Source organism: Streptomyces sp. PKU-EA00015, assembly GCF_013387495.1.
Lineage (GTDB): Bacteria > Actinomycetota > Actinomycetes > Streptomycetales > Streptomycetaceae > Streptomyces.
On record NZ_JABZEE010000031.1, the window covers coordinates 1 to 56479 of the forward strand.

A 56479-nucleotide genomic window follows, 5' to 3' on the forward strand; every position below is an offset into this window, starting at 1 on the left:
GCTCGGCGCCAGGCGCGGTCGTGCCGGGGCGGGGCGTCGCGGCCCGGGCGGCGGGCGGCTGTGCGGCGGGCGCGCCGGACCCGGCCGCGGGCTGACCGGACCGGGCAGCTGCGTCCGCCGCGCGAGGTGCGGTGCGCTGGGGCGCCACCGTCTGGGGCGCCACCGTGGGGCCGGAGCCGCCGGACCGGTCCTGGGAGGGCACGGCAGGCCCGGGCGCGGCCGGAGCCGGCGTGGACGCCGGAACCGTCGCGGTCACGGATGCGGATGCCGGAGCAGGCGCCCCCGGCGCGGCACCGGACGGCAGCGAGGAGGGCGGGTCCGGGGTGGGCGGTTCGGGTGGGAGGATCGCGTCGGTGATACGGGAGCGGGGCGGGGGCTGGGCGCCCGAAGGGCGTTGTGCCTCCGTGCTCATTCCGCCCCCCGTTGCTCGACACGTACCACCGACGGATCACCGTTCGGGGCAGGCCTGTTCGCCACCTCGTGCAGGCCACTGTGCATGTCACTCTAACGGGCTGCGCTGAGCCGGACCGCCATGCGGCGGGGGGTCCGGGGCATCTGCCCAGAACATCCCCTACCCCGGGGTAATCCAGTCTGGCAAGCTCGGCCCATGACTCCCCGTGCCGCAGACCGGGCCCGCTACGACAAGGCCACCGCGCATCTGGACGCCCCTGTCGCGATCGTCGACCTCGGGGCGTTCGACGCCAACGCCGACGACCTCGTCCGCCGGGCCGCAGGCAAGCCGATCCGGGTGGCGAGCAAGTCGGTCCGGTGCCGGGCCCTGTTGGAGCGCGTCCTGGCACGCGACGGCTTCGCCGGGATCATGTCGTTCACCCTGGACGAGTCCCTGTGGCTGGCGCGGGCCGGATTCGACGACGTACTGCTCGCGTACCCGTCGGCGGACCGGTCCGGTTACGCGGAACTCGCGGGCGATCCCAAGCTTGCCGGGGCCGTCACGGTGATGGTCGACGACCTCGCCCAGCTGGAGCTCATCGACCGGTCCCGTGGCGGCGGCAACGAGGAGATCCGGGTCTGCCTGGAGCTGGACACGGCGCTGCACCTGCTCGGCGGGCGGGTGCGGATCGGCGCCCGCCGGTCGCCGATCCGCGAGCCCGCCCACATGGCCGAGATCGCCCGGTCCGTGGCGCGGCGGCCGGGTTTCCGGCTGGTGGGCCTGATGGCGTACGAGGGTCACATCGCGGGGGTGGGTGACTCGGTCGACGGTTCGCCGCTGCGGTCGCGGGCCGTACGGCTCATGCAGCGCGCCGCGCGGGTGGAGCTCGCCGCCCGGCGGGCGGCCGTGGTGCGGGCGGTGCGTGCGGTGGAGCCCGATCTGGAGTTCGTCAACGGCGGCGGGACGGGGAGCGTGCAGCACACGGCGGAGGAGGACGCGGTCACGGAGATCGCGGCCGGTTCGGGCCTGTACGTACCGCGACTGTTCGACAACTACACCTCCTTCTCCGGGCGTCCGGCCGCACTGTTCGCACAGCCCGTCGTCCGCCGGCCGGGCGTGGGGGTCGTGACCGTACTCGGCGGGGGCTATCCCGCGTCGGGGGCGGCGGGGCCGGACCGGCTGCCGGTCCCCCACCTTCCGGAGGGCCTGCGTTACGACCCCAAGGAGGGGGCCGGCGAGGTGCAGACGCCGCTGATCGGGCACGCTGCCGACGATCTGCTGATCGGCGACAAGGTGTGGTTCCGCCACGCGAAGGCCGGTGAGCTGTGCGAGCGCTTCGACATCTTGCACCTGGTCGAGGGCGAGCGGGTGACGGGCACGGCGCCGACCTACCGGGGTGAGGGCCGCACCTTCCTGTAGCGGTCGGCATGACGGAGGTCAGTACGCCACGGTGAACCGCGCCCGCCGGTGCCGGGGGCGCTCCGCCTCGTCCAGCAGGGCCACGGCGAAGTCCTCCATGGATATGGCGGAGCGGCCCTCGTCGTCGACGAGCAGTTCGTCGCGGCCCAGCCGGTAGTCACCGGTGCGCTCGCCCGGCTCGAGCAGAGCGGGCGGGCTCAGATACGTCCAGTCCGCGTCGGACGCAACGGCCCGGCAGGCATCGAGCTGGGCGGCGCAGGCGGCGGCGATCGGTCCCAACTCCGACGGGAAACCGGGCTCTTCGGCCAGGGTGAGCGGCCCCTTCCCGGGGAGCGTGAGCGATGCGGCGCCGCCGACGAGGAGGAGCCGTACGCCGGTGCGGGCGACTCCTTGGAGCAGCGCCTCGGCGGTCGCCACCAGCTCCCGCTCACGGCCGGGCGCCGGTCTCGTCGCGCTGATCACGAGGTTCTGCCCGGCACTCGCGCGGGCGACGGCGTCCGGATCGGCGGCGTCGGCCACGTGGGGCCGGGCCCGGTGGGGCAGGTCGGCGAGGCGATCCGGGTCCCTGACGACGGCGGTGACGTCGTGTCCCCGGGAGAGCGCCTCGGTCACGGTCCGTCGTCCGACGTTCCCCGCGGCTCCGAAGACGGTCATGCGCATGGCTGGGCTCCTTGTTGTCGTGCCCCCTGGCCGGTGGGGGTCGGAACACCTCCGAGGGCGGCGGCCCCGGCGGAGGGCGGGAGGGGCTGAGGCGCGGCGGCGGAAGCGGCTGCTGTACGAGGGGATGGCTGCCTCTGCGTCTGCGCGGCTACGAGGGCGGCGACGACGACGATGCCGCCGACGGCCTGGAGGCCGTTGAGCCGCTCGCCGGCGACGATCAGGCCGAGCACGGTCGCGACGAGCGGGCTGAGGAGTCCGAGGAAGGACACCGCGGTCGGCGGCAGTGCGCGGATCCCTCGGAACCAGAGCGCGTAGGCGACGGCCGCGCCGATGAGTGACAGGTAGGCGTAACCCAGCACGTTCTGTGTGGTCAGGCCGGCCGGGGGCGGGCCCTCGACGAGCAGCGCCACCGGGAGGAGCAGCAGTCCGCCGGCGACGAGCTGCCACCCGGTCGTGGCGAGCAGCGGTGCGGGCGAGGTCCACCGCTTGGCGAGGACCACGCCGGTGGCCATGACCAGGGCGCCGCCGAGGGCGGCGGCGACGCCGAGCGCGTCCAGCCGGGCGTCGGCCTGCAGGACGAGCAGGCTCACGCCGGCGATTCCCGCGACTCCCGCGAGTGCGGTGCGCCGGGTGAGCCGGTCCCCCAGGATCGCGGCGGACAGTCCTGCGGCGAACAGGGGCTGCACGGCGCCCACGGTGGCGGCGACCCCGCCCGGCAGCCGGTAGGCCGCGACGAAGAGGAGCGCGAGGAACACGCCTATGTTCAGCGCCCCGAGAACGAGCGCACGCCACCACCAGATGCCCCGCGGCAGCCGCCGCGTGACGGCCACGAGCAGCAGGCCCGCGGGCAGGGCGCGGATCACCGCGGCGAGCAACGGGCGCCCGGGCGGCAGCAGCTCGGTCGTGACGAGATAGGTGGTGCCCCAGATGGCCGGAGCAAGCGCGGTCAACAGCACGACGCCGAGTCGGCCGTTTCTCAATTGATTGCTTAGCACTAAGCCAAAGTAACTCATCGCTAAGGTATTCGCTAGACTCTTTTCATGGCAGACCACGTGGATCTCGTAGTGAGGCAGTGGGGAGCCCAGCGCCCCGACCTCGACGTGTCGCCCATGGCGGTGATCGGGCGCCTGACGCGGCTCTCCCGCCTCATCGCGTCGGAGCTCGGGCAGACCTTCGCCGCCCACGGCCTGGACAGGGCCTCCTTCGACGTCCTCGCCACGCTGCGGCGCAGCGGGCCCGAGCACCGCCTCACCCCGGCGGCGCTGACGCGATCGGCGATGGTCACCTCGGGTGCCATCACCCAGCGGCTGGACCGTCTGCAGGCGCGCGGCCTGGTCACCCGCACCCCGAGCGCCTCGGACGGGCGCGTCGTGCACGTCTCGCTCACCGACGAGGGCCTGGCGCTCGTCGACCGGGTGCTCCCCGACCATCTGGCCACCGAGAACCGGGTGCTGGGAGCGCTGGACGAGAACGGCCGCCACACCCTCGCCGGTCTGCTGCGCGAGCTGCTGGAATCCCTCGGCGACACCGTCCCGGCGGACACCACTGGTTATGCCGAGACGCCGGATTATGAGAACGAGTTCTGCGAAAAACCGTCGCAGGACTTCGGCGAGGGGCCCCTCCGTGTCGCGTACGCGGGGCACGGCGGCGTGCGGCCGCGGCGCGGCGGCGGGCGCCCGAAGGTGATCGACGACGAGATGCTGGCCACCGCCCGCGCGCTGCGCGACCAGGGTGTGCCGGTCTCCGAGATCGCCGGCCGGCTCACCATCCGGACGGGGAAGAACGCGGGCCGGCACCCCTCCGTCGCCTCGCTCTACCGCGCGCTCGCCGAGTGACCGTCACGCGGTCGCCCGATGCACCGTCAGAACCCATGGCCTGGTGCACCGTCACATCCCATCACGCGGTGCACCGTCACAGCCCCTGGGGCACTGTCACACCCCCGTGCACCGTCATGCGCTCACCGGGTCGCCGGGCAGGTGCGTCAGCCGGGGCCGATGGTGCTGCCGACGCCGCCGCTGGTCGCGTCGCCGATCGGGCGGATGCTGGACGCGATCCTGTCCATGTCGGCGAGCGGCGGTCCGTCCGGTCCGGCGTCGAAGGAGAAGCGCACGACGACCAGCGCCTCCGTGCCCGTGTGGGACGGGAAGACGAGCGACTGCACATAGCCGCCGGGGCCCGCTCCCGTGACGACCCGCCAGCGCACGAGGTACCCGGAGCGCCCGGCGACGGCGAAGTTCTGCGACTTCACGACGGTGTGCGACGTGATGCCGCCGTGGATGCGGGTGCCGAGCGCGTCCTCGTCGTACGCCTCCTCGGCCGCCTTCTCGATGTCCTGTTCGGCCACGGTCTTCGGTGTGCCGGCACCGCCGGACTGGGTGGCCGTCATGGAGGTCACCCGGCCGTGCCGGCAGATCGACGAACCGCCGCCCGGACACTCGTAGGTCTCGTCGGTGTACATCGTCGTGCCGGAGCCGAGAACGCTGCTCGACTTCTCCCAGCCCTCGGGGATGGGCATGGTGATGCCGTTGAGCTGGTCGACGAGCTCCGTGGAGTCCTCGTCGGCGGTCGCGGTGGGCGACGCGCTCCGCTCCGGCCCCGAAGTCGCCGGGACGGAAGCGGCCGTGGTGGCCGGCGCGGCGTCGGGCGTACCCGAATCGTCGTCGGCGAGCAGCACGGCGCCGGTGGCGACCGCGGCGACGAGCACGGCGCCCGCGGCGGCCAGCCCCACGACGCGGCGCCTGCCACCGCCCGGGCCATCGGCCGCGAGGTGCCGGGGCACGGTGGGGGGCCCGAATCCACCGCCCTGGCCCTGTGACAGAGCACCGGGGCCGGGGCCGTACGTCGGCTGCCCGGGTCCGTGCGCCTGGGCCGCGCGCGTGTGCGCGGCCCAGGCCGAGCCGTCCCACCACCGTTCGGTGCCGGGCGCCTGCGGGTCCGGATACCAGCCGGGAGGGCTCGTCATGCTCATCCGGACACCCTATGCGCGGCACCGGCGGGCACTACACAGGGGTGACGTACGCCCCCGCGATACCGCCGTCGACCAGGAAGTCGGTGGCGTTGACGAACGACGAGTCGTCGCTGGCGAGGAACGCCACCGCGGCGGCGATCTCCTCCGCCTCCGCGAACCGCCCGACCGGAATGTGCACGAGGCGGCGCGCGGCCCGCTCCGGGTCCTTGGCGAACAGCTCCTGGAGGAGCGGGGTGTTGACCGGCCCGGGGCACAGCGCGTTCACCCGGATTCCCTCCCTGGCGAACTGCACGCCGAGTTCGCGCGACATCGCGAGCACGCCGCCCTTGGATGCGGTGTACGAGATCTGCGAGGTCGCGGCGCCCATGCGGGCCACGAACGAGGCGGTGTTGATGATCGAGCCCTTCCCCTGCTGCCGCATGTAGGGGATGGCCGCCTTGCAGCACAGGTAGACCGAGGTCAGGTTGACCTCCTGGACGCGCTTCCACGCCTCCAGGCCCGTCTCCAGGATCGAGTCGTCGTCGGGCGGCGAGATGCCCGCATTGTTGAACGCGATGTCGACGCTGCCGTAGGTGTCGTACGCCGTCTTGAACAGCGCCTCGACCTGCTCGGCGTCGGTGACGTCGACGCGTACGAACGTCCCGCCGACCTCGTCGGCAGCCGCCTTGCCGGCGGTCTCGTCGATGTCGCCGCAGACGACGTCGGCGCCCTCGGCGGCCAGTCGGCGCGCGGCGGCGAGACCGATGCCGCTGCCGGCGCCGGTGATGACTGCGGTGCGGCCCACGAGGCGGCGGCAGATGGGGGTGTCAACGGTCATGGGTGCTCAGGCCTCCGTGCTGATGAAGACGTTCTTGGTCTCGGTGAAAGCGGTGAGGGCGTCGGGGCCGAGTTCGCGGCCGAGGCCGGACTGCTTGTAGCCCCCGAACGGCGTCCAGTAGCGGACGCTGGAGTGGGAGTTGACGGACAGGTTGCCCGCCTGGACCGCCCGTGAGACGCGCAGCGCACGGCCCACGTCGCGGGTCCAGATCGAACCGGAAAGTCCGTAGTCGGTGGCGTTGGCGAGCCGTACGGCGTCCTCCTCGTCCTCGAACGGGAGCACGGCGGCCACGGGCCCGAAGACCTCTTCGCAGGCGGCGGGCGCGTCGGGCGCGAGGTCGGTGAGGACCGTTGGCTGGAACCAGAAGCCGGGCCCCTCGGGGGCGGTGCCGCGGATCGCCTTCGCGTCGTCGGGGACGTAGGACCGTACCCGGTCCAGCTGAGTCCGGGAGATCAGAGGCCCCATCTGTGTCTTCTCGTCCGACGGGTCTCCGACCACCACGGACTCGATCGCGGGTGCGAGCAGATCGAGGAAGCGGTCGTACACGGAGCGCTGCACGAGGATGCGGGTACGGGCGCAGCAGTCCTGGCCGGAGTTGTCGAGGAACGACATCGGGGTGGCCGCCGCCGCGGCGTCGAGGTCGCTGTCGGCGAAGACGATGTTGGGGCTCTTGCCGCCGAGTTCGAGGGTCACCCGCTTCACACGGTCGGCGCACTTGGCCATGATCTGCTTGCCGACCCAGGTCGACCCGGTGAATACGATCTTGGCGACGCCCGGGTGCTCGACCAGGGCGTTGCCCGCCACGTCCCCGGCGCCCGGCAGCACCTGGAACAGGTGCTCGGGGAGGCCCGCCTCCAGCGCGAGTTCCGCGAGGCGCAGCGCGGTGAGCGGGGTGGTCTCGGCGGGCTTGAGCAGTACGGCGTTGCCGGCGGCGAGCGCGGGGGCGGTCCCCCAGGCGGCGATCGGCATGGGGAAGTTCCACGGCGCGATGACGCCGACGACACCGAGCGGTTCGAGGACGGTGATGTCCAGGCCGCCGGGGACGGGGATCTGGCGGCCGTTCAGGCGCTCCACTCCCCCGGCCGCGTAGTCGAACAGGTCGCGGGCGTTGCCCGCCTCCCAGCGCGCGTTGCCGATGGTGTGCCCGGCTTCGAGGACTTCGAGCCGCGCCAGTTCCTCGACGTGGTCGTCGACGACCGCGGCGAAGCGGCGCAGCAGCCTCGCCCGGTCGGCGGGGGCGGCTGCCGCCCACTGCCGCTGGGCCGCGGCGGCGCGGGCGACGGCGGCGTCGACCTCGGCGGCCGTGGTCGCCGGAACGGTGCGCACGACCTCTTCGGTGGCGGGATTCAGTACGTGGTGCTGGGCGGTCAAGGAGGGCCTCACATGCGTTCGAAGGAGCGGCGGAGCTCCCAGTCGGTCACCGCTGCGTCGAAGGCTTCGAGTTCGACGCGCGCCATGTTCCGGTAGTGGGCGACGACCTCGTCGCCGAAGGCGGCCTTGGCGATGGGGCTGTTCTCCCAGAGCTCGGCGGCCTCGCGCAGGGTGGTCGGGACGTGTTCGTAGTCGGCGGTGTAGGCGTTGCCCGCACAGGGGTCGGGCAGTTCGAGCCGCTGCTCGATGCCGTGGAGGCCGGCCGCGACGAGACCGGCGACGGCGAGGTGCGGATTGACGTCGCCGCCGGGCAGCCGGTTCTCGAACCGCATCGAGCGGCCGTGTCCCACGACGCGGAGCGCGCAGGTGCGGTTGTCGTAGCCCCAGGCGACGGCCGTCGGGGCGAAGGTGCCGGGCTGGAAGCGCTTGTAGGAGTTGATGTTCGGCGCGTACAGCAGGGAGAAGTCGCGCAGGGCGGCGAGCTGCCCCGCGAGGAAGTGGCGCATCACGGGCGACATGCCGCCCGGCCCGTCGCCCGCCATGACGTTGGTGCCGGCCTCGTCGATGGACTGGAGCGACAGGTGGATGTGGCAGGAGTTGCCTTCGCGCTCGTTGTACTTGGCCATGAAGGTGAGCGAGACGCCCTCCTGCGCGGCGATCTCCTTGGCGCCCGTCTTGTAGACGGCGTGCTGGTCGCAGGTGACCAGGGCCTCGTCGTACTTGAAGGCGATCTCGTGCTGGCCGGGGTTGCACTCCCCCTTGGCGGACTCGACGGTCAGTCCGGCCGCCGCCATCTCGTTGCGGATCCGGCGCAGCAGGGGTTCGATGCGGCCGGTGCCGAGGACGGAGTAGTCGATGTTGTACTGGTTGGCCGGGGTGAGGCCGCGGTAGTCGCGGTCCCACGCCTGTTCGTAGGTGTCCTTGAAGACGATGAACTCCAGTTCCGTGCCCACGTGCGCGGTGTACCCGTGCTCGGCCAGGCGCTCCAGCTGGCGGCGCAGGATCTGGCGGGGCGCGGCGGCCACGGGCGAGCCGTCGTTCCACGCCAGGTCGGCGACGAGCAGTGCGGTGCCCTCGTTCCACGGCACGCGGCGCAGCGTGGTGAGATCGGGGTGCATGGCGAAGTCGCCGTACCCCCGCTCCCAGGAGGACATCTCGTAGCCGTCGACGGTGTTCATCTCGGCGTCGACGGCAAGGAGGTAGTTGCAGCCCTCCGTACCGTGCTCGACGACCTCGTCGAGGAAGAAGGGTGCGGCGAACCGCTTGCCCTGGAGCCGTCCCTGCATATCGGGGAAGGCCAGGACGACTGTGTCGATCTCGCCGCTCGCGACGAGGGCGCGCAGCTCCTCGACGGCGAGTGGTGGTGTGCGGTCTGCCACGGGGTTACGCCTCCTTGGGTCAGCCGGAAGTCATAAGGTATTGCTGAAGACCATTGCTTGGGAAGGGGAAACGGCGACGTGGCGAAGACAGGCGGAACGACGGACGGGCCGGCCGACCGGCTCACCCCCGTGCTGCGCCCCGTGCGCGCGGGCAACGGCTTCGAGGAGGCGCTCGAGCAGATCCTCCAGCTGTTGCGGCTCGGGCTGGTCTCCGGCGGCGAGCGGCTGCCCGCGGAGAGGGAGCTGGCCGAGCGGATGGGGATCAGCCGGGTCACGCTGCGCGAGGTGCTCAAGGTGCTGACCGATCAGGGCCTGGTGGAGAGCCGGCGGGGCCGCTACGGCGGAACGTTCGTGCTGCACCGGCCGGAGAGCCAGGGCGAGGACGAACTGCGCCGGCGGCTCGCGGGTGTGGACGTGGACGACACCCTGCGCTTCCGCGAGGTGCTGGAGGTGGGCGCGGCGGGGCTGTGCGCGACGCACGGACTGACCGACGAGGGCGCCGAACGGCTGCGCACGGCGCTGGCGGCGACGCACGACGCGCCGCTCGCGGAGTACCGCAGGCAGGACACGCTGCTGCACCTGACGCTGGCCGAGCTGTCGGGCTCGCCCAGTCTGACCGCGCAGTACGCCGCGGTGCGGGCGAAGCTGAACGATCTGCTCGACTGCATCCCGCTGCTCGTGCGGAACCTGGAGCACTCGCAGCACCAGCACGCGGCACTCGTCGAGGCGGTCCTGGAGGGGGACGCCGACGCGGCGCGCGAGGTGATGCGCGAGCACTGCGAGGGGACGGCGGCGCTGCTGCGCGGCTTTCTGCCCTGAGAGGCGGGGGCGAGGGACGGCGTCGGCCCAGTGGCCGAGGGCCGGTCCACAGGGCACCCGGCACGCGTCGGACAGGGGGCCGAGGGCCGATCCGTAACCTCGGCTTTACCCAGAGGGCTTGCGCTGCCGCCGGAGGGCCGCAAAGGTGTCCGCACAAACCTTTGACCTGAGCGACCTGAGCCAGGAGCGACCCATGGCTGAAGGCACCACCTCGCGCACCCCGTCCCCCGCGCCCTCCTCGGCCGAGCCCGTGGGGGACGCCTATCTGAACCGCCGCACCCTGCGCAGGGGCAGCGCCGGCTGGCTGCTCCTGACCGGTCTCGGCGTCGCGTACGTCGTCTCCGGCGACTTCTCCGGCTGGAACATCGGCCTCTCCAAGGGCGGCTTCGGCGGACTCGCCGTCGCCACCCTGCTGATGGGCGCGATGTACGCCTGTCTCGTCTTCGCCCTCGCCGAACTGTCCGCGATCCTGCCGACGGCGGGCGGCGGTTACGGCTTCGCCCGCCGAGCGCTCGGCACGTGGGGCGGTTTCCTCACCGGCACGGCGATCCTCATCGAGTACATCCTCGCGCCCGCCGCGATCTCGATCTTCATCGGCGACTACGTCGAATCCCTCGGACTGTTCGGCCTGGAGTCCGGCTGGCCGGTCTACCTCGCCTGCTTCGCCATCTTCATCGGTATCCACCTGTGGGGCGTCGGCGAGGCGCTGCGCTTCAGTCTGATCGTGACGGCCATCGCCGTCGCCGCCCTGCTGATCTTCGCCCTCGGCGCGTTCACCGAATTCCAGGCGGGCGGCCTGGACGACATCCCGGTCGACAAGGACGCCTTCGGCGCGAGTTCGTGGCTGCCGTTCGGTCTGCTCGGCATCTGGGCCGCCTTCCCGTTCGGCATGTGGTTCTTCCTCGGCGTCGAGGGGGTACCGCTCGCGGCGGAGGAGGCCAAGGACCCGGTGCGCTCGATGCCGCGTGCGCTGGCGATCTCCATGGGCATCCTGGTCCTGCTCGCCGTACTGACGTTCTTCGCCTCGACCGGCGCGCGCGGCTCGGCGGCCATCCAGGAGGCGGGCAACCCGCTGGTCGTGGCCCTCCAGGGGGACGGCGACCCGACTCCGCTCAGCCGCTTCGTGAACTACGCCGGCCTCGCCGGTCTCGTCGCCTCCTTCTTCTCCCTGATCTACGCGGGCTCCCGGCAGCTCTTCGCCCTGTCCCGGGCCGGGTACCTGCCGCGGTTCCTGTCGCTGACCAGCCGGCGCAAGTCCCCGTACCTGGGGCTGCTGATCCCCGGCGCGATCGGCTTCGCGCTGGCGGCGGGGACCGGGAACGGCGCGCGGATGCTGAACATCGCGGTCTTCGGCGCCACGATCAGCTACGCGCTGATGGCCCTCTCCCACATCGTGCTGCGCCGCCGCGAACCCGAACTCCCCCGCCCCTACCGGACTCCCGGCGGTGTCGTCACCTCGTCCGTCGCCTTCGTTCTGGCGCTGTCCGCGCTGGTGGCGACGTTCCTGGTGGACAAGGACGCCGCCTTCACGGCGCTCGCCGTCTACGCCGTGGCCCTCGCCTACTTCGCGTTCTACAGTCGGCACCGGCTGGTGGCGCAGGCGCCCGAGGAGGAGTTCGCCGCGCTGGCGGCGGCCGAGGCCGAGCTCGAACGGAAGTGAACGCAGTGCACGTGTCGCGTGGGTCCGAGCCGCTCATCGGTGTCAGCACCTACCTGGAGGCGACCGCGCGGTGGGGTGTGTGGGACATGCCCGCCGCGCTGCTGCCGGCCGCTTATCCGCGGCTGGTCCAGGCGGCCGGCGGCCTCGCCGCGATGCTCCCGCCCGACGATCCGGCGGCCGCCGGATCGGTGGTCGCCCGGCTCGACGGCCTGGTCGTCGCGGGCGGCCCCGACGTCGAACCGGAGCGGTACGGCGCCGAACGCTCGCCCCGCACGGGCCCGCCGGCTCCCGAGCGCGACACCTGGGAACTGGCCCTGATCCGGGCCGCGCTGGCTTCCGGGACACCGCTGCTGGGCATCTGCCGCGGCATGCAGCTGCTGAACGTGGCGCTCGGCGGGACGCTGGTCCAGCACCTGGACGGCCACATCGGGCCGGACGGGGCGGTGGGCGTGTTCGGCGAGCACGCGGTGAAGCCGGTGCCGGGGACGCTGTACGCGGGGATCGTGCCGGAGGCCGCGCCGGTGCCGACGTACCACCACCAGGCGGTGGACCGGCTGGGAGAGGGCCTGGTCCCGTCCGCGTACGCGGAGGACGGCACGGTGGAGGCGGTGGAGAGGCCGGGCGAGGCGTGGGTGCTGGGTGTCCAGTGGCATCCGGAGATGGGCACGGACGTCCGGGTGATGTCGGCGCTGGTGGGCGCGGCGGCGGGGTAGCGCTGCGCGGGGCGTTTCCCCAGCCCGCCCCATCGCGTACCGGGGGCTCCGCCCCCGGACCCCCGCGCCTCAATCGCCGGCGGGGCTGGATGTGCCCGCCCCCTACCGCGGCGCCCGCGTCAGCGAGAGCAGGTCGCGGGCCGGGCCCGCGGGGCGTTGGCCGTGGGGCCAGACGGCCCGCAGGTCGCGATCGAGACGCACCCCCTCCACCGGGATACGGACCAGGCGCCGCGACGCCAGCTCCTCCGTCACCGCCAGCTCGCTGAGCACCGCCGGCCCCGCCCCGCTCACCGCCGCCGCCTTCACCGCGGTCGTCGAGGCCAGTTCCAGGAGCGGGTCGGACAGCCCGCCGTACCGGGACAGCGCGGAGTCGAGGACCTGCCGCGTACCGGAGCCGCGTTCGCGCAGGACGAGGGGCGAGGCGGCCAGTTCCTCGGGGGTGAGGGCGGCGCGCCGCCGCCTCGCCCACGCGTGGGCCGGCGCGGCGACCACGAACAGGCGGTCGTGGCCGATGACCGCCCCGTCCAGCCCCTCCGGGACCGCCAGGCCCTCGACGAAGCCCAGGTCCGCCTCCCCCGCGAGCAGCCGCTCCGCGACGGCCGCGGAGTTCCCCGCGAGCAGCGAGACGGCCGTGCCGGGGCGCTCGGCGCGCAGCGCGATCAGCCAGCCGGGCAGGAGGTACTCGGCGATCGTCATGCTCGCGGCCACCCGCAGCCGGGAGTCACGACGCCCCCGCAGCGCCTGCGCCCCCGCGTCGAACGCCTCGGCCGCCTCGACGACCCGGCGCGCCCAGTCGGTCACGAGCGCCCCCGCCTCGGTGAGCCGGGAGCCGCGCGGTGAGCGGTCGACGAGGGCCACGCCGAGCTGGCGTTCCATGGAGCGGATGCGGCTGCTGGCCGCCGGCTGGGTGATGCCCAGCTCGCGGGCGGCACGCCCCAGGCTGCCGTGCCGGGCGACGGCGAGCAGCAGTTCGAGCGCTCCCAGGTCGGGCACGCGGTGGGCGAGCGGCACACGCTCCTCGTCACTCATAAGACCAGTTTATGAGGTGATAGGGGAATGGTCCCTGGTGGGCCGTGCGGGCAGACGGCAAGGTGACGTCATGGTCACCGTCGCCCAGCCCCGCAGTCGCCTGTCCGCCTCGCCCCGGCGTCCGCTCGCGGTGCGGCTGCCGTCCGTCAGGGAGCTCGGCCCGAACTGGTACGCGGCGGTCATGGGAACCGCGATCGTCGGCACGGCCGGCGACGCGCTTCCGGTGCGCGTTCCGGGACTGCACACCGTGTGCGCCGCCGTGTGGGCGCTGTCGGCCGTGCTGCTGGCGGTTCTGCTGGCGGCCCGTGCCGCGCACTGGGTCCGTCACGGTGACCGGGCCCGCGCGCACCTGCTCGACCCGGCCGTCGCGCCGTTCTACGGCTGTCTGTCGATGGCGCTGCTGGCGGTCGGTGCGGGCGCGCTGACGGTGGGCCGTGGCCTGGTCGGCGGCCACGCGGCCCTGCCGGTCGCGGCGGCGCTGTTCGCGGTGGGGACGGCCGTGGGTCTCGTGGCCGCCGTGGCCGTGCCGTACCTCATGGTCGTGCGCCACAAGGTGACCCCGGGCAGTGCCTCGCCCGTGTGGCTGCTGCCGGTCGTGGCGCCGATGGTCTCCGCGTCCTTCGGGCCGCTTCTGGTGCCGCATCTGCCCGCCGGCCAGGGGCGGGAGGCGCTGCTGCTGGCGAGCTACGCCATGTTCGGGGTCAGCCTGCTGGCGACGCTGCTCATCCTGCCGGTCGTCTTCGCACGGCTCGTGCACCACGGCCCGCTGCCCCTGGCACTGACGCCCGCCCTGTTCCTGGTCCTCGGTCCGCTCGGCCAGTCGACGACCGCCGTGAACAAGCTGGCGGACGTGGCTCCGCGCGCGATCGAGGCGTCGTACGCGCACGGTCTCGGCGCGCTCGCCGTCGTGTACGGCGTGCCGGTGATGGGCTTCGCGCTGCTGTGGCTGGCGCTCGCCGGTGCGATGGTGGTGCGCGCCGCCCGTGCGGGGCTGCCGTTCACGATGAGCTGGTGGGCGTTCACCTTCCCGGTCGGCACGTGCGTGACGGGGGCGCAGACGCTGGCCCGCCACACGGGACTGGTGGCCTACGAGTGGCTGGCGATCGTCCTGTACGTCTTCCTCGCCGTGGCCTGGGCCGTGGCCGGTGTCCTCACCGTCCGGGGTGTGCTGCGCGGAGAGCTGCTCGCAGGGCGGCGCTGAGCACCCCGGGGGCGTCGACCAGGGAGGGCCCGTACCAGGTCAGCGAACGCCCGTCGACGAGGGCGGCGGGCAGGGACGGGAAGGCCTCGGGACCGTCGTCGGGGCCGAAGGCGTAGGGCTCGTCGGGCAGGACGACCAGGTCTGCGCCGCTCCCCCGCAGCTCGTCGAGCGGGATCCGCGGGTAGCGGTCGGCGTGGCCGGCGTAGACGTTGGCGACGCCGAGCCGGGCGAGCAGGTCCCCGGCGAAGGTGTCGCGGCCGAGCACCATCCAGGGCCTGCGCCAGATCGGGACGACGGCCCGCGCGCCTGCGACCGGCTCGACGGACGACCAGACCCGCCGGGCCTCGTCGAGCCAGCGCGGCCGGGCGAGGCCGCAGCCGTCGACGAGGACGCGCTCCAGCTCGCTCAGCGCCTGGTCCAGGCCGCGCACCTCGGTGACCATGACCTCGATCCCCGCCGCGCGCAGTGCCGCGAGATCGGGCTCCCGGTTCTCCTCCTCGTTGGCGACCACGAGGTCGGGCCGCAGCGCCGCGACGGCCGCCACGTCGGGGTTCTTGGTGCCGCCGACGCGTACGACGTCGAGGCCGGCGGGCCTGCTGCACCAGTCGGTGGCGCCGACCAGCAGCCCGGGCGCGGTCGCGGCGACGGCCTCGGTCAGCGAGGGCACCAGGGAGACGACGCGCACGCGGTCAGCCCCGCGGGTCGTTGTTCGCCGCGATGTGGTCGGCGACCGCGACGACGAGGATGCGGGTGTCCGCGCTGGTGGCCCGCCAGCGGTGCCGCACGCCGCCGGACAGGAAGAGCGAGTCGCCGCGGCCGAGCCGGTGGGCGCGGCCCTCGGCCTCCACCTCGACGGCCCCCTCGGCCACGTACATCAGCTCGTCGTTGCGGTGCTGGAACTCGCCCTCGGTCTCGCGCTCGCCGCTGTACTCGGTGGCGTGCAGCTGGTGGCGGCCGCGCACCAGGGAGCGGACTCCCGGCGGCGGCGCGCCGGGGTGGGTGCTGTCCCCGGCGCGTACGAGGTCGATGGTGCGGGCCGAGTCGGAGGCGGCGAGCAGCGTCTCCGCCGTGGTGTCGAGGGCGTCGGCGACCCGCTGGAGGGAGCGGATGCTGGGGCGGGCGCGCTCGTTCTCGATCTGGCTGAGGAAGGGCACGGACAGGCCGCTGCGGGCCGCGACGGCGGCGAGGGTCAGACGCAGTGCCCGGCGCCGTTTGCGCACCGCCGCGCCCACGCGGAGAGGCTCTTCCCTCTCCTTGGCGTCCTTCGCGTCCTTCGCGTCCATGGGTCCGGGCTCCCCTCCCCTGGGTCCTGTATCACCATACGCAGCATTGGCCCATCCGTACTCATCGAGCGCTGGAGCAGCGCGATCACGACGGTCACGGCCGAAAGGGGTGGGTCCCCTGCCGGGCCGGCGGTGCGGCTCGGCGGGACCCACCCCTTTCGCGGGTGCGGCGGCGCGGTGACCTCGGGGCGATGCGGTCGGAGATGCCCGGGTTGGAGGTCGTCGAGGGAGTCCACTCCTTCGACGTACGAGGGGACGGCGAGCTCCAGTGACGTCGGCCCGTACCAGGATCCGAGGTCGGTGAGCTCATGTCCTTCACCCGCGGGAACCGGGCCACGTTCAGGGCGCGGTCGCGCTCGTCCTTGCCGCCTGCTTGCCGCCTGCGGTCTTGCCTGCCTTGCCGAGGGGGGTCCCACTTGTCGGCGAGGCAGGAGAGCACGCGTCCGGCGGTGGGCTCCAGCAGTCCGTTGAGCATGCGCAGCAGCGTGGACTTGCCGGATCCCGACGACGGGATTCGCTTCGGTTCCGCCCCCTGCCCGGGCCGAAAGGGCAAACGCAAAGGTGATCCACTTCACGGCGGAGGTGTCTTGCGGGGGCGGCGGGTCGCTGTCAGCGGGGTACGGCATCATCGTCGATGTGACGCGACGCCTGATGCTCCTCGACACCGCTTCCCTGTACTTCCGCGCCTACTACGGGGTCCCCGACTCGGTCCGGGCCCCCGACGGCACCCCGGTCAACGCGGTGCGCGGGCTGATGGACTTCATCGCACGGCTCGTGCAGGACCACCGCCCGGACGACCTGGTCGCCTGCTGGGACAACGACTGGCGGCCGCAGTGGCGGGTCGACCTCATCCCGACGTACAAGGCGCACCGGGTGGCCGAGGAGCACGAGGTGGGACCGGACGTCGAGGAGACGCCGGACACGCTGGATCCGCAGGTGCCGGTGATCCAGGAGGTGCTGGCGGCTGTGGGCATCGCGCGCGTCGGCGCCGACGGATACGAGGCGGACGACGTGATCGGCACGCTGACGGCGCGTGCCCCGGGGCCGGTCGACATCGTCACCGGCGACCGTGACCTCTTCCAGCTGGTCGACGACGCCCGCGAGCGGCGGGTGCTCTATCCGCTGAAGGGCGTCGGGACGCTGCAGGTGACGGACGAGGCGTGGCTGCGCGAGAAGTACGGCGTGGACGGGCCCGGGTATGTCGACCTCGCCCTGCTGCGCGGCGACCCGAGCGACGGGCTGCCGGGCGTGCCGGGCATCGGCGAGAAGACGGCGGCCAAGCTGCTCGACGCGTACGGCGACCTGGCCGGGATCATGGCGGCGGTCGACGACCGCACGTCGAAGCTGACGCCCTCGCAGCGCAAGCGGCTGGACGAGGCGCGGGCCTACGTCGCCGTGGCGCCGAAGGTCGTCAGGGTCGCCTCCGACGTGCCGCTGCCCGAGTTCGACGCGTCCCTGCCGAGCGCGCCGCGCGACCCGGGCGCGCTGAAGGAGCTGGCGGAGCGGTGGGGACTGGGCGGGGCGGTGGTACGGCTGCTGTCGGCGTTGGAGCGCTGAGTGCCGAGCCCGCGGAAGTGTTAGCTTAGGCAAGCCTAAGCATGCGCACACTTCCAGGGAGAGCACCGTGGCAGAGCGACCGGCCCGCAAGGCACCGAAGGTCCACGAGGCGAAGGTCGTGCGCACCGAGCGGCTGACGCCGCACATGGTGCGGGTGGTGCTGGGCCTCGACGTGTCGTCCTCGTTCGAGATCGGCGAGTACACCGACCACTACGTGAAGCTCGTCCTGCCGGCGGCCGGCGTGCGTTACCCGGAGCCGTTCGACATGGAGCGGATCCGCGAGGAGTTCCCGCGCGACCAGTGGCCCGCCAACCGCACGTACACCGTGCGGTACTGGGACGCGGTGCACCGCGAGCTGACCATCGACTTCGTCGTCCACGGCGACGAGGGCCTCGCGGGGCCGTGGGCGGCGCGTGCCCGCGTCGGCGAGACGGTGCGCTTCCTGGGCCCGGGCGGCGGTTACGCCCCCGCGCCCACGGCCGACTGGCACCTGCTGGCAGGCGACGAGAGCGCGCTCCCCGCGATCGCCGTGGCGCTCGAGCAGATGCCGGCCGGCGCGGTGGGGCACGCCTTCCTGGAGGTGGCCGGCCCGGAGGACGAACAGAAGATCGCCGCGCCCGGCGGCGTGGAGATCACCTGGCTGCACCGCGGCGACCGCCCGGCGGGCGAGGCGCTGGTGGCCGCGGTGGCGGCGCTGGACTTCCCGGAGGGCGAGGTCAGCGCGTTCGTGCACGGCGAGGCGGGCTGCGTGAAGGAACTGCGCCGCCAACTGCGCGTGGAACGCGGCGTCCCGCGCGAGCAGTTGTCGATCTCGGGCTACTGGCGCCTGGGCAAGTCGGACGAGGCGTGGCGCGCGATCAAGCGTGAGTGGAACGATCAGGTGGAGCGCGAACAGGAGCGGGCGGCCTAGCCCCAGGCCGGTTCGGGCCCGCGCGGATGCGCGGGGGTCATGTTCAGCGGTGTGGTCCGCCGCCTGCGCCGGGTGGCCGGAGGGGGCCGTACCGAACGCACCGCCGGGGCTCCGCGCCGCGATGACCACCGCGCGAGGCGCGCGCCGCCGGTCCACGCACAGTGCCGCACACACCGCCGTGCCCCGGCGGTGAACGGCAGCCGCCGGGCGGTCCGCCTGCCCCCGGGCTAGGGCCTCTCGTTTTGATCATGCCGGGCTCGCGGGCCCTGGCACGCACGCTCGCCGCGTTGTCGTCGGTCGCCATGGCTCCGCCATTGTCTCCCTCCTCCGCCTTGCGATCGCACGCACCAGACCCTCCCCCTACGCCCTGCGGGCGTGGGGGGACCCCCACTCACTGATCCGGCCTGATCCAAACGAAAGACCCTAGTCCACGTACGTCTTCGCCGAGCGGTGCGTCTGGGCCAGGCGGCGCAGGGACGCCAGCATCGCGTCACCCAGGACCGTACCGACCACCACTCCCTCCACCAGGTCGTCCAGGCCCGCCCTGCCGGCCACGTACGCCAGGTCCGCGTCGGCCACCCGGTCGGCCGCGTCGGCGTAGTCGTCGAGCACCTCCGCGAACGCCCCATGGCCCACGCGGTCCAGTGCCGCCAGCGTCTCGGACAGGGCCGTGGCCGCAGGGTCGCCGACGTCGACCTGCCAGCCCCGCCGGGCGATCAGCCGTCCGACCTCGTCCCGTGCCCTCGCGAGTGACGCGTCGTCACCGCCGTGCGCGAACCGTGGGGTGATCCGATGCGCCGCCTCCCCCAGCACCTTGTGCACCGACCTGTCCGGGTCGTCGACCGCTGCGACCACTTCCCGGATCGCCGCCACGGACAACCCTCCGATGTCGAGCAGCGCCCGGATCAGGCGCAGCCTGCGTTCGTGCCGGTCGTCGTAGCTCGCCTGGTTCGGGCTGCTCAACTCGCCTGCGGGCAACAGCCCTTCCCGCACGTAGTACTTGATCGTGGGGACCGAGACCCCGGTCCTGCGGCTCAACTCACCGATACGCACCGCGCGTTCACCTTTCCGCCCTTGCCTTCACCGCACCCATCATAGATAGTCTCCCTATCAGATAGCGGAAAGCACTGCTATCCATAATCGCTTTGGGGGGTCTCCATGTCCACATGGACGTCGTGGCACAGGCCGCTGCTCGCGTTCGCTGCGTCGATGGCCGTGCTCACCGTCGTCTCGGCCGTCGGCCTGGCCGTCGACGACCGGGTCGTCGCCGGCGCGCCGGTCTGGTTCAAGCCGTTCAAGTTCTCGGTGTCGTTCGTCGCGTACGCGCTGTCCCTCGCCTGGATGCTGTCCCTGCTGCCCCGCTTCCGACGGGCCGGCTGGTGGGGCGGCACCGTCGTGGCCGTGACCAGCGCGATCGAGATGATCCTGATCACGGGCCAGGCGGCGCGCGGCAGGCGCAGCCACTTCAACAACGAAACGCCTTTCGACAAGGCCGTGTTCGACACCATGGCGGTGACGGTCGTCGTCCTGTGGGCCGCGACGCTGCTCATCGCCGCCCTGTTGTTCCGCGCGAAGCTCGCGGACCGCGCGTCCGCCTGGGCGATGCGGTGCGGCGCGGTGCTGGCACTGACCGGCGCCGCCCTCGGCTTCGTGATGGCGCAGCCCACCCCGGAGCAGCGGACACAGATGGAGCGGGGCACCGCCGATGTCGTCGGCGCCCATGGCGTCGGCGTCACGGACGGCGGCCCCTCGATGCCGCTGACGGGCTGGGAGACCACCGGCGGCGATCTGCGCATCGCGCACTTCGTGGGACTGCACGCCCTGCAGGTGCTGCCGTTCGCCCTGTTCCTGCTCGTCACCCTCGCCCCGCGCTTCACCCGCCTCGCCGACGAACGCGTACGCCTCCGCCTCGTCCTGGTCGCCTGCGGGACGTACGCCGCCGTGTTCGCCCTGGTGACGTGGCAGGCCCTGCGCGGTCAGGCCTTGATCCACCCCGACGGGGCGACGCTCGGCGCCGCCGCCGCGATCGTCGCCGCAGCTGCGGCGGGCACGTGGGCCGCCCTGCGCACGACACCCTCGGCAAGTCCTCCTGTCGGAGTGAGCGATTCCGCGCACGACGGCAACGAGCTCGTCGCATGACCGGCTTCCCCTTCGAGCTCTCCTTCTGGCCGGTGAGTGGAACGTGCTGCTCGGCCGGTGGATGTACTGGGAGGGCCGGCGCCTGGAGATCCACCCCTTGGTGACGAGCCCCCGGCTGGTGCTGACCGTCCTGCTGTCCCCGATCGGGCTGTTCGCCTCCCTGGCGCTGCGCGCGGCGCGCACGGCCCACGCGGCAGGAAGCGGCGCCACCGCCCCGGCGGCATCCGCGTCCTGACCCTCGGCGGCACGGCCGCAGCGGCCGCTCCTATGCTGACGCGATGGAGCAGCCCCCCGCCCCCTCGCGCCTGGACCGTGCCGTCGGTATCGTCGTCGGTTCGGCCGTCGGCGACGCCCTCGACGCGCCCTTCGAGTTCGGTGAACCGGGCGTGTACCGCGCCCACTTCGGGGACGGGCCTGGGGAGATGCGCGGAGGGGGCGGCTGGGATCCGGGCGAGGCGACGGACGACACGCACATGGCCGTACTCGTCGGCGAGTCGCTGCTCGAGCACGGCGGGGTGAACGGCCAGGACGTCTTCACGCGGTTCCAGAGGTGGGCCGCCGGCGATCCCAAGGACATCGGGCCCCAGACGGAACAGGTCCTCACCGGCGGGGACCCGTGGAACACGGCAGCGGCCCGGCATTTCCAGATGACGGGACACGCCGCCGGCAACGGAAGTCTGATGCGGGCCTCGACCTCCGCGGTCTTCTTCGCCGGGGCAGGCCGCTCGGCGACGATGGCCGCGGCGCGTGAGCTCTCGGCGCTCACACACGGCGACCGCGCCGCCTGGGAGGGCACAGCCGTGCTGCACGAGCTGATCCGCGTGGCCCTTGAGGGGGCCGACCCGCTGTCCGCCGTCCCTGAGGCGCTCACCCTGGTGGATCCCGGCCACCGTGACCGCTGGGCCGCGGTCCTCGCCCCTGACTGGCACCCTGGCCTCGCGACGGAGTTCAACGGCGCGGTGTGGCCCTGCCTCGGCTCGGCAGTGTGGGCGCTGCGCACCACGTCGTCGTTCGAGGCGTCGCTGGCGGCCGCGATCGATCTGGGCGGCGACACGGACACCGTCGCGGCGGTGACCGGCGCGCCGGCCGGCGCGGTCCACGGCATCGGGGCCGTACCCGCGCGCTGGACGCGGGTCCTGCACGTGCCGCTGCCGGGCTGGGGCGACCGGGTGCTACGGCTCGCCGGGCTCACCGAACTGGCCAGGTCGCTGGCCGGATTCCACGGGCGTGGACAGTCCGTCGGCCCCGGCGGATGATTGAACAAACAGGAGGAACAGGCACGAAAGGTGTGGTTCGCCATGTCCGAGCACCCCGACTGCGCCCTGGTCCGTAAGGGTTACGTAGCGTTCAGCGAAGGCGACCTGGAGACGCTGGGCACCTTGATGACGGCCGATGCGGTCTACCACGTTCCGGGCAACAACCTCCTCTCCGGACACCACAAGGGACGCGAGGCCATCCTCGATCGCTTCCGCCGCATGGGCGAGGAGACCAACGGCACCATGCAGGTCCAGCTGGACGCGGTGCTCGCCGATGGCCGCGGACACGTCATGTCGTTCCACACGTCCCGTGCCGACCGGGGCGACCACGGCCTCGAGATCCGCCAGGGGCTGTTCTTCACGATCGTCGGCGGCAAGGTCACCGACATCGACGCGTGCACCGAGGACATCGACGAGGAGGACAGGTTCTGGAGCTGAGCCGGATGCGGCCGGGCCACCACCGTCGGGTGGGGGGCCCGGCCCCTGGTCTCAGCCGAACGCCCCTGGTCTCAGCCGACCGAGCTGTAGGCCACGACGCCCCGCAGCAGCGCGTCGACCGCCTTGCGGGCGTTCTTCGCGACGGTGCTGTTCTCGCGGGGCGCGGCCGCCGCTATCTGGCCGAGCACGTCGATGACCTGCTTGCACCAGCGCACGAAGTCTCCCGCAGGCATCTCCGCCTCGCGCAGCACCTCGTCGAGCCCCTTGTCGGACGCCCACTGGTACGCGGCCCAGGCGAAGCCGAGGTCCGGCTCGCGCTGCCCGACCCCCTCCGCCTGGTTGATCTTGAACTCCTCCTCCAAGGCGTCCAGCCGGCCCCAGATGCGGACCATCTCGGCCAGCGCGGTCTTCGCCCGGCCCGTCGGCACCTTGGGCGCCACCGCGTCGTCCGCCTGCCGCGCCTCGTAGACCAACGCGGATACGCAGGCAGCCAGTTCGGCCGGGTTGAGCCCCTCCCAGACCCGGTCGCGCAGGCATTCGCTCGCCAGCAGGTCCAGCTCGCCGTACAGCCGGGCGAGCCGCCGGCCGTGCTCGGTGACCTCGTTGCCCCGCAGGTAATCCATCTCGGTCAGCAGGGCCACGATCCGGTCGAAGGTCCGCGCGATCGTGTTCGTGCGCCCCTCGATCCGGCGCTCCAGCTGGCGGGTGTCGCGCTGGAGGCGGTGGTAGCGCTCGGCCCACCGGGCGTGGTCCTCACGCTCGTCGCAGCCGTGGCAGGGGTGGGCGCGCAACTCGGCACGCAGGCGCGTGATCTCACGGTCGTCCGCCGCGGGCGACCGCGACTTGCGGTGCCGGTCGGGGACGATGTGACCGGCCTTGGTGCGCAGGGCGGACGCCAGGTCGCGTCGTGACTGCGGGGAACGGGCGTTGAACGACCTCGGGATGCGCATCCGCTCCAGCGCCTCGACGGGCACCGGGAAATCTATGGACGCCAGGCGCTTGACCTGGCGCTCGGCCGTGAGCACCAGCGGGCGCGGCCCGTCGTGGTATTCGAAGCCGCCGCGGTGTCCGTTGGTCCGGCCCGCGGGCAGCCCCGGGTCCAGCACCAGCGCGAGGCCCGCGAACTTGCCGGTCGGGACGTGGATGACGTCTCCCGGCTTGAGCTTCTCCAGCGAGGCGGCCGCCGCCGCCCTGCGCTGGGCGGCGCCCTGCTTGGCCAGCTCCGTCTCGCGGTCCTTGAGGTCGCGGCGCAGCCGCGCGTACTCCTCGAAGTCGCCGAGGTGGCACGTCATGCCCTCCCGGTAGCCGTGCAGGCCCTCCTCGTTTCGCTGGACCTGGCGGGAGATGCCGACCACCGACCGGTCCGCCTGGAACTGCGCGAACGACGTCTCCAGCAGCTCGCGCGAGCGGTGCCGGCCGAACTGGTGCACCAGGTTGACCGCCATGTTGTACGACGGCTTGAAGCTGGAACGCAGCGGATACGTACGGGTGCCGGCGAGTCCGGCGAGCGCCTCCGGGTCCATGGCGCGCTGCCACAGGACCACGGCGTGCCCCTCGACGTCGATGCCGCGCCGGCCGGCCCGGCCGGTCAACTGGGTGTACTCGCCGGGGGTGATGTCCGCGTGCTGCTCGCCGTTCCACTTGACGAGCTTCTCCAACACCACCGAGCGGGCAGGCATGTTGATGCCGAGCGCCAGCGTCTCCGTGGCGAAAACGGCCTTCACCAGGCCCTGTACGAACAGCTCCTCCACGACCTCCTTGAAGGTCGGCAGCATGCCCGCGTGGTGGGCGGCGATACCGCGCTCCAGACCTTCGAGCCACTCGTAGTAGCCGAGGACGTGGAGGTCCTCGGTGGGGATGGTGGCCGTGCGCTGCTCGACGATCTCGCGCACCCTGCCGCGCGCCTCGTCGTCGTTGAGCCGAAGGCCCGCGTACAGGCACTGCTGCACGGCGGCCTCACAGGCCGCGCGGCTGAAGATGAACGTGATGGCGGGCAGCAGTCCTTCGGCGTCCAGCCGGTCGATGACCTCGGGCCGGCCGGGCGTCCAGATGCGGCTGCGCTGGCGCCGCTCGCGCTCGCGGTCGGCCTCGCGGACCATCTTCCCGCGGCGCCGGTCGCGGGGGTTGTACGTGCGCTGGTTCTCCATGCGGGCCAGACGCACCAGGTCTGGATTGACCTCGCGCCTGCTCCGGCCCCGGCCGCCGTGGTCGGTGCCCTCCTCGAAGAGGTCGTACATCCGGCGGCCGGCCATGACGTGCTGCCACAGCGGGACGGGGCGCTCCTCGGAGACGATCACCTCGGTGTCGCCGCGCACGGTGTCCAGCCAGTCGCCGAACTCCTCCGCGTTGGACACCGTCGCGGACAGTGACACGAGCGTCACGGACTCGGGGAGGTGGATGATCACTTCCTCCCAGACGGCACCGCGGAAGCGGTCGGAGAGGTAGTGGACCTCGTCCATGACCACGTAGCCCAGGCCCCTGAGCGACTGGGAGCCCGCGTACAGCATGTTCCTCAGGACCTCGGTGGTCATGACGACCACGGGCGCCTCGGAGTTGACGCTGTTGTCCCCGGTGAGGAGGCCGACCTTCTCCGCGCCGTAGCGCCTGACGAGATCCGCGTACTTCTGGTTGGAGAGGGCCTTGATGGGCGTGGTGTAGAAGCATTTGCGGCCCTGCGCGAGGGCGAGGTGGACGGCGAACTCGCCGACGATGGTCTTGCCGGAGCCGGTGGGTGCGGCGACGAGCACGCCCTTGCCCGCCTCCAGGGCCTGGCATGCCTCGATCTGGAACGGGTCGAGGTCGAAGTCGTACAACGCGCGGAAGGGGGCCAGCGCGGTGGCCTCCTCAGCAGCGCGGACGCGTGCGGCGGCATAGCGCTCGGCGGGAGAGAGATCCTCGGTCATCTTGCTCATGAGCCTACCCGCCCCCTCTGACAGTGAGCGGATCTTTATATGACGGGCGCACCTACCCCTCGGCCTACCCGCGCCGGGCGCCGTTTGCACACGACGAGGGGCCGGGGATTTCTCCCCGGCCCCTCACTGTACGTGCGTCCATGACTACGGATCAGGTGACGTCGTCGTATCCGTTGAGCCGGTTCGAGCGGCCGCCGTCGGCGTCGCCGGTGGCCTGCTCGGGCAGCGCGCGGGAGGCCGGGACCGTCTCGACCTCTCCGATCTCCGACGGGGTCAGATCGAGCTCGGACGCCTCGTCGTCGTCGAGCCCGGCATCGGGGTCGTTGCGGCGCCTGCGGCGGTCGTTGAGGAGCGAGAAGCCGACGGCGACGAAGTAGAGCAGGATGATCGGCCCGGACAGCGCCACCATGCCCAGCGGGTCGGTGGAGGGCGTGGCGATCGCGCCGAAGACGAAGATGCCCATGACGGCGCCCCGCCACCAGCCGAGCATGCGCCGGCCGGTCACGATGCCCGTCAGGTTCAGCATGATCAGCAGGAGCGGCAGCTCGAAGGAGAAGCCGAAGATCAGCACCATCCGGACGGTGAAGTCAAGGATCTTGTCGACGCTGAGCAGGTTCTCCGCCGGGGCCGGGGTGATGGAGAGCAGCACCTTCATGCTCACCGGCATGATCAGGTAGGCGAAGTAGACGCCCAGGGCGAACAACGGGGCCGCGGCGGCGGCGAAGTAGTAGCTGTACTTCTTCTCGTTCTTGTGCAGGCCCGGGGCCACGAAGGCCCACAACTGGTAGAGCCAGACCGGGCAGGAGACGACGATGCCCGCCATCAGCACCACCTTGACCGTCGTGGTGAACGGCGACAGCAGGTCGGTGTAGACGACGGTGGCGCACACCCCGCCGGTCTTCGGGCCGTCGTTCCCGCACTCCGGCACGGGCGAGGTGAGGAACTCCATCAGCTCCTGGCTGTAGGCCACCGCGACGGCCGAGGCGATGATGATCGCCAGCATGGCCTTCGCGAGCCTGTTGCGGAGCTCACGCAGATGGTCCGCGAGCGGCATCCGCCCCTCGGGGTCCTTCTCCTTCTCATTCGAGCGGGCAGACTTGAGCAACCCACGTCCTCATCTCGTGCGGCAGGCCACCATCGAACGGCCTTGGGTCAGCGCTGGGGGGTGTCGGTGGGCTCGGTCACAGGGCGAGCGCTGGAGACATCGCCGGGTGCGGCCTGGATCGTGCGGGGCGCGGTCTGACCCTGCGCCGGGTCCTTGGGCTCCGCGGGCGTCGCCGCGGGCTGGCTCTCCGACTTCATCGCCTTGGCCTCGCTCTTGAGGATGCGGGCGGACTTGCCCAGCGAACGAGCCATGTCGGGGAGCTTCTTGGCCCCGAACAGAAGAAGGATGAGCAGCGCGATGATGATGAGCTCGGTGGGGCCGATCTGTCGGAACATAACTGTCTCTACCTTCTCACCGAGGCGGCTTGGGGCTCTTGGCTTCGGGCCACCTCGGACTGACGTCCGAAGCGACTCGGCAGCGATCGTAACTCGGACCGGTAAACGCAGGGCAATCCCTGTGCATACACCCGCCAGCGGTCGGCGCCTCATCTCCGGTGCCGCCATCAGCAGCGTACCGCCCTGATCAGCCCCGCAGCAGGGTGCGTCCGTGATCTCCGGCCGCCTTCGCCGGGCGGCTCAGCGCAGCGTCTTCCCGGTCTGCGCGAGGGATGTCGCCGCCCGCTCCAGGTCCTCGGCCGCCCGGTCGATCCGCTCGGCGGTGCGGGCGACCTCACGGCCCAGGCGCTGGGCCTCGACGAAGACCTTGATACCGAGGACCCCCAGGACGGCGACGCCGAGGAATCCGAGGGCGATGGCGAGCATGGGCCAGAACATGCGACGAGCCTAGACCGTCCTCAGCCGGTGCTGTGCAGGCGCAGGGTCCGCACGCCGCCGCCGGTCAGCAGCTCGACGATGCGCTCACCGGCCGGCTTGCGGACGGCGGAGCCGCACTCGGGGCAGGTGAACGAGTAGAAGGTGGTACGGCGGCTGCCGCCGATCGCCAGCCGCAGCGCGCCCGCGGACAGCTCGAAGCGCGCCCGGCAGTCGGGGCAGGCCGCCTTGAAGAGGACCGGCGCGACGGCGGCGGGGATCTGGGGCATCACAGTCATGGGCGCCGTACTCCTTCGTCCCGTCCGTCGTCCTGGCCGTCATAGGCGGCGAGCGCGTCCTGTGCCGCCGACCTCGCGCTGGCCGCGAGCTCCGGCGGGGAGACGATCCGCCCGTCGCGGCCGAGCCGCAGTGCGAGCCTGCGCAGGGAGGCGGGCGCCGGTGTGCGCAGGATGATGCGCAGTCCCCCGTCGGCGAGCTCCTCGGCGCTGTCGTGCGGGTAGTACTCGGCGACCCAGCGTCCGCCGGGGCCGACCTCGACGATCACCTCGGGGTCGTCGGCGGAGGGCTGCACGAGTCCTTCGGACAGGTCGCGCAGTTCGATCTCGGGCGGCGCGGCCGGGGCGTCGAGGAGCCGGATCTCGGCCACCCGGTCCAGCCGGAAGGTCCGGCGCGCCTCGGAGAGGCGGCACCACGCCTCCATGTACGTGTGGCCGACGGCGAAGAGGCGGATGGGGTCGACCTCGCGCTCGGTGAGCTCGTCGCGCGCCGGCGAGTAGTAGCGCAGCCACAGCCGGCGGCGCTCGGAGATGGCCCGGTCGACGTCGGCGAAGACGCCGCCTTCGGACTCGAACGTCACCGACAGCCTGGAGCTCGCTCCGGCGGCCTCGCCGGCGGCGCCCTCGATCTTCGCGGTGGCCCGCAGCAGCGCGTCCCGGTCACCCTCCCGCAGGCCGGGCAGGGTGGCGACGGCCCTCGCCGCCACGAGGAGCGCGGTCGCCTCGTCGGCGGCCAGGCGCAGCGGCTCGGCAGTGGACTCGCCGGACGCGTCGGGGTTGCGCCACCAGATGCGCTCGCCGTCGGTGTCGATGTCCAGCAGGTCGCCGCCGCGGAAGCTCGTCCCGCACATGGGCAGGACGTCGAGGTCGGAGATCAGCTCGTCCTCGCTGATGCCGAAGGCGCGGGCGACGTCGGCGATGCGCGCGCCGGGGCGCTCCCGCAGATACGTCACCAGCGACAGCATGCGCCGGGTCTGGTCGATGGCGTTCGCGGCCATGGTCCTCGAGTCCCCCTCAGCCCTTGGCCACGGCACGCAGCCGGTCCACCACGTCGGCCCGCAGGTCCGCGGGCTCCAGCACGACGACGTCCGGGCCGAACTCGACGAGCCAGGCGTCCAGTCCGTGTCCGTACGGAATCTCCAACTCGTCCCAGCCGTCGCCGAGTTCCCGTACTGCGGTGGCACGTGAGCGCAACGGGTAGCCGCAGCCGGACCGCAGCCGGATCCGGGCGGAGCGGGTCGCGGTCTCCCCCGCCCAGCTCTCGACGGTCTCCCGTACGGTGACGACGTCGGGCACGGGCACGGTGAACGCGCCGGACCGCGAGGAGCGGACCCTGCCGCTGATCCGGGACAGCCTGAAGACCCGCTCGGCCCCGCGCTCCCGGTCGTATCCGGCGAGGTACCAGTGGCCGCGCCAGCATTCGAGGGCCCACGGCTCGACATGGCGCTGCTCGGGCTGTGCGGCGTTGGCCTTGCGGTAGTCGAACAGGACCGGACGGCGGTCGCGGCAGGCGAGCATCAGCGGCTCGAACGCGGACTCGTGGACGGGGATGCGGGGTTCGAGGGCGCTGTGGTGCGCCTCGTAGGCGTCCTCGGTCTCGGGCATGCCGGCCGCGCGCAGCTTCTGCAGGGCGCCGCTCGCGGCGCCGGCGAGGCGGGCCTGCTGCCACACCTTGGCGGCCAGGCCCAGGGCGGCGGCCTCCTCGGCGTCGAGGGTGATCGGGGGCAGACGGTTGCTGTCGCGGCGGGCGAGGTAGCCGATGTCGCCGTCGAGGGACTCCACCGTCTCGATGACCAGGCCGAGTTCGCGCAGATCGTCCTTGTCGCGCTCGAACATCCGGTTGAAGGAGTCGTCGGAGCCGGCCTCCAGGTACGCCTCGATGGACCCGCGCAGCTCGCGCTTGCTGAGCGGGCGCCGGGTCCCGAGCAGACACAGCGCGAGATTCATCAGCCGCTCGGCCTTGGCAATGGCCATCGACGCCCTTCACCTCATCTGATGGAGTCCTTACGCCCGTCGACCGTACCGCCCCCGGGTGTCCGGACAAAAGCGAGGGCCCGTGCCTGGGTCCCCGGACGCAGTCCGGGGAAGGCACGGGCCCTCGTCACGCTGTGCAGTGCTGCGGAACGCTCCGTCAGGCGGCGACCAGGTCGCAGACGAAGATCAGCGTCTCGCCGGGGGCGATGCGGCCGCCGCCGGCGCCGCGGTCGCCGTAGGCCAGGTGCGCGGGGATGGTCAGCTGGCGACGGCCGCCGACCTTCATGCCCTGAACGCCCTGGTCCCAGCCCGCGATGACCTGGCCGGCGCCGAGCTGGAACTGCAGCGGCGTGCCGCGGTTCCACGAGGCGTCGAACTCCTCGCCGGTGGAGAAGGCCACGCCCACGTAGTGGACGGAGACGGTGTCGCCCGCCTTGGCCTCCGGGCCGTCGCCCTCCCAGATGTCCTTGATCTCCAGGTCGGCCGGCGGCTCGCCGCCCGGGAAGTCGATCTCGGGCTTATCGATGCTCACGGATGTCGCTCCTTGCGTTCTTCGTGCGAGTCAACCGGGACAGTCTTACAGAACTGCCAGGATGTCGACGGAGAAGACCAGCGTGGACTTGGCGGGGATGCCCTGCTGCTCCTGGTCGCCGTAGGCCATGTCCGGCGGCACGACCAGCAGGACGCGGCTGCCGGCCTTCTTGCCCTCCAGGCCCTTCTGCCAGCCCGGAATCACCTGCGCCAGCGGGAAGTTGACGGGCGCTCCGCCCCTGGCGTAGCTGCTGTCGAATTCCTTGCCGGTCTTCCACAGGACGCCCTTGTACTGGACGGCCACCGTGTCGCTCGCCTTCACCGCGGGTCCGGTGCCCTCGATGATGTAGTTGGACACGAGCTTGGCCGGCGCGTCCTTCTTGGGCACGGTGATGGAGGGCGCCTTGCCGTCGGTGTTGGTGCCGACCTTGGGCAGGTCGATGTTGTCCTGGGCGACCTCGCTGCCCTTGGCGGTGGCCGGCAGGCTGGTGCCCTTGACGATGTCCATCACGAACACGAGCGTCGCGTTGGCCGGGATCTCGCCCTGGCCCTGGGCCCCGTAACCGAGCTCCGGCGGGATGGAGACCTCGATCCGGCTGCCGACCTTCTGGCCGTCCAGGGCCTTCTGCCAGCCCTCGATGACACCGCCGCCACCGATCGTGACCGCGAAGGGCTCACCGCGGTCGAAGCTGTTGTCGAACGGCTTGTCGCCGTCCCACAGCTGCCCGAGGTAGTCGACCTTGGCGAGGTCGCCCTTCTTCAGGGCCGGGCCGTCACCCTCGCTGATGACGTTGACCTTCAGGTCCTTGGGCGGCTTGCCCTCGCCCTTGGCAAGGGTCGGCTTCTCGCCGAACTTCTTGCCGGCGGTGATCGTGGGCAGCCCGTTCGTCATCGAGACGGCAGAGGTGGAAGCGGAATCGGAGTCCTTGTCTTCGCTGCCGCAAGCCGCTGTCGACAACAGCAGCAGGGGCACGACGAGAAGGCCGGCAAGTCGGCGCACGTGTTCCTCAGATCTCTTACGACTCAGTAGTTGCGGACACTCTAGGGCGTGCCACGGGCCCCGCACGAGGAACGTGCGGGGCCCGTGTGGCGTTCCGGCCGTCGGTGCCGACGCGTGCTACATGCCGGCGATGAGCTTCTCCACGCGGTCGTCCACCGAACGGAAGGGGTCCTTGCACAGCACGGTGCGCTGCGCCTGGTCATTGAGCTTGAGGTGCACCCAGTCGACCGTGAAGTCCCGTCGCTGCTCCTGCGCACGGCGGATGAAGTCGCCCCGCAGCCGCGCCCGGGTGGTCTGCGGGGGCACGGACTTGCCCTCGAAGATCTTCAGGTCGTTGCAGATGCGGGCGGCCTGTCCCTTCTTCTCCAGGAGGTAGTAGAGCCCGCGCCGGCGGTGGATGTCGTGGTACGCGAGGTCTATCTGGGCGACCCGCGGGTGCGACATGGTCATGTTGTGCTTGGCGCGGTAGCGCTCCAGGAGCTTGTACTTCATGACCCAGTCGATCTCGGTGCCGATGCGGTCGAGGTCCTCGGTCTCGATCGCGTCGAGCGTGCGGCCCCAGAGCTCGAGGACCTGGGCGACCGTGCCGGTGCGGATGCCCCGGCGGTCGATGAAGTCGACGGCCTTCTCGTAGTACTCCCGCTGGACCTCCAGTGCGGAGGCCTCTCGGCCCGAGGCGAGGCGCACCTTGCGCTGGCCGGTGATGTCGTGGCTGACCTCGCGGATGGCCCGGATCGGGTTCTCCAGGGTGAGGTCGCGCATGACGGTGCCCGCCTCGATCATGCGCAGCACGAGGTCGGTGGCGCCGACCTTGAGGAGCATGGTCGTCTCGGACATGTTCGAGTCGCCGACGATGACGTGGAGACGGCGGTAGCGCTCGGCGTCCGCGTGCGGTTCGTCGCGGGTGTTGATGATCGGACGGGATCGGGTGGTGGCGGAGCTGACGCCCTCCCAGATGTGCTCGGCGCGCTGGCTGACGCAGTAGACCGCGCCACGCGGCGTCTGCAGCACTTTGCCCGCGCCGCAGAGCAGCTGCCGGGTCACGAGGAAGGGAATGAGGATGTCGGCCAGCCGGGAGAACTCGCCGTGCCGGGCGACGAGATAGTTCTCGTGGCAGCCGTAGGAGTTTCCCGCCGAATCGGTGTTGTTCTTGAAGAGATAGACGTCGCCCGCGATTCCCTCCTCGTGCAGGCGGCGTTCGGCGTCGACGAGCAGGCCTTCCAGAATGCGCTCGCCGGCCTTGTCGTGCGTGACCAGCTCGGTCACGTTGTCGCATTCCGGCGTTGCGTATTCCGGATGCGAGCCCACGTCGAGGTACAGGCGGGCGCCGTTCCGCAGAAAGACATTGCTGCTGCGGCCCCATGACACGACACGGCGGAAGAGGTAGCGCGCCACTTCGTCAGGTGACAGTCGGCGCTGTCCCCTGAACGTGCACGTGACGCCGTACTCGTTCTCCAGCCCGAAAATGCGGCGGTCCATGTCTGAACATTACGCCTCGCGGCCTGAACTGAAACCGGGTTGGGCGGCCCCGTTTCGATCATTTTCCGATGTGTCCGGACCTGAGCCCGCAATGTCCTCGGTACGGCCCGCGACGGCGAGCACGCGCTGAGTGGCCGTCAGAACGAGCAGGGCGGCGAATCCGCCCGCGCCGGCGACGGCGAAGCTCCACGCGGTGCCGCCGATCTCGACGGCGGGGCCCGCGACGGCCGTGCCGACGGCCGCGCCGACGCCGAAGGTGGTCACCAGCCACGAGAACGCCTCGGTGACGGTGCCGCGCGGGGCGTGCCGGTCGACGACGATGAAGGCGCAGGCGATGGCGGGCGCGAGGAAGACGCCGGCGAGCGCCGACAGCGCGGTCATCGCGACGACACCCGGAGTGAGCACGAGCGGCAGGTAGCCGAGGGCGAGCAGGGCGACGATGGCGCGCAGCCTGGACTCGGGCGCCCCCGACCACTGCCGCGCTCCGTACACGGTGCCGCCGACGAGGGCGCCCAGACCGAGTGCGGCCATCAGCCAGCCGTAGACGGCCTCGCGGCCGTGATCGTCGGCGTAGGCGACGCCGGCGACGGTGATGGAGCCGAGCGCGAGGCCCACGAAGAAGAACGCGCCGAGCAGGGCGAGCAGCCCCGGCGAGCGCAGGGCGCCGAGCCAGTGCGCCTCACGAGGGGCTGAGCGCCAGGCACGGGAGGGCTGGGAGAGCACGACGGACAGGGCGCCGGCGACGCCTGTCGCGTTGATGACAAGGAGCGCGGCGGCGGGCGACCAGACGGAGACCAGCAGGGTGACCAGGAGCGGCCCCACGGTGAACATGATCTCCTGCGCGACCGCGTCCATGGCGTAGGCCCGGTGCACGCGCTCCTCCTGGCCGAGCACGCTCGGCCACAGGGCCCGCAGTCCGCCCTCGAGCGGCGGCGTGAACAGTCCGGCCACGATCACCGCGGTGTACGCGAGGGGCAGGGAGCCGGTCCCGACGACGGCCAGCAGCAGCATTCCGAGCGCCGAGACGACGGCGGAGGGCAACTGGACCCTCGGCTGTCCGTACAGGTCGACGGCGCGGCCGAGCAGCGGCTGGCCCACGGCCGTGGCCAGCCCGTACACGGCGGCGAGCGCGCCGGCGAGGGTGTAGCTGCCGCCTTCGGCGCGCGTGAACAGGACGATGGCGATGTGGGCGGTGGCGGCGGGCAGCCGGCCCACGAGGGTGCCGGTCAGCAGCCGTGCCGCATGCGGCGCCCTGAGGATCTCTGCGTATCCGACGGCCATCCGGGACCCCTCTCCCCCGGACCCTGCCGAGGTTTTACGTATAACGTCCTCGTCCATACGTACCATGTCGACAGTCCGCGGGTCCACCGTGCCGCCACCCCGGACGCTCGCGGAACATTCAGCGCGGCCGAGGACGGCACCGCATGGCACACCCGACCCCCGAGGGCCGTCCCGTCCCGGCGGAAGTGGGCTCCACCCGGCCCACCAGCAAAGACGTGGCCCGCGTCGCCGGGGTCTCGCAGGCCACGGTCTCCCTGGTCCTGGGCGACAAGTGGCGCGGCCGCGTCTCCGAGCGCACCGCCTCCGTGGTACGCGACGCGGCCCGGGAGATCGGATACCGGCCCAACCTCGCCGCGCGCAATCTGCGTCTCGGACGCACGAGGACGGCGCTGCTCGTCGTGCCGGCCCTCACCAACGAGTTCTTCGCCCGCGTCTACACCGGTGCGGCCGCCGTCGCCGCCCGGCACGGCTTCGGCGTCGTCCTCTACCCGTCCCCCGAGGGCATCGGGCCCGCCAAGGACCCCTTCGCGTCCGCCCGCGCCGCTCTCGACGGCGTCATCGCCTCCTCGATGGCCGCCGGTACCCTCGCCGCGATCCGAGGCAGCGACCTGCCGCTCGTGATGCTGGACAGCGACCCTTCGGACACCGGCGTCGCCGCCCACGTCAACCTGGACATCGCCGACGGCATGCGGCAGGTGACGGAACATCTGCTCGGGCTGGGACACCGGCGGTTCGTCCATCTCGCGTCCGCCGTCGCCTCCTGGACGTTCGACGTGCGCGCGCGGGCGCTGCGCTCGGCCCTGGCGGATGCGGCGGACGCGGAACTGACGACCGTCGCGGCACCGCTCGACGTGGACTCCGGCCGCGCGGCGGCCGAGCGGGCGCTCACCGCGCCGGGCCCCCGGCCGACCGCGCTGGTCTGCGACGACGACATCCTGGCCGCGGGCGCCTGCAAGGCGGTGCGCCGGCTCGGGCTGCGCGTCCCCGAGGACGTCTCGGTCACGGGCTTCGACGACCTCGCCCTGGCCACCGCGGTGGAGCCGGAGCTCACCACGGTCCGCCTCCCTGCGGAACGGATCGGCGAACGCGGCATGTCGGCGCTCCTCGCGGTGCTGGACAACCGGCCGGCCGAACAGGACATCCTCCCCGTCGAACTGGCCGTACGCGGCTCCTCGGCACCCCCGCCGCACAGCGGCCCGGCGTCTGCCGACGGCGCGCGTCCGGCCGGAAACGGCCGGCCTTCCACCTGACCGATTCACTGCGGCCGCGCTTGAGGCGCCGCGACGGGCCGTGGAACGATCGCGATCATGACCAGTGCGGCCCAGCGCCCGATCGACGCGACACTGCTCGGCGGCGTACGAACGCCGGGCTCGGTGCACACCGCGTCCGGCGGGCGGCTCGGCGTCCGGCACGAGGACCGGATCGAGCTGCACGACCGCACGGCGTTCCTCGCGGGCGGCCCGTCACTGCTGCACTCCCTGGCGCTGCCCTGCCCGGCGCGGGCCACCCCGCTGCCCGACGGGACGGTCGTCGCGGCCGAGAGCGCCCGGATCCGGGCGGTGGGCGCCGACGGGCGCACCCGCTGGGCGCTCCCCCACCCCGTCTGGCGCCACAGCTCACGAGACCCGCGGCCGCCCGGTGCGCCGGTCGTCAGTCCCGACGGACGCCTGGTCTGCGCCGTCGTGCCGGCGCTCGAGCCGGACACCGAGGAGTGCGTGTACGTCCGGGACACGCTGCTGCTCCTGGACGCCGCCACCGGCGCCGTCCTCGCCGAGCGGCCCGTCGGCCCGGTCGCCTCCGACCTGACCGGCACCTGGCACCCCGACGGCCACCTGATGGCACTGTCCTGCTGGACGGCCTGCGCGAGCTGGACGACGTGGTGGGTCGAACCGCGCCACGACGGGCTCCACATCCGCGGCGGGGTCGGCATGCACGAGATCGTCGGCTTCCTGCCCGGTACCACCCGGGCCCTCACCCTGCGGCGCGCCGAGCACATCGCCGTCAACGACGACCGTGACGAGCTCGCCGCGCACGACGCCGCGAGCGACGAGCAGACCGCGCTGTTCGACCTGTCCGCGCTCGCCCCGGACGCCGGGAACGACGAGTTCACCGCGGCCTGCCTGCTCGACGACGCCCATGTCCTGGTCGCGGGCCGGATCTTCCCCCGCGGCAGGCCGCCCGCCACCCGGCACTGGCTCTGCGACGCGCGGACCCTCGCACCGCTGGGAAGACTGCGCTATCCCCGCCGGGTCGGCACCACCGTCACCGCGCTCGGCGACGGCACCTGGCTGACCCGTCACGGCGACGAGCTCCACCACTGGGCACTCCCGCCCACCCTGCGCCCCGCAGGCCGCGCCTGACGCCGTAGGGCCCCCTCCTGCCCCAGGCGTGGCCGTGCCCCGGACCGCACGGGGCGGCCCGGGGCACGGGCGACACGGGATGCCGGGCGCGCTACTCCGCGCCCTCCTCCGTGTCCTCGATGTCCGAAGGGGCGTCGGTGGGCGCCGTGGCGGCCTCCTCGGCCTCCAGCAACCGCGACAGCTGCCGCCCGATGATCCGCTTGAACTTCCGCGCCTGCGGCCTCGTACGGTCGAGGACCGCGACCTCCAGACGCTCGGCGGGGATCTCCCGATCGCTGCCGTTGGCCTGGCTGGACAGAGCCTGGACGGCGAGCTTCAGCGCCTCGGCCAGCGACATCCCGTCGCGGTGCCGCTGATCGAGGAAGCTGCTGATCTGCTCCGCGTTGCCGCCGACGGCGACCGAGCCGTGCTCGTCCACGATCGAACCGTCGTGCGGGAGGCGGTAGATCTGGTCACCCTCGGGGGACGCGCCGACCTCGGCGACGACCAGCTCCACCTCGTACGGCTTCTCACCGGCGCTGGAGAAGATGGTGCCGAGCGTCTGCGCGTACACGTTGGCGAGACCGCGGGCCGTGACGTCGTCGCGGTCGTAGGTGTATCCCCGCAGGTCCGCGTAGCGCACACCGCCGATGCGCAGGTTCTCGTACTCGTTGTACTTGCCGGCCGCGGCGAAGCCGATCCGGTCGTAGATCTCACTGAACTTGTGCAGGGCGCGGGACGGGTTCTCGCCGACGAAGACGATGCCGTCGGCGTACTGCATGACGACGAGGCTGCGACCGCGGGCGATGCCCTTGCGGGCGTACTCCGCCCGGTCGGCCATGGCCTGCTGGGGTGAGACATAGAACGGCGTCGACACCGGCTATCCGTCCCTTTCTGTCAAAGGCGAGTACATGGATCAGAGCAGCGCGGCACGCGGGCCGTCGGGGTGGGCCAGGCGGCCTTCGAGGATCGAACGGGCGATCTCGGAGGTCTCGGCCTCGGTGAGCCTGCGGAAGCCCTCGTCGGTGATGACCGTGACGATGGGATAGATCCGCCGGGCCACGTCCGGGCCGCCCGTCGCCGAGTCGTCGTCGGCGGCGTCGTAGAGCGCCTGGACGACCAGCGTGGTGGCCTGCTGCTCGGTCTGGTCCTCGCGGTAGAGCTTCTTCATGGCGCCGCGCGCGAAGATCGAGCCGGAGCCGGTGGCCGCGTACCCCTGTTCCTCGGAGCGGCCGCCCGTGACGTCGTACGAGAAGATGCGGCCCTTGTCGCGGTCGATGTCGTAACCGGCGAAGAGCGGCACCACGGCCAGGCCCTGCATGGCCATGCCGAGATTGCTGCGGATCATCGTGGAGAGGCGGTTGGCCTTGCCCTCCAGGGAGAGCTGGACGCCCTCGACCTTCTCGAAGTGCTCCAGCTCCAGCTGGAACAGCTTGACCATCTCCACGGCCAGGCCGGCGGTGCCGGCGATGCCCACGGCCGAGTACTCGTCGGCCGGGAAGACCTTCTGCATGTCGCGCTGCGCGATCATGTTGCCCATGGTGGCGCGGCGGTCGCCGGCCAGCACCACGCCGCCGGCGAACGTCGTCGCGACGATGGTCGTGCCGTGCGGGGCCTCGAAGACTCCCTGCACGGGCGGCAGCGAGCGGTTGCCCGGGAGCAGCTCCGGTGAGTGCTCGCCGAGGAAGTCCATGAAGGACGAGGAGCCCGGCGTCAGGAAGGCTGCCGGCAGACGCCCGGTGCTACGAGGGTTGGCTTCCACGCGTTTCCTTCCGGGTAGGCGGCGGCCCGCCTCTGCACGCGCGGGCCGATCTTTCGAACTGTGCACGGACCTTACCCGCGCCGTGGCCGGTCATCCGTCCCGGTCCCCCGGCTTTCGCCGGCGGGAGCCGGGACGGACAACGGTCGTTACTGGCCGCCCTTTTGGACGAAGGAACGCACGAAGTCCTCCGCGTTCTCCTCGAGGACGTCGTCGATCTCGTCCAGTACGGAGTCGACGTCGTCCGACAGCTTCTCCTGGCGCTCCTTGAGGTCTTCTGCCGCCTGCGCGTCCTGCGCCTGCTCCTCGACCTCCTCATTGGAACGCGTGGCCTTCTGCTGTCCGCCGCCGGTGTCCTTGGTCGCCATGTCCCTCACCCCGCTCGGTTTGCCCTGACGTGAGTTCGTTCGGTCAAGATCAGACCCTACAAGCCGGGTCCGACATCGGCCCCGCACTTTCGCTCAACGTCCGGGGACCACCTCGATGATTCCCGGACGGGAGGACTTTCAGCCCCCGGTCAGCCGCCGGACAGCACGCGGACCAGCTCTTCGGCCGTGCGGCAGCGGTCCAGGAGTTCCTTGACGTGATTACGTGTACCACGCAGCGGTTCCAGCGTGGGCACTCGTTGCAGAGAGTCACGGCCGGGCAGGTCGAAGATGACCGAGTCCCACGACGCGGCCGCAACGTCGTCCGCGTACTGCTCCAGGCAGCGACCGCGGAAATAGGCCCTGGTGTCCTCCGGAGGGCTGGCCTGGGCCCGCTCGACGGCCTGCTCGCCCACAAGGCGCTTCATCTTCCCGCGGGCCGCCAGACGGTTGTACAGCCCCTTGTCCGGCCGCACGTCCGCGTACTGCAGGTCCACGAGGTGGAGGCGTGCCGCGTCCCAGTCCAGGCTGTCGCGGCGCCGGTAGCCCTCCATGAGCTCCCGCTTGGCGATCCAGTCCAGCTCGCCGGACAGGCTCATGGGGTCGTTCTCGAGGCGGTTGAGCGTGTCCTCCCAGCGCGTGAGGACGTCCTTGGTCTGCTCGTCGGCGTCGGCGCCGAAGCGCTCCTCGACGTACTTGCGCGCGAGCTCGAAGTACTCCATCTGCAACTGGACGGCGGTGAGTGTGCGGCCGCTACGGAGTGTGACGAGATGCTGGAGGCTCGGGTCGTGCGAGACCTGGTGCAGTGTGCGCACGGGCTGCTCGACCGCGAGGTCGACCGCGATGAATCCGTCCTCGATCATCGAGAGCACCAGGGCCGTGGTGCCCAGCTTGAGGTACGTGGAGATCTCCGACAGGTTGGCGTCGCCGATGATCACGTGCAGCCGGCGGTACTTCTCGGCGTCGGAGTGCGGTTCGTCACGGGTGTTGATGATCGGGCGCTTGAGGGTGGTCTCGAGGCCCACTTCGACCTCGAAATAGTCCGCGCGCTGGCTGATCTGGAAGCCGTGCTCGTGGCCGTCCTGACCGATGCCCACCCGGCCCGCGCCCGTGACGACCTGGCGGGAGACGAAGAACGGCGTCAGATGGCGCACGATGTCCGAGAACGGGGTCTCCCGCTTCATCAGGTAGTTCTCGTGCGTGCCGTAGGACGCGCCCTTGTTGTCGGTGTTGTTCTTGTACAGGTGGATGGGCTGCGCCCCGGGCAGCTGGGCCGCCCGCTCGGCCGCCTCGGCCATGATCCGTTCGCCGGCCTTGTCCCAGAGCACGGCATCGCGCGGATTGGTCACCTCGGGCGAGCTGTACTCGGGGTGGGCGTGGTCGACGTAGAGCCGTGCGCCGTTGGTGAGGATCACATTGGCCAGGCCGATGTCCTCGTCGGTGAGCTGGCTGGAGTCGGCGGCCTCGCGGGCGAGGTCGAAGCCGCGGGCGTCCCGCAGCGGATTCTCCTCCTCGAAGTCCCAGCGGGCGCGGCGCGCCCTGTGCATCGCCGCCGCGTAGGCATTGACGATCTGGGACGAGGTGAGCATGGCATTGGCGTTCGGGTGGCCGGGGACGGAGATGCCGTACTCCGTCTCGATTCCCATTACTCGCCGTACGGTCATGCGGCCCTCCTTGCCCGGCGGCGCTCCCCGCTGGGAGCGGCGCTCAGATACCGCTGGCTCTCCGGTGCGCGTGCGGTGCCCGTCCCCGCACCCCGCGACTCGGCGGTACCGAAGAAGCCTAGAACGCCGCCGCGTGGGTGGGGAGATCAATTCGGTCATTGCTCCGGTGTGGTCCCACCTGGCCGGAAAGCATCCGGCTGCGGATACCCGCCCCCTGCCGTCGCGGGGGGCCGCGGCATCCGCAGCCGGTACGCCTGCCTACAGGTACTGACCGGTGTTCGCCACCGTGTCGATGGACCGGCCGGTGTCGGCGCCCTGCTTTCCGGTGACGAGGGTGCGGATGAAGACGATCCGCTCGCCCTTCTTTCCGGAGATCCGGGCCCAGTCGTCCGGGTTGGTGGTGTTGGGCAGGTCCTCGTTCTCCTTGAACTCGTCCACGCAGGCCTGGAGCAGGTGGGAGACGCGGATGCCCTTCTGGTTCTGGTCGAGGAAGGCCTTGATGGCCATCTTCTTGGCCCGGTCGACGATGTTCTGGATCATCGCGCCGGAGTTGAAGTCCTTGAAGTAGAGGACTTCCTTGTCGCCGTTGGCGTACGTGACCTCGAGGAAGCGGTTCTCCTCGGACTCCGCGTACATCTGCTCCACGACCGACTGGATCATGGCGTGGGCCGCGGCCTCCTTCGATCCGCTGTGCTCGCCGAGGTCGTCGGAGTGCAGCGGGAGCGAGGGGGTCAGGTACTTGGCGAAGATGTCCTTGGCGGCCTCCGCGTCCGGACGCTCGATCTTGATCTTGACGTCGAGCCGGCCGGGCCGCAGGATCGCGGGGTCGATCATGTCCTCGCGGTTGGAGGCGCCGATGACGATGACGTTCTCCAGCCCCTCCACACCGTCGATCTCGGCGAGCAGCTGCGGGACGATGGTGTTCTCCACGTCCGAGCTGACGCCCGATCCACGCGTGCGGAAGAGGGACTCCATCTCGTCGAAGAAGACGATGACGGGGGTGCCCTCGCCCGCCTTCTCCCGGGCACGCTGGAAGACGAGGCGGATGTGCCGCTCGGTCTCACCGACGTACTTGTTGAGGAGCTCGGGGCCCTTGATGTTGAGGAAGTAGCTCTTCCCCGCGGGCTGCCCGGTCACCTCGGCGACCTTCTTGGCAAGGGAGTTGGCGACGGCCTTGGCGATGAGCGTCTTGCCGCATCCGGGCGGGCCGTAGAGCAGGATGCCCTTCGGCGGCCGCAGTTCGTGCTCCTTGAAGAGGTCGGGGTAGAGGTACGGCAGCTCGACCGCGTCGCGGATCATCTCGATCTGGCCGCCGAGGCCGCCGATCTTGTCGTAGTCGACGTCCGGGACCTCTTCGAGGACGAGCTCCTCGACCTCGCTCTTCGGGATCACCTCGTAGACGTAGCCCGAGCGCGGCTCGAGCAGCAGCGCGTCGCCGGGGCGGATGGTGGTGTCCAGCAGCGGCTCGGCGAGCCGCACCACCCGCTCCTCGTCGGTGTGCCCGATCACCAGGGCGCGCTCGCCGTCCTCCAGGATCTCCTTGAGGGTGACGATGTCCCCGGCACGCTCGAATTCCATGGCGTCGACCACGTTGAGCGCCTCGTTGAGCATGACCTCCTGGCCGCGCCGGAGGTCGTCGACCTCGACGCTGGGGCTCACGTTCACCCGGAGCTTGCGGCCCCCGGTGAAGATGTCGCACGTGCCGTCCTCGTTCGCCTGCAGGAAGACACCGAAGCCGGCCGGCGGCTGCGCGAGCCGGTCGACCTCCTCCTTGAGGGCCACGATCTGGTCGCGGGCCTCACGGAGCGTGTTGGCGAGCCGCTCGTTCTGTGCGGACACGCCGGCCAGGTTGGTCTGCAGCTCGACGATCCGCTCTTCGAGAATCCTCGTATGACGCGGAGAGTCGGCGAGCTTGCGGCGCAGGACGGCGATTTCCTGCTCGAGATAGGCAACCTGGCCGGCTGGGTCTTCAGACCCCCGCCCCGGCCGGATGCCGCGGTTGATGTCGTCGTCGTGGGCTGCCACGGTCCTCACCTCCTCCAAGGGGAGCTGGACGCTTCCTGACCCTACCTGTGTGGGTGGTGATTGAAACCCCTAGATCACAAAGACGGAAGGGGTGTGTCCGATCTTCACCCTTGCGCTCTCCCTCGTGCCAGGGGAATACCCAGCAGATACCCACCCGGCAACATCGGAAAGCGGTCGGTTGTATCGTCGAAGCGTTCAACACCCGTCAGGGCTGGCGCGACTTGTATCACTTGCTGCGCCCGACGAAGGAAATGGCAGGAGATATGACCGTGCAGCACGAGGTTCCCACCGACGGTGCCGCCGAGGCTCTCGAGGTCTGGATCGACCAGGATCTCTGCACCGGCGACGGAATCTGTGCGCAGTACGCCCCCGAGGTCTTCGAGCTCGACATCGACGGCCTCGCCTACGTGAAGTCCGGGGACGACGAACTGCTCCAGGACCCGGGCGCGACAACGCCGGTGCCCCTGCCGCTGCTGAACGACGTCGTCGACTCCGCCAAGGAGTGCCCGGGCGACTGCATTCACGTACGTCGGGTTTCGGACAGGGTAGAGGTCTACGGCCCCGACGCGGAGTGAGTGGTCACATACCGCGCGCTTCCGGCTGGGCGGCGCGCACGAACTTCCCGCCCTGCCACCGCCATTCGACGTTCTCCCGCTCGTCGGGGCAGCAGCTCGGCACCTGGGGCGAGGAGTACCCGAGCAGAGTGGCCGTGATCGCTCCGTCACGTACGGCGAGCGAGCCGACGCTGAGTTTCTCTGCCGGCTGAACCAGCGTCGCCACGACGCGTGCCGCGGTCCCGCGGCCGGCCGCGAGGACGTACACGCCGCTGGGCGGGGTGCCCGAACCGGCGTCGCACCGGGCCGCCACCACGGTCTCGGGACCGCCGTCGCCGTCGAGATCGCCCGTGGCCCGCTTGGTGACGACGCTGTCGACAGCGCCGCATTCCAGGGGCAGGTCGACGCCCGCCGGATCGGGGGCCGGCGCGGGGGCGGGCGCCGTCACGGTGCGTGATTCCGAGCCCTTCTGGGACGCCGTGGCGGCGTCGGGCTGGACGAAGCCGGCGGCGGCCACGACCGCGGCCATCGCCGTCGCGGTGGCCAGCCAGTGCACGGGGCGGGCGTGGGTGTGCGCGAGGTCCGGGACGGCTGCGGAGTTCTGCACGCGGGGAGTCTCCTGAGAGGCCAGGGCTTGTGGGGGTGGCCAGCATCGTGCCATACGTCACATGGGACCGGAACAGGGGGGTCCGTAACCCTCGGGTAAAGAGTCCGTGGTGACAGGCCCCGGGCACGGAAGGGTCGCCGACGCGGGGTCAATACGGCGGCGCCGCCGTCGAGTTCCGGCCGGGGCAGGGGAACTCGGCGGCGGCGCCGTCGTGTTGTACGGGTGCGGTCAGCCCTTGTTGGGCCCTTCGTAGTCCTCGCCGTACGCGCCCTTGGCGGGACGGCGGCGGCGCATCGGGGGCTCCACGCCGTCGGCGAGGCGGCGGGCGGTGACCAGGAAGCCGGTATGTCCGATCATCCGGTGGTCGGGGCGCACGGCCAGTCCCTCGACGTGCCAGTTGCGGATCATCGACTCCCAGGGCTGCGGCTCGGCGAAGCAGCCGATCTCACGGATGGACTCGACGGTGCGCGCGAGCTGGGTGGTCGTGGCGACGTAGCAGCACAGGATGCCGCCGGGGACGAGCGCCTTGGAGACGGCCTCCAGGCACTCCCAGGGCGCGAGCATGTCCAGGATGACGCGGTCGACGTCGGAGTCGGTGAGGTTGTCCTGGAGGTCTCCGACCGTGAGCTGCCAGGCGGGGTGCGGGCCGCCGAAGTAGCGCTCCACGTTCTGCTGGGCGATCTCGGCGAAGTCCGCGCGGCGCTCGTAGGAGTGGAGCATGCCGTGGTCGCCGATGGCGCGCAGGAGGAAGCTGCTCAGCGAGCCCGAGCCCACGCCGGCCTCCACGACGCGTGCGCCGGGGAAGATGTCGGCGAAGGCCAGGATCTGCCCCGCGTCCTTGGGGTAGACCACGGCGGCGCCGCGGGGCATGGACAGGACGTAGTCGGGGAGCAGGGGGCGCAGCGCGAGGTAGGCGACGTTTCCCGTGGTACGGACAACACTGCCCTCGGGAGCGCCGATCAGCTCGTCGTGCGGGAAGGAACCCTTGTGGGTGTGGAAGTTCTTCCCGGCCTCGAGCGTGAACGTGTAGTGGCGTCCCTTGGGGTCGGTGAGCTGGACCTGGTCCCCGACCTTGAAGGGCCCGCGACGGCGGGCGGCACCGGTCGGTTCGGACATGTGACCAGCCTACCGGGCCCCGGCCCCGCCCCGGACCACGCCCGGGCGGGACGGGCACTCGCCGTCCGGTCTGTTGCACGTCGACGCACGCCTCAGCGCCCCGTGAGGGTCCCCCCGGCGAAGCCAGGGGGAGAACCGAGCCCTAAGAAGAAGCCGGCCGCGCCATCGCCGCGACGAAGGCGCGTTCGACGTCCGCCGTGGACAGGACGCCGTAGATCTCGCCGGTCTCCTCCACCACCAGGTACTCCGTCGCGGGCGCGGCGCGGAGCCTGTCGAGCAGGGCCTCGCCGGCGAGCTCGGCGGGGACCTTCATGTCCTCGGTGAGCTCCTGGGCCAGGCCGCTCACCGCGACCCAGGGGCGGCGGTGCTCGGGGACGCCGACGATGGCGGTCTCGCGCACCAGGGCCGTGGGCTCCCCGTGGCCGTCGACGACGACGAGAGCGCGGGCCCCGGCCTCGTTGGCGCGGCGCAGCGCCTCGGAGAGCGGGGTGTCCGACTCGACGGGAACGGCGCGGCGGGTGAGCGCGCGGGCGGCGAGTTCGGGCAGGTGCTCGCGGAGACGGGCCATGCGCAGGCTGTTGCCGGCGCCGGTCCAGATGATGGCGGCGAGGATCGCCGCGAGCAGCGCGTCGGTGACGGTCTCCATGCCGCCAATGTCCTCGGTGGCGTTGCCGAGGGCGCCGGTGTGGGTGAGCAGCGGGAGGCCGATGAGGACGGCGACGGCGAGGGCGCGGCCGACCCAGGCGGCGGCGATGGTGCCGGTCATGGGCTTGCCGCTGATCTTCCAGACGACGGCGCGCAGCATCCGGCCGCCGTCGAGGGGCAGTCCGGGCAGCAGGTTGAACGCGGCGACGATCAGGTTGGAGATCATCAGCCCGGCGAGCAGTACGCCGGGCACGGTGCCGGGCTCGACGGCGGTCATGCCGAGATAGAACAGCCCGGCCAGGACGAGGGAGAGCAGCGGGCCGACGAAGGCGAGGACGAATTCGCGGCCGGGTGTCTCGGTCTCCTTCTCGATCTCGGAGACGCCGCCGAAGAACTGGAGCTGGATGCGCCGCACCGGCAGTTTGAAGCGGAGCGCGGCGACGGTGTGGGCGAGCTCGTGGACGAGGACGGAGGCGTAGAAGGCGACCGCGAAGAACAGCGACACGAGGTAGCGGACGCCGCCCAGTTCGGGCAGGACGCGGTCCAGCTGACCGCCGAAGACCCACGTGATCAGGGCCGCGACGACGAACCAGCTGGGGGCGACGTACACGGGCACGCCGAAGGGGCGGCCCATGAGAATACCTCCGCCCGGTTCGCCCGAGCCGCGCTTCCTGCCGCCGCCCGGCGCGGTCTTGCCCGCATCGGACCGCGGCCGCTCGCGCTCGCCGCTCGTGTCGTCCTCGTTCACGGGGTCCCTTCGTCGCCGAGCCTCTTCGCAAAAGGTGTCGCTCGCTCGATCATGCACGCGCGAGGTCCTGTCGTCGATGGTATGCCGCTCGCTGTCAGTGGCGGGCCGTAGGGTCTGCGTCATGAGTACGAGCCAGCAGCCCGTCGGCGGGCCGTCCGCCGCTGCCGCCGAGCCCGGGTCCGATGCCGAGGCGGACGGTGCGGCGACCGCTGCCGTGGTGCCGAGGCCGGCCGCGGAGCCGATGTCCCTGTCGCCTTCGCGGGCGGGCGACTTCATGCAGTGCCCCCTGCTGTACCGCTTCCGGGTGATCGACCGGCTGCCGGAGAAGCCGAGCGAGGCGGCGACCCGCGGGACGCTGGTGCACGCAGTGCTGGAGCGGCTCTTCGACGATCCGGCTCTCCAGCGCACGGCTCCGCGGGCGAAGGCGATGATTCCCGGCCAGTGGCAGAGACTGCTGGAGACGAAGCCGGAGCTGGGCGAGCTGTTCGCCGAGGACGCCGGAGGCGAGCGGCTTGCGCGCTGGCTGGGCGAGGCGGAGCAGCTGGTGGAGCGGTGGTTCTCGCTGGAGGACCCGACCCGGCTGGAGCCCGCCGAGCGGGAGATGTTCGTCGAGACGGAGCTGGATTCGGGACTGCGGCTGCGCGGGGTGATCGACCGGGTGGACATCGCGCCGACGGGCGAGGTGCGGATCGTCGACTACAAGACGGGCAAGGCACCCCGCCCGGAGTACAGCGAGGGCGCGCTGTTCCAGATGAAGTTCTACGCGCTGGTGATCTGGCGCCTGAAGAACGTGCTCCCCCGCCGGCTCCAGCTCGTGTACCTGGGCAGCGGCGACGTGCTGACGTACGACCCGGCGATGGAGGACCTGGAGCGGATGGAGCGCAAGCTGCTGGCCCTGTGGGAGGCGATCCGGCAGGCGACGCGGACCGGCGACTGGCGCCCGCGCCCGACCAAGCTGTGCGGCTGGTGCGACCACCAGGAGTTCTGTCCGGAATTCGGGGGCACTCCCCCGGTTTATCCGCTGAGCATTTCCCCGGCCGCGTCGGCCGAGGATGGTCAGGGCAGAATGGGCCCGGTCTAAAGAAGGAGTACCCGTGGCTATCCGCGTCCTACTGGTCGACGACCAGCCGCTGTTGCGCACCGGCTTCCGGATGATCCTGGAGGCTGAGCAGGACATCGCGGTGGTGGGTGAGGCCGGGGACGGCCTCCAGGCCCTCGATCAGGTGCGGGCGCTGCAGCCCGATGTGGTGCTGATGGACATCCGGATGCCGCGGATGGACGGTGTCGAGGCGACCCGGCAGATCACGGGCCCGGGCCGGGACGGCCCGGCGAAGGTGCTGGTGCTGACGACGTTCGACCTCGACGAGTACGTGGTGGAGGCGTTGCGCGCCGGCGCCAGCGGCTTCCTGCTGAAGGACGCCCCGGCCAATGAGCTGGTGCAGGCGATCCGGGTGGTCGCGGCCGGCGAGGCGATGCTGGCGCCGAGCATCACCCGGCGGCTCCTCGACAAGTACGCCGACCATCTGCCGTCGGGCGAGGAGCCCGTTCCGGACACGCTGCACACGCTGACCGACCGCGAGGTCGAGGTGCTGAAGCTGGTCGCCCGGGGCTTGTCGAACGCGGAGATCGCCGCGGATCTCTTCGTGAGCGAGACGACCGTGAAGACGCATGTCGGCCATGTGCTCACCAAGCTGGGCCTGCGCGACCGCGTCCAGGCCGCGGTGTACGCCTACGAGAGCGGTCTGGTGCGCCCCGGCGCTCAGTGAGCGCGGGGCACGACTGGCAACGGCCGGTGTCCGTCGGTGGGTTCCACCGACGGACACCGGCCGTTCGCGTCTGCGAGTGCGCCGGTATCAGACGCCGCTGCCCCGGGCCAGCTCCCACAGCTGAAGGTCGGAGCTGGTGTTGAGCGCCCATTCGACGCCCGTGATGTCGTCGTGGGCGGCGACGTACTGCTTGCCCTGCCACAGCGGCAGCACCGGCACGTCGTTGGCGACGATCTCCTGGATCCTCTTGAAGGCCGGGGAGGCCGCGGTGCGGTCGGCCTCGCGGCGCGACTGCGGGATGAGGCTGCGCGCCTCTTCGCTCACGTAGGGAGAGTTGAGGAAGTTGCCCTTGTCGAGGAACGGGGCGGTGTAGTTGTCCGGGTCCGGGAAGTCGGGGAACCAGCCGAGGCCGTAGACCGCGTAGTCGCCGCGCTTCTGGGCGGGGCGGAACTCGGCCCACTCGGTGCCCTTGATGGTGACGTCGAAGAGCCCGGTCGCGTTCAGCTGGTCGCGGAGAGCCTCGAACTCCTTGGCCGTGCCCGCGCCGTAGTGGTCGGTGGTGTAGTTCAGCTCCAGCTCGACGGGGGTGTCGATGCCCGCGTCGTTCAGGAGGGCCGCGGCCTTCTTGCGGCTCGGCTCGCCGTACTTGTTGTAGAACGAGTTGGTGTGCGCGGCGATGCTCGACGGGATGAGCGAGTAGAGCGGCTCGGCGGTGGAGCCGTACACCTGGCCGACGATCTGGCCGCGGTCGATGACGGCTGCCATCGCCTGACGCACGGCCTTGTTCTTCACCGACGGGTCCTTCGTGTTGAAGGCGAGGTAGCGGATCTCCAGGCCGGGCACCTCGGTGAGCGTGATGCCCTCCTTCGGTGCGGTGGAGAGTTCCTTGATCTGCTCGGGGGACATCGCGCGGGTCATCATGTCGATCTCACCGGACTCGAGCGCCTTGCCCATGGCCTCGGCGTCGGGGAACGACCGCAGTTCGACCCGGTCGTTGCGGAGCTTGATGTCGCCTTTGTAGTTGGGGTTCTTGGTGAAGACGACCCTGGAGACGCGGTCCCCGTCGGTCTCGCTCTTCATGGTGTACGGGCCGGTGCCCTCGACCTCGAAGCCCTCCCGGAGCTTCTTCCCGTCGTACTGCTTGGGGCTGACGATGGCCGCGACCGGCGTCGAGAGCTTGTACGGGAAGGTGGCGTCGGGCGTGGAGAGATGGAAGATGACCTCGTCGTCACCCTTGGTCTCGATGGTGTCGATGTTCGACAGGAGGGCGGCGGTGCCGTTGTCGGCGTCGATGTCGAGGACGCGCTGGATGGAGAACTTGACGTCCTCCGCGGTCACCGGGGTGCCGTCGGCGAACTTCAGTCCGCTGCGCAGCTTGCAGCGGTAGCTCTCGCTCGCGGTGTCCGTGAAGACGCAGGACTCGGCGGCGTCCGGGACGGGCTCGCCACCCCCGCGCGGCGGGTGCATCAGCGTCTGGACGGTCTGGCGCAGGACGTTCCAGGCTCCGGTGTCGTAGGCGTAGGCCGGGTCGAGCGGCGCGGGAGAGTCGGCGGTGGCGGCGAACTGGTCCGTGGTGCCCACGACGATGGCGTCACCGCCGCCCGACCCGCCGTCCGTGCTGCCGCAGGCGACGAGCACGGGCGCGAGCAGGCCGATCATGGCCAGCGGCACCAAAGTCTTACGGTTCATCCTGGACGTACTCCCTCATCCATCCGGCACTCGGACACAGCGTTGTGTGCAAGTCACTCCACCGCTTCCACCCGGTCGGGGCGGCGCGATCGGGCCGGGGATACAGAGCGATCGGTCCTGTGTTTCCGACGGCGTGGTGGCCGGCGGGACACCACGGCGACGCGGTGAAGTTCTCGCGATGAGATTAGTCGGCGGCGCCACGAAAGCGTGAACGGACCCGAGTTGAGGCGTAATCGCTGAGTGATCATCAACGCCTCGGCAGAGGCGGTTCACCCCTGGATGATTCATGCACTCCTCCCCCAAACCGGACAGCCCAAGGCGCCCGATCCCGGCCGAACGGGGCATCGGGCGCCGGACACGGCCCACCGAGACAGCACGCACAGTGACGAACGTCACCATGGGGAACGCATTCTCGATTATCGAACAGTAATCGCAGGAGTCGCGGAAAAGGCGTGACCCGGCACCCCGAGATTCCCGTGCATTCGAGAAACACGGACAGTACACGTATCAGTGCGGTGAGGTGATCAGCGTGCGCAGGAAAAGCAGATCGACTTCTTCGAGCGACTGAACGACGATTCGGCCCGCGGCGGGCGCGATCGGCGCCACCGACGGCACCGCGACGACCCGGCACCCGGCCGCTTCGGCGGCGGCCACCCCGGTCGCCGTGTCCTCGACGACCGCGCATCTCAAGGGGTCGGCGCCCAGCCCCTGGGCGGCCAGCAGGTACGGGTCGGGATGCGGCTTGGTCCGCGGCACCTCGTCCCCCGCGACGGACAGGGCGAAGTACTGGGGGCCGAGGGAGGCCATGATGCGGTCGATGATGCGGCGGTGGGAGGCGGAGACCAGCGCCGTGGGCACGTTGTGCGCGGCCAGCTCGGCGAGCAGCCGCTCCGCACCCGGCATCAGGGGCACACCGCGTCCGATCCGGTCCTCGAACTTGTCGTTGAGCAGCACGGTCAGCTCGGCCAGGCTGATGTCCGCGCCCGTTGCCTCGATCAGGTAGCCGGCGCTGCGGGTCATGGGACCGCCGACGACGACGTCCCGCCATGTCTCGTCCAGCTGGTGCCCGAGGTCCGCGAAGACCTCCACCTCGGCGTCCCACCAGAACCCCTCGGTGTCGACCAGGGTGCCGTCCATGTCGAGGAAGACGGCCTGGAGCGCCGCCCCATCGGCCGAACGGGTCAGGGACGCGGGGACCGTGCTGGTCATAGGCACACCTCCGGAAGGGACGAGAAGGCCGGCCACCTCACCCTGCGGCTTTCCCGCAAGGTCTGGTGACCGGCCTGCACTGGACCGACCAGTGTACGACTCGTCCGATCAGCGTGCGTTGAAATACTTTGCCTCGGGGTGGTGAATCACGATCGCGTCCGTGGACTGCTCCGGATGGAGCTGGAACTCCTCGGACAGCTGCACGCCGATCCGCTCGGGCTGCAGCAGCTCCGCGATCTTGGCGCGGTCCTCCAGATCGGGGCAGGCGCCGTAGCCCAGCGAGAACCGGGCGCCGCGGTACTTGAGCGCGAACATGTCCTCGACGTCCGCCGGGTCCTCGCCGCCGAAACCGAGCTCGGCGCGGACGCGCGCGTGCCAGTACTCGGCGAGGGCCTCCGCCAGCTGGACGGACAGCCCGTGCAGTTCGAGGTAGTCGCGGTAGGAGTCGGCCTCGAAGAGCTTCGCGGTCTCCTCACCGATCCTGGACCCGACGGTGACCACCTGGAGGCCGACGACATCGGTCTCGCCGGACTCCTCGGGACGGAAGAAGTCCGCCAGGCACAGCCTGCGGCCACGGCGCTGGCGCGGGAAGGAGAAGCGCGTGCGCTCGGAGCCGTCCTCGTTCAGGAGGATCAGGTCGTCGCCCTTGGACACGCAGGGGAAGTAGCCGTAGACGACGGCCGCCTCCAGCATGTTCTGCGTGTGCAGCTGGTCCAGCCAGCCGCGCAGGCGCGGCCGGCCCTCGCTCTCCACCAGTTCCTCGTACGACGGTCCGTCACCGGTGCGGGACTGCTTGAGCCCCCACTGGCCCTTGAAGAGGGCGCCCTCGTCGAGCCAGGACGCGTACTCCTTGAGCGGGATGCCCTTGACGACACGCGTACCCCAGAAGGGCGGCTCCGGTACCCGGTTGTCCGTGGCCACGTCGGAGCGGACCGCGCCCTCGGCCGGGGCCGCCTCCTCCACCACGGCGGAGGCGGCGGCGCGCACCCGGCGCTGCTTGAGCTCGGGCAGGACGGCGCCGGGCACTCCGCGCTTGACCGCGATGAGGGCGTCCATCAGGCGCAGGCCCTCGAAGGCGTCGCGCGCGTAACGGACCTCCCCCTCGTAGATCTCGTGGAGGTCCTGCTCGACGTAGGCGCGGGTGAGGGCGGCGCCGCCGAGGATGACGGGGTAGTCGGCGGCCAGCTTGCGCTGGTTGAGCTCCTCCAGGTTCTCCTTCATGATCACCGTGGACTTGACGAGCAGGCCGGACATGCCGATGACGTCGGCCTTGTGCTCCTTCGCCGCGTCCAGGATCGCGGCGACGGGCTGCTTGATGCCCAGGTTGACCACGTTGTAGCCGTTGTTGGACAGGATGATGTCGACGAGGTTCTTGCCGATGTCGTGCACGTCGCCGCGGACGGTGGCCAGGACGATGGTGCCCTTGCCCTCGTCGTCCGTCTTCTCCATGTGCGGTTCCAGGTAGGCGACCGCGGTCTTCATCACCTCCGCCGACTGGAGCACGAACGGCAGCTGCATCTGGCCCGAGCCGAACAGCTCGCCGACGACCTTCATGCCGTCGAGCAGCGTGTCGTTGACGATGTCCAGGGCGGGCCGGTCCCGCAGCGCCTCGTCGAGGTCCGCCTCGAGGCCGTTCTTCTCGCCGTCGATGATGCGCCGCTTGAGGCGCTCCTCCAGCGGCAGGGCGAGCAGCTCCTCCGTCTTGCCGGCCTTCATCGACTTGGTGTTGACGCCCTCGAACAGCGCCATCAGCTTCTGCAGCGGGTCGTAGCCCTCGGCGCGCCGGTCGTAGATCAGGTCGAGCGCCGTGCTGACCTGCTCCTCGTCGAAGCGGGCGATCGGCAGGATCTTGGAGGCGTGGACGATCGCCGAGTCCAGGCCCGCCTTCACGCACTCGTCGAGGAAGACGGAGTTGAGCAGGATACGGGCGGCCGGGTTGAGGCCGAAGGAGATGTTCGACAGACCGAGGGTGGTCTGCACGTCCGGGTGACGCCTCTTCAGCTCACGGATCGCCTCGATGGTGTTGACGCCGTCCTTGCGGGACTCCTCCTGTCCCGTACAGATCGTGAACGTCAGCGTGTCGATGAGGATGTCCGACTCGTGGATGCCCCAGTTGCCGGTGAGGTCGTCGATGAGCCGCTCCGCGACCGCCACCTTGTGCTCGACGCTGCGGGCCTGGCCCTCCTCGTCGATCGTCAGCGCGATCAGCGCGGCACCGTGCTCCTGGGCCAGGCGCGTGACCTTCGCGAAGCGGGACTCGGGGCCGTCGCCGTCCTCGTAGTTCACCGAGTTGATGACGGCGCGGCCGCCCAGCTTCTCCAGGCCGGCGCGGATGACGTCGACCTCGGTCGAGTCCAGCACGATCGGCAGCGTCGACGCGGTGGCGAACCGGCCGGCCAGCTCCTCCATGTCCGCCACGCCGTCCCGGCCGACGTAGTCGACGCACAGGTCGAGCATGTGGGCGCCCTCGCGGATCTGGTCGCGGGCCATCTCCACACAGTCGTCCCAGCGGCCCTCCAGCATGGCCTCGCGGAACTTCTTCGAGCCGTTGGCGTTCGTCCGCTCACCGATCGCCATGTAGGCGGTGTCCTGCCGGAACGGCACCGTCTGGTACAGCGACGCGGCACCCGGCTCCGGGCGCGGCTCGCGGACCGTCGGCCGGATGCCGCGCACCCGCTCGACGACCTGGCGCAGGTGCTCCGGCGTCGTACCGCAGCAGCCGCCGACGAGAGAGAGGCCGTACTCGCGGACGAACGTCTCCTGCGCGTCGGCGAGCTCCGGCGCCGTCAGCGGGTAGTGGGCGCCGTCCTTGCCGAGGACCGGGAGCCCGGCGTTCGGCATGCAGGACAGCGGGACGCGGGAGTGGCGGGCGAGATACCGCAGGTGCTCGCTCATCTCGGCCGGGCCGGTGGCGCAGTTCAGACCGATCATGTCGATGCCCAGCGGCTCCAGCGCGGTCAGGGCCGCGCCGATCTCCGAGCCGAGCAGCATCGTGCCGGTCGTCTCGACCGTCACGGAGCAGATGACGGGCAGGCTGGAGCCGGTCGCGTCCAGCGCGCGGCGGGCGCCGAGGATGGCGGCCTTCGTCTGGAGCAGGTCCTGGGTCGTCTCGACGAGCAGTGCGTCGGCGCCGCCGGCGATCATGCCCTCGGCGTTCTGCTGATAGGCGTCGCGCAGGGCCGTGTACGGGGCGTGGCCCAGCGTCGGAAGCTTGGTGCCCGGGCCCATGGAACCCAGCACCCAGCGCTGCTGCCCGGTCGAGGCCGTGAACTCGTCGGCGACCTCTCGGGCGAGGCGGGCGCCTGCCTCGGACAGTTCGAAGACGCGCTCGGGGATGTCGTACTCGCCGAGCGCCGCGAGGTTCGCGCCGAACGTGTTGGTCTCGACACAGTCGACGCCGACCTCGAAGTAGGCCTCGTGGACGGAACGGACGATGTCGGGACGCGTGACGTTCAGGACCTCGTTGCAGCCCTCGAGGTTCTCGAAGTCCTCGAGGGTCGGGTCCTGGGCCTGGAGCATCGTGCCCATGGCGCCGTCGGCCACCACCACCCGGGTGGCGAGCGCTTCGCGCAGTGCGTCGATTCGGGTCCGGCTGTCAGCGGAAGGGGTCGGCGACGAGGCCATGGAATGTGCTCCCTGGGATGCGACGGCTGTCGGCTTTGCGTCTTCCGGTGGAAGGCGCACGCAGCCAGAGTAGCCGTGCGCCTCCTTCCCGCGGGGAGGTGTCCCACGAGACGGACGGAACGGCGCCGTGCGGGTTTCCGTGGGTAGCTCGGCCGGGGGATACTCACTCCGCGATGACCAAGGTCGGCATGGGCCGATAGTGTTCAGCATTGTCGAACAACTACCAAGCTCGTCGAACCGCAGTGAGAAGGGCCGATCCGATGGCGAAGAACATTCAGTCCCTGGAGCGTGCGGCCGCGATGCTGCGGCTGCTCGCCGGCGGAGAACGCCGGCTGGGACTGTCGGACATCGCCTCCTCACTGGACCTGGCCAAGGGTACGGCCCACGGCATTCTGCGCACCCTCCAGGCCGAGGGTTTCGTCGAACAGGACGCCGCGTCCGGCCGCTACCAGCTCGGGGCCGAGCTCCTGCGGCTCGGCAACAGCTATCTGGACGTGCACGAACTGCGCGCCCGCGCCCTGGTCTGGACAGATGACCTCGCGCGCTCCAGCGGCGAGAGCGTGCATCTCGGCGTCCTGCACCAGCACGGCGTGCTCATCGTCCACCACGTCTTCCGGCCGGACGACAGCCGGCAGGTCCTCGAAGTGGGGGCCATGCAGCCGCTGCACTCCACGGCCCTGGGCAAGGTGCTGGCGGCGTACGACCCCGTGGCGCACAGCGAGTCGCTCGAGGTCGACCGCAAGGCGTTCACCCCGCGGACCGTGACCGGGCTCGACGAGTTCGAGATCGTGCTGGACCACACCAGGGCGCGCGGCTGGGCGGCCGACGTGGAGGAGACGTGGGAGGGCGTGGCAGCCGTCGCCGCCCCCATCCACGACCGGCGGCGCATGCCCGTGGGCGCCGTGGCCATCACGGGCGCCGTGGAGCGCGTCTGCAACGGCACCAGGGAGCTGCGGTCCGAGCTGGTGGCGGCGGTGCGCGAGTGCGCGCGCGCCGTCTCCAGGGACCTCGGCGCCGGGCGGTTCTGATCGCCTCGGCGCCTCATCGGTAACGATCCGGTTTTCGCCCGACACAACTCTTGACGTCGTGTTTACCAGGGGGCAAAACTGCCGTTCACCGGTCGGCAATGCCGAACACTAAACGGCAATACACGCTAGAGTGTGGCAACGCCAGCCGGGAGAACGCCCTCTGCTGAGGGCGCGGACCACCGGAGGGACCCGGGGTTCGCCTTCCCCTGGACGAAGGACAAAGGAGTCGCGGGTGTCCAACTCCGACATCTTCATCGGCGAGATCATCGGTACCGCCGTTCTCATCCTGCTCGGCGGCGGCGTCGTCGCCGCTGTCGTACTCAAGCGCTCGAAGGCGCAGAACGCCGGCTGGCTGGCCATCACCTTCGGGTGGGGCTTCGCGGTCCTGACGGCGGTCTACATGACCGGAGCCCTTTCCGGGGCCCACCTCAACCCGGCCGTCACCGTCGGCATCGCGATCAAGGACAACGACTGGGGCAACGTCCCCGTCTACCTCGCCGGGCAGCTGCTCGGCGCCATGATCGGCGCGGCGCTGGTCTGGATCGCCTACTACGGACAGTTCCACGCCCATCTCACCGACCCCGAGATCGTGGGCGACCCGGCCGACAAGGCGATCGAGGGCCCGCACGCGGAGGGCAGCGGCAAGGCCGGCCCGGTGCTCGGCGTCTTCTCCACCGGCCCGGAGATCCGCAAGGTCTGGCAGAACCTCGCCACCGAGATCATCGGCACGACAGTGCTGGTCCTCGCGGTGCTCACGCAGGGTCTGAACGACAGCGGCAAGGGCCTCGGCCCGCTCGGCGGACTGATCGTCGCCCTCGTTGTCGTCGGCATCGGCCTCTCCCTCGGCGGCCCCACCGGCTACGCCATCAACCCTGCCCGTGACCTGGGTCCGCGCATCGTGCACGCCCTGCTCCCGCTCCCGAACAAGGGCGGCTCCGACTGGAGCTACGCCTGGATCCCCGTCGTCGGTCCGCTGATCGGTGCGGCCGCCGGTGCGGGTATCTACAACATCGCGTTCGCCTGAGCCGTATCAGCAGCACGAGCCGTATTCATGACAGACCTGAGCAGGAGCACCCCGTGACCGACGCACACACCACCGGGCCGTTCATCGCGGCCATCGACCAGGGCACCACCTCCAGCCGCTGCATCGTCTTCGACAAGGACGGCCGGATCGTCTCCGTCGACCAGAAGGAGCACGAGCAGATCTTCCCGAAGCCGGGCTGGGTGGAGCACGACGCCGCCGAGATCTGGACCAACGTCCAAGAGGTCGTCGCCGGAGCCATCGAGAAGGCCGGCATCACCTCCGCCGACGTCAAGGCCATCGGCATCACCAACCAGCGCGAGACGACGCTGCTGTGGGACAAGAACACCGGTGAGCCCGTCCACAACGCCATCGTCTGGCAGGACACCCGCACCGACGCGCTCTGCAAGGAGCTCGGCCGCAATGTGGGCCAGGACCGCTTCCGCCGCGAGACGGGCCTGCCGCTCGCCTCGTACTTCGCCGGCCCCAAGGCGCGCTGGCTACTCGACAACGTCGAGGGCCTGCGCGAGCGCGCCGAGCGCGGCGAGATCCTCTTCGGCACCATGGACTCCTGGGTCATCTGGAACCTGACCGGCGGAGTCGACGGCGGAGTCCACGTCACCGACGTCACCAACGCCTCCCGCACCATGCTGATGAACCTGCACACCATGGAGTGGGACGACAAGATCCTCCAGTCCATGGAGGTGCCGGCGGCGATCCTGCCGGAGATCCGTTCCTCCGCCGAGGTGTACGGGCTGGCCAAGGGCGGCGCGCTGGACGGCATCCCGGTGGCCTCGGCGCTCGGCGACCAGCAGGCGGCCCTGTTCGGCCAGACCTGCTACTCGAAGGGCGAGGCCAAGTCCACCTACGGCACCGGCACCTTCATGCTGATGAACACCGGTGACGAGCCCGTCAACTCCTACAACGGCCTGCTGACCACCGTCGGCTACCGCATCGGCGACGAGAAGGCGGTGTACGCGCTC

Annotated in this window: 52 protein-coding genes and 1 pseudogene (1 of these 53 cut by a window edge); 20 read left to right on the plus strand and 33 right to left on the minus strand. The window is 71.2% G+C overall.

Annotation, left to right across the window (positions count from 1 at the left end):
• The first annotated feature begins 607 nt into the window (after nucleotides 1–607).
• Nucleotides 608–1810, plus strand: coding sequence for an amino acid deaminase/aldolase (locus tag HW130_RS19815; protein ID WP_177150980.1), 1203 nt, complete (start codon nucleotides 608–610; stop codon nucleotides 1808–1810).
• Between the two features lie 18 nt (nucleotides 1811–1828).
• Here the strand turns inward: HW130_RS19815 and HW130_RS19820 are convergent, their stop codons facing one another.
• Both HW130_RS19820 and HW130_RS19825 read right to left on the minus strand, forming a co-directional pair.
• A complete protein-coding gene (locus HW130_RS19820; protein WP_177150981.1) occupies nucleotides 1829–2470 on the minus strand; it encodes an NAD(P)-dependent oxidoreductase in 642 nt (213 codons plus the stop codon).
• On the minus strand, nucleotides 2461–3483 hold the full coding sequence (locus HW130_RS19825; RefSeq protein WP_177150982.1) for an EamA family transporter: 1023 nt from the start codon (nucleotides 3481–3483) through the stop codon (nucleotides 2461–2463). Before HW130_RS19825 ends, HW130_RS19820 begins: the two co-directional genes overlap by 10 nt.
• A gap of 27 nt (nucleotides 3484–3510) precedes the next feature.
• Here HW130_RS19825 and HW130_RS36760 point away from each other — a divergent pair, with 27 nt between their 5' ends.
• Nucleotides 3511–4305 carry a MarR family transcriptional regulator gene (locus HW130_RS36760; RefSeq protein WP_218183749.1) on the plus strand — a complete coding sequence of 265 codons (795 nt, stop codon included), beginning with the start codon at nucleotides 3511–3513 and terminating at the stop codon, nucleotides 4303–4305.
• Between the two features lie 146 nt (nucleotides 4306–4451).
• Here HW130_RS36760 and HW130_RS19835 read toward each other — a convergent pair whose 3' ends face one another.
• Genes HW130_RS19835 through HW130_RS19850 form a run of 4 tightly spaced genes read right to left on the minus strand, consistent with a single transcriptional unit; the run spans nucleotide 4452 to nucleotide 9005 of the window.
• The gene (locus HW130_RS19835) at nucleotides 4452–5438 is read right to left on the minus strand and encodes a DUF2510 domain-containing protein (RefSeq protein WP_177150983.1); all 987 of its coding nucleotides are present in this window, start codon (nucleotides 5436–5438) and stop codon (nucleotides 4452–4454) included.
• Between the two features lie 31 nt (nucleotides 5439–5469).
• Nucleotides 5470–6255 carry a 3-oxoacyl-ACP reductase gene (locus tag HW130_RS19840; protein WP_177150984.1) on the minus strand — a complete coding sequence of 262 codons (786 nt, stop codon included), beginning with the start codon at nucleotides 6253–6255 and terminating at the stop codon, nucleotides 5470–5472.
• A gap of 6 nt (nucleotides 6256–6261) precedes the next feature.
• Entirely contained in the window at nucleotides 6262–7626 is a 1365-nt protein-coding gene (locus tag HW130_RS19845) for an aldehyde dehydrogenase (protein ID WP_177150985.1), read from the minus strand.
• Between the two features lie 8 nt (nucleotides 7627–7634).
• Nucleotides 7635–9005, minus strand: a complete 1371-nt coding sequence (locus HW130_RS19850) for a glutamine synthetase family protein (protein ID WP_177150986.1) — start codon at nucleotides 9003–9005, stop codon at nucleotides 7635–7637.
• A gap of 78 nt (nucleotides 9006–9083) precedes the next feature.
• On the opposite strand from HW130_RS19850, the gene HW130_RS19855 reads away from it, so the two are divergent.
• The 3 genes from HW130_RS19855 (at nucleotide 9084) to HW130_RS19865 (ending at nucleotide 12197) form a co-directional block, all read left to right on the plus strand.
• Nucleotides 9084–9824 carry a FadR/GntR family transcriptional regulator gene (locus tag HW130_RS19855; RefSeq protein WP_177150987.1) on the plus strand — a complete coding sequence of 247 codons (741 nt, stop codon included), beginning with the start codon at nucleotides 9084–9086 and terminating at the stop codon, nucleotides 9822–9824.
• A 193-nt stretch (nucleotides 9825–10017) separates the two neighbouring features.
• The gene (gene eat / locus HW130_RS19860; protein ID WP_177150988.1) at nucleotides 10018–11484 is read left to right on the plus strand and encodes an ethanolamine permease; all 1467 of its coding nucleotides are present in this window, start codon (nucleotides 10018–10020) and stop codon (nucleotides 11482–11484) included.
• Nucleotides 11485–11495: 11 nt separating this feature from the next.
• Nucleotides 11496–12197, plus strand: coding sequence for a gamma-glutamyl-gamma-aminobutyrate hydrolase family protein (locus HW130_RS19865; protein ID WP_177150989.1), 702 nt, complete (start codon nucleotides 11496–11498; stop codon nucleotides 12195–12197).
• Between the two features lie 102 nt (nucleotides 12198–12299).
• Here the strand turns inward: HW130_RS19865 and HW130_RS19870 are convergent, their stop codons facing one another.
• Nucleotides 12300–13226, minus strand: coding sequence for a LysR family transcriptional regulator (locus HW130_RS19870; RefSeq protein WP_177150990.1), 927 nt, complete (start codon nucleotides 13224–13226; stop codon nucleotides 12300–12302).
• 70 nt (nucleotides 13227–13296) lie between these two features.
• Here HW130_RS19870 and HW130_RS19875 point away from each other — a divergent pair, with 70 nt between their 5' ends.
• On the plus strand, nucleotides 13297–14427 hold the full coding sequence (locus HW130_RS19875; protein ID WP_177150991.1) for a TDT family transporter: 1131 nt from the start codon (nucleotides 13297–13299) through the stop codon (nucleotides 14425–14427).
• Here the strand turns inward: HW130_RS19875 and HW130_RS19880 are convergent.
• The 3 genes and pseudogenes from HW130_RS19880 to HW130_RS19890 form a co-directional block, all read right to left on the minus strand.
• The gene (locus HW130_RS19880; protein WP_177150992.1) at nucleotides 14378–15112 is read right to left on the minus strand and encodes a helical backbone metal receptor; all 735 of its coding nucleotides are present in this window, start codon (nucleotides 15110–15112) and stop codon (nucleotides 14378–14380) included. The two genes, HW130_RS19875 and HW130_RS19880, sit on opposite strands and share 50 nt — an antisense overlap.
• A 4-nt stretch (nucleotides 15113–15116) precedes the next feature.
• Nucleotides 15117–15710 carry a helix-turn-helix domain-containing protein gene (locus tag HW130_RS19885; protein ID WP_177150993.1) on the minus strand — a complete coding sequence of 198 codons (594 nt, stop codon included), beginning with the start codon at nucleotides 15708–15710 and terminating at the stop codon, nucleotides 15117–15119.
• A gap of 433 nt (nucleotides 15711–16143) precedes the next feature.
• Nucleotides 16144–16215 (minus strand): annotated as a pseudogene (locus tag HW130_RS19890) (ATP-binding cassette domain-containing protein); the annotation flags it as partial.
• A gap of 146 nt (nucleotides 16216–16361) precedes the next feature.
• Here HW130_RS19890 and HW130_RS19895 point away from each other — a divergent pair.
• Entirely contained in the window at nucleotides 16362–17267 is a 906-nt protein-coding gene (locus tag HW130_RS19895; RefSeq protein ID WP_177151038.1) for a 5'-3' exonuclease, read from the plus strand.
• Between the two features lie 67 nt (nucleotides 17268–17334).
• Nucleotides 17335–18177 (plus strand): siderophore-interacting protein, encoded by an 843-nt coding sequence (locus HW130_RS19900; protein WP_177150994.1) that lies wholly within the window; start codon nucleotides 17335–17337, stop codon nucleotides 18175–18177.
• Between the two features lie 423 nt (nucleotides 18178–18600).
• Here the strand turns inward: HW130_RS19900 and HW130_RS19905 are convergent, their stop codons facing one another.
• Entirely contained in the window at nucleotides 18601–19230 is a 630-nt protein-coding gene (locus tag HW130_RS19905) for a MerR family transcriptional regulator (protein WP_177150995.1), read from the minus strand.
• Nucleotides 19231–19335: 105 nt separating this feature from the next.
• On the opposite strand from HW130_RS19905, the gene HW130_RS19910 reads away from it, so the two are divergent.
• The 4 genes from HW130_RS19910 to HW130_RS19925 are packed head-to-tail and all read left to right on the plus strand — an operon-like array spanning nucleotide 19336 to nucleotide 22010.
• A complete protein-coding gene (locus tag HW130_RS19910; protein WP_177150996.1) occupies nucleotides 19336–20316 on the plus strand; it encodes a hypothetical protein in 981 nt (326 codons plus the stop codon).
• 43 nt (nucleotides 20317–20359) lie between these two features.
• The gene (locus HW130_RS19915) at nucleotides 20360–20551 is read left to right on the plus strand and encodes an abscisic acid-deficient protein Aba4 family protein (protein WP_309140493.1); all 192 of its coding nucleotides are present in this window, start codon (nucleotides 20360–20362) and stop codon (nucleotides 20549–20551) included.
• Nucleotides 20552–20594: 43 nt separating this feature from the next.
• Complete coding sequence (locus tag HW130_RS19920; RefSeq protein ID WP_177150997.1) at nucleotides 20595–21572, plus strand: ADP-ribosylglycohydrolase family protein; 978 nt, start codon at nucleotides 20595–20597, stop codon at nucleotides 21570–21572.
• 42 nt (nucleotides 21573–21614) lie between these two features.
• Nucleotides 21615–22010: a nuclear transport factor 2 family protein gene (locus HW130_RS19925; protein ID WP_177150998.1), complete on the plus strand. Its 396-nt coding sequence runs from the start codon at nucleotides 21615–21617 to the stop codon at nucleotides 22008–22010.
• Between the two features lie 71 nt (nucleotides 22011–22081).
• Here the strand turns inward: HW130_RS19925 and HW130_RS19930 are convergent, their stop codons facing one another.
• The 11 genes from HW130_RS19930 to HW130_RS19980 all read right to left on the minus strand — a co-directional run bounded on the left by HW130_RS19930 (nucleotide 22082) and on the right by HW130_RS19980 (nucleotide 33337).
• Nucleotides 22082–24913: an RNA helicase gene (locus HW130_RS19930; RefSeq protein ID WP_177151040.1), complete on the minus strand. Its 2832-nt coding sequence runs from the start codon at nucleotides 24911–24913 to the stop codon at nucleotides 22082–22084.
• A gap of 160 nt (nucleotides 24914–25073) precedes the next feature.
• Nucleotides 25074–26027, minus strand: a complete 954-nt coding sequence (tatC, locus tag HW130_RS19935; RefSeq protein ID WP_177150999.1) for a twin-arginine translocase subunit TatC — start codon at nucleotides 26025–26027, stop codon at nucleotides 25074–25076.
• A gap of 47 nt (nucleotides 26028–26074) precedes the next feature.
• Nucleotides 26075–26362 (minus strand): Sec-independent protein translocase subunit TatA, encoded by a 288-nt coding sequence (tatA, locus tag HW130_RS19940; RefSeq protein ID WP_177151000.1) that lies wholly within the window; start codon nucleotides 26360–26362, stop codon nucleotides 26075–26077.
• A 240-nt stretch (nucleotides 26363–26602) separates the two neighbouring features.
• Nucleotides 26603–26800 carry a hypothetical protein gene (locus tag HW130_RS19945; protein WP_177151001.1) on the minus strand — a complete coding sequence of 66 codons (198 nt, stop codon included), beginning with the start codon at nucleotides 26798–26800 and terminating at the stop codon, nucleotides 26603–26605.
• A gap of 20 nt (nucleotides 26801–26820) precedes the next feature.
• Nucleotides 26821–27066, minus strand: a complete 246-nt coding sequence (locus HW130_RS19950; protein WP_373429453.1) for a hypothetical protein — start codon at nucleotides 27064–27066, stop codon at nucleotides 26821–26823.
• 5 nt (nucleotides 27067–27071) lie between these two features.
• Complete coding sequence (locus HW130_RS19955; protein WP_177151003.1) at nucleotides 27072–28070, minus strand: YafY family protein; 999 nt, start codon at nucleotides 28068–28070, stop codon at nucleotides 27072–27074.
• A gap of 16 nt (nucleotides 28071–28086) precedes the next feature.
• On the minus strand, nucleotides 28087–29046 hold the full coding sequence (locus HW130_RS19960) for a YafY family protein (RefSeq protein ID WP_177151004.1): 960 nt from the start codon (nucleotides 29044–29046) through the stop codon (nucleotides 28087–28089).
• Between the two features lie 157 nt (nucleotides 29047–29203).
• Nucleotides 29204–29578 carry an FKBP-type peptidyl-prolyl cis-trans isomerase gene (locus tag HW130_RS19965; protein ID WP_177151005.1) on the minus strand — a complete coding sequence of 125 codons (375 nt, stop codon included), beginning with the start codon at nucleotides 29576–29578 and terminating at the stop codon, nucleotides 29204–29206.
• A 45-nt stretch (nucleotides 29579–29623) separates the two neighbouring features.
• Nucleotides 29624–30577: an FKBP-type peptidyl-prolyl cis-trans isomerase gene (locus HW130_RS19970; RefSeq protein ID WP_177151006.1), complete on the minus strand. Its 954-nt coding sequence runs from the start codon at nucleotides 30575–30577 to the stop codon at nucleotides 29624–29626.
• 117 nt (nucleotides 30578–30694) lie between these two features.
• On the minus strand, nucleotides 30695–32056 hold the full coding sequence (gene pafA / locus HW130_RS19975; RefSeq protein ID WP_177151007.1) for a Pup--protein ligase: 1362 nt from the start codon (nucleotides 32054–32056) through the stop codon (nucleotides 30695–30697).
• Between the two features lie 9 nt (nucleotides 32057–32065).
• Nucleotides 32066–33337, minus strand: coding sequence for an MFS transporter (locus HW130_RS19980; protein WP_177151008.1), 1272 nt, complete (start codon nucleotides 33335–33337; stop codon nucleotides 32066–32068).
• Between the two features lie 143 nt (nucleotides 33338–33480).
• Between HW130_RS19980 and HW130_RS19985 the strand changes: the two genes are divergently transcribed.
• Together HW130_RS19985 and HW130_RS19990 are read left to right on the plus strand one after the other, a co-directional pair.
• Nucleotides 33481–34587 (plus strand): LacI family DNA-binding transcriptional regulator, encoded by a 1107-nt coding sequence (locus HW130_RS19985; protein ID WP_177151009.1) that lies wholly within the window; start codon nucleotides 33481–33483, stop codon nucleotides 34585–34587.
• Nucleotides 34588–34644: 57 nt separating this feature from the next.
• Nucleotides 34645–35697, plus strand: coding sequence for a hypothetical protein (locus HW130_RS19990; RefSeq protein WP_177151010.1), 1053 nt, complete (start codon nucleotides 34645–34647; stop codon nucleotides 35695–35697).
• Nucleotides 35698–35788: 91 nt separating this feature from the next.
• On the opposite strand, the gene prcA is transcribed toward HW130_RS19990, so the two are convergent.
• The 5 genes from prcA to arc all read right to left on the minus strand — a co-directional run bounded on the left by prcA (nucleotide 35789) and on the right by arc (nucleotide 41489).
• Entirely contained in the window at nucleotides 35789–36553 is a 765-nt protein-coding gene (gene prcA / locus HW130_RS19995) for a proteasome subunit alpha (protein WP_177151011.1), read from the minus strand.
• Nucleotides 36554–36592: 39 nt separating this feature from the next.
• Nucleotides 36593–37438 (minus strand): proteasome subunit beta, encoded by an 846-nt coding sequence (prcB, locus tag HW130_RS20000; RefSeq protein ID WP_177151012.1) that lies wholly within the window; start codon nucleotides 37436–37438, stop codon nucleotides 36593–36595.
• 146 nt (nucleotides 37439–37584) lie between these two features.
• Entirely contained in the window at nucleotides 37585–37803 is a 219-nt protein-coding gene (locus HW130_RS20005) for a ubiquitin-like protein Pup (RefSeq protein WP_177151013.1), read from the minus strand.
• Nucleotides 37804–37952: 149 nt separating this feature from the next.
• On the minus strand, nucleotides 37953–39464 hold the full coding sequence (gene dop / locus HW130_RS20010) for a depupylase/deamidase Dop (RefSeq protein WP_375256556.1): 1512 nt from the start codon (nucleotides 39462–39464) through the stop codon (nucleotides 37953–37955).
• 258 nt (nucleotides 39465–39722) lie between these two features.
• Nucleotides 39723–41489, minus strand: coding sequence for a proteasome ATPase (gene arc / locus HW130_RS20015; protein ID WP_177151014.1), 1767 nt, complete (start codon nucleotides 41487–41489; stop codon nucleotides 39723–39725).
• Nucleotides 41490–41752: 263 nt separating this feature from the next.
• Here arc and HW130_RS20020 point away from each other — a divergent pair, with 263 nt between their 5' ends.
• Entirely contained in the window at nucleotides 41753–42064 is a 312-nt protein-coding gene (locus HW130_RS20020) for a ferredoxin (RefSeq protein WP_177151015.1), read from the plus strand.
• 4 nt (nucleotides 42065–42068) lie between these two features.
• On the opposite strand, the gene HW130_RS20025 is transcribed toward HW130_RS20020, so the two are convergent.
• The 3 genes from HW130_RS20025 to HW130_RS20035 all read right to left on the minus strand — a co-directional run bounded on the left by HW130_RS20025 (nucleotide 42069) and on the right by HW130_RS20035 (nucleotide 45159).
• A complete protein-coding gene (locus HW130_RS20025; RefSeq protein WP_177151016.1) occupies nucleotides 42069–42650 on the minus strand; it encodes a hypothetical protein in 582 nt (193 codons plus the stop codon).
• Nucleotides 42651–42878: 228 nt separating this feature from the next.
• On the minus strand, nucleotides 42879–43766 hold the full coding sequence (locus HW130_RS20030) for a tRNA (adenine-N1)-methyltransferase (RefSeq protein ID WP_177151017.1): 888 nt from the start codon (nucleotides 43764–43766) through the stop codon (nucleotides 42879–42881).
• A 142-nt stretch (nucleotides 43767–43908) separates the two neighbouring features.
• Complete coding sequence (locus tag HW130_RS20035; RefSeq protein ID WP_177151018.1) at nucleotides 43909–45159, minus strand: site-2 protease family protein; 1251 nt, start codon at nucleotides 45157–45159, stop codon at nucleotides 43909–43911.
• A 121-nt stretch (nucleotides 45160–45280) separates the two neighbouring features.
• Between HW130_RS20035 and HW130_RS20040 the strand changes: the two genes are divergently transcribed.
• Both HW130_RS20040 and HW130_RS20045 read left to right on the plus strand, forming a co-directional pair.
• Nucleotides 45281–46240 carry a RecB family exonuclease gene (locus HW130_RS20040; RefSeq protein WP_375256557.1) on the plus strand — a complete coding sequence of 320 codons (960 nt, stop codon included), beginning with the start codon at nucleotides 45281–45283 and terminating at the stop codon, nucleotides 46238–46240.
• A gap of 13 nt (nucleotides 46241–46253) precedes the next feature.
• Entirely contained in the window at nucleotides 46254–46925 is a 672-nt protein-coding gene (locus HW130_RS20045; protein ID WP_177151020.1) for a response regulator transcription factor, read from the plus strand.
• An 87-nt stretch (nucleotides 46926–47012) separates the two neighbouring features.
• On the opposite strand, the gene HW130_RS20050 is transcribed toward HW130_RS20045, so the two are convergent.
• The 3 genes from HW130_RS20050 to metH all read right to left on the minus strand — a co-directional run bounded on the left by HW130_RS20050 (nucleotide 47013) and on the right by metH (nucleotide 53447).
• Entirely contained in the window at nucleotides 47013–48614 is a 1602-nt protein-coding gene (locus tag HW130_RS20050; RefSeq protein WP_177151021.1) for an ABC transporter substrate-binding protein, read from the minus strand.
• A 507-nt stretch (nucleotides 48615–49121) separates the two neighbouring features.
• Entirely contained in the window at nucleotides 49122–49823 is a 702-nt protein-coding gene (locus HW130_RS20055; protein WP_177151022.1) for an HAD family phosphatase, read from the minus strand.
• 108 nt (nucleotides 49824–49931) lie between these two features.
• Complete coding sequence (metH, locus tag HW130_RS20060; protein WP_177151023.1) at nucleotides 49932–53447, minus strand: methionine synthase; 3516 nt, start codon at nucleotides 53445–53447, stop codon at nucleotides 49932–49934.
• A 260-nt stretch (nucleotides 53448–53707) separates the two neighbouring features.
• Here metH and HW130_RS20065 point away from each other — a divergent pair, with 260 nt between their 5' ends.
• The 3 genes from HW130_RS20065 to glpK form a co-directional block, all read left to right on the plus strand.
• Nucleotides 53708–54475 (plus strand): IclR family transcriptional regulator, encoded by a 768-nt coding sequence (locus tag HW130_RS20065; RefSeq protein WP_177151024.1) that lies wholly within the window; start codon nucleotides 53708–53710, stop codon nucleotides 54473–54475.
• Nucleotides 54476–54707: 232 nt separating this feature from the next.
• Nucleotides 54708–55499: an MIP/aquaporin family protein gene (locus tag HW130_RS20070; RefSeq protein ID WP_177151025.1), complete on the plus strand. Its 792-nt coding sequence runs from the start codon at nucleotides 54708–54710 to the stop codon at nucleotides 55497–55499.
• Nucleotides 55500–55552: 53 nt separating this feature from the next.
• Nucleotides 55553–56479 carry the 5' portion of a glycerol kinase GlpK gene (gene glpK, locus HW130_RS20075; protein WP_177151026.1) on the plus strand. It continues 600 nt past the right edge of the window, so the window shows 927 of its 1527 coding nt (coding positions 1–927); its start codon is at nucleotides 55553–55555; the stop codon falls past the right edge of the window.

Excerpts from the sequence above, each read along its gene's own strand:
- HW130_RS19945 (WP_177151001.1), bottom strand. The coding sequence starts at position 26,800 with ATGTTCTGGCCCATGCTCGCCATCGCCCTCGGATTCCTCGGCGTCGCC.
- HW130_RS36760 (WP_218183749.1), top strand. The coding sequence starts at position 3,511 with ATGGCAGACCACGTGGATCTCGTAGTGAGGCAGTGGGGAGCCCAGCGC.
- HW130_RS19870 (WP_177150990.1), bottom strand. The coding sequence starts at position 13,226 with ATGAGTGACGAGGAGCGTGTGCCGCTCGCCCACCGCGTGCCCGACCTG.
- HW130_RS20055 (WP_177151022.1), bottom strand. The coding sequence starts at position 49,823 with ATGACCAGCACGGTCCCCGCGTCCCTGACCCGTTCGGCCGATGGGGCG.
- HW130_RS20040 (WP_375256557.1), top strand. The coding sequence starts at position 45,281 with ATGAGTACGAGCCAGCAGCCCGTCGGCGGGCCGTCCGCCGCTGCCGCC.
- HW130_RS19895 (WP_177151038.1), top strand. The coding sequence starts at position 16,362 with ATGCTCCTCGACACCGCTTCCCTGTACTTCCGCGCCTACTACGGGGTC.
- HW130_RS19820 (WP_177150981.1), bottom strand. The coding sequence starts at position 2,470 with ATGCGCATGACCGTCTTCGGAGCCGCGGGGAACGTCGGACGACGGACC.
- HW130_RS19910 (WP_177150996.1), top strand. The coding sequence starts at position 19,336 with ATGTCCACATGGACGTCGTGGCACAGGCCGCTGCTCGCGTTCGCTGCG.
- HW130_RS19925 (WP_177150998.1), top strand. The coding sequence starts at position 21,615 with ATGTCCGAGCACCCCGACTGCGCCCTGGTCCGTAAGGGTTACGTAGCG.
- HW130_RS19990 (WP_177151010.1), top strand. The coding sequence starts at position 34,645 with ATGACCAGTGCGGCCCAGCGCCCGATCGACGCGACACTGCTCGGCGGC.
- HW130_RS19835 (WP_177150983.1), bottom strand. The coding sequence starts at position 5,438 with ATGAGCATGACGAGCCCTCCCGGCTGGTATCCGGACCCGCAGGCGCCC.
- HW130_RS19825 (WP_177150982.1), bottom strand. The coding sequence starts at position 3,483 with ATGAGTTACTTTGGCTTAGTGCTAAGCAATCAATTGAGAAACGGCCGA.
- HW130_RS19840 (WP_177150984.1), bottom strand. The coding sequence starts at position 6,255 with ATGACCGTTGACACCCCCATCTGCCGCCGCCTCGTGGGCCGCACCGCA.
- HW130_RS20005 (WP_177151013.1), bottom strand. The coding sequence starts at position 37,803 with ATGGCGACCAAGGACACCGGCGGCGGACAGCAGAAGGCCACGCGTTCC.
- HW130_RS20020 (WP_177151015.1), top strand. The coding sequence starts at position 41,753 with ATGACCGTGCAGCACGAGGTTCCCACCGACGGTGCCGCCGAGGCTCTC.
- HW130_RS19885 (WP_177150993.1), bottom strand. The coding sequence starts at position 15,710 with ATGGACGCGAAGGACGCGAAGGACGCCAAGGAGAGGGAAGAGCCTCTC.
- HW130_RS20065 (WP_177151024.1), top strand. The coding sequence starts at position 53,708 with ATGGCGAAGAACATTCAGTCCCTGGAGCGTGCGGCCGCGATGCTGCGG.
- HW130_RS19985 (WP_177151009.1), top strand. The coding sequence starts at position 33,481 with ATGGCACACCCGACCCCCGAGGGCCGTCCCGTCCCGGCGGAAGTGGGC.
- HW130_RS19980 (WP_177151008.1), bottom strand. The coding sequence starts at position 33,337 with ATGGCCGTCGGATACGCAGAGATCCTCAGGGCGCCGCATGCGGCACGG.
- HW130_RS20030 (WP_177151017.1), bottom strand. The coding sequence starts at position 43,766 with ATGTCCGAACCGACCGGTGCCGCCCGCCGTCGCGGGCCCTTCAAGGTC.
- HW130_RS19920 (WP_177150997.1), top strand. The coding sequence starts at position 20,595 with ATGGAGCAGCCCCCCGCCCCCTCGCGCCTGGACCGTGCCGTCGGTATC.
- HW130_RS19960 (WP_177151004.1), bottom strand. The coding sequence starts at position 29,046 with ATGGCCATTGCCAAGGCCGAGCGGCTGATGAATCTCGCGCTGTGTCTG.
- HW130_RS19955 (WP_177151003.1), bottom strand. The coding sequence starts at position 28,070 with ATGGCCGCGAACGCCATCGACCAGACCCGGCGCATGCTGTCGCTGGTG.
- dop (WP_375256556.1), bottom strand. The coding sequence starts at position 39,464 with ATGACCGTACGGCGAGTAATGGGAATCGAGACGGAGTACGGCATCTCC.
- HW130_RS20050 (WP_177151021.1), bottom strand. The coding sequence starts at position 48,614 with ATGAACCGTAAGACTTTGGTGCCGCTGGCCATGATCGGCCTGCTCGCG.
- tatA (WP_177151000.1), bottom strand. The coding sequence starts at position 26,362 with ATGTTCCGACAGATCGGCCCCACCGAGCTCATCATCATCGCGCTGCTC.
- HW130_RS19815 (WP_177150980.1), top strand. The coding sequence starts at position 608 with ATGACTCCCCGTGCCGCAGACCGGGCCCGCTACGACAAGGCCACCGCG.
- HW130_RS19875 (WP_177150991.1), top strand. The coding sequence starts at position 13,297 with ATGGTCACCGTCGCCCAGCCCCGCAGTCGCCTGTCCGCCTCGCCCCGG.
- HW130_RS19930 (WP_177151040.1), bottom strand. The coding sequence starts at position 24,913 with ATGACCGAGGATCTCTCTCCCGCCGAGCGCTATGCCGCCGCACGCGTC.
- metH (WP_177151023.1), bottom strand. The coding sequence starts at position 53,447 with ATGGCCTCGTCGCCGACCCCTTCCGCTGACAGCCGGACCCGAATCGAC.
- pafA (WP_177151007.1), bottom strand. The coding sequence starts at position 32,056 with ATGGACCGCCGCATTTTCGGGCTGGAGAACGAGTACGGCGTCACGTGC.
- eat (WP_177150988.1), top strand. The coding sequence starts at position 10,018 with ATGGCTGAAGGCACCACCTCGCGCACCCCGTCCCCCGCGCCCTCCTCG.
- HW130_RS19950 (WP_373429453.1), bottom strand. The coding sequence starts at position 27,066 with ATGCCCCAGATCCCCGCCGCCGTCGCGCCGGTCCTCTTCAAGGCGGCC.